The following is a 57,671-nucleotide window of genomic DNA, read 5'->3' as shown; positions in this document are numbered from 1 at the left end:
ATAACAATAGGATAAAGTCACTGTTTCAGAGTATTTTTCATGGCGTAATGAATTGTCGGGCCATAAATAAAAAGCTGTAGGCTTAATATTGGGCAGCGGCCATTGGTGATGGGTTAGCCACTGGCCACCATGCTCTAAACGCCCGTTAGTATTACGTTTACCCGAACCTCCCCCCATCATAAAAATAGTTACATCCTCATGGGGGCAGTCAGTTGTATTACCTTGTAAGTGTTCTTGGAACCAAGATAAACGGCAAGATAACCAATCTTCGCTTACATTGCGGTCAAATGTTGCGATATCACCAAACTCGACATCACCACTGTGGGTGATATTACGATCCCCATGTAACCAAGGCCCCATGATTAATTTTTGCGGGGATTGTTTCTTGGTGACAAATGCACGGTAATTATCTAATGTGGAACTGACATAGGCATCATACCAGCTGGACATGAATAGTACTGGGATATCAGGTATCTGGTCATAATATCCTTCCGCATAAATGCCTATTTTCTGCCAATAATCTGTAAAACACTCTTCTTCCCACTGCTCAAACAAGTAGGATTCATATTCAGGGACATGTTTTAGTAAGGTATGTCCTTGATGCCATGGCATTGCAGCAAACCAATCATGAATATTTTCTTGCTCAAGTGCTGCTGCTATTTTAGCCGATTGTTGCGCTAATGGACTTAATTTTGCTTGCTTAAATGCCCAAGTAGCTTGTTTAAGTTCAAATGCGCCTCCTTGGCGGATCCCACACTGAAAGGCATTGGCAAAACCGCCGGAATCTAACACCATAGTTAGCAAACCTGGAGGGTTCAAACAAGCCATTGCCAATTGCGTGTGTGCGGCATATGAGAGGCCCATTGAACCTATTTTCTTATTGCTCCAAGGTTGTTCCATGATCCATTGTAATGTGTCGAAACCATCCTCGGCTTCATTAATGTATTTAGTGAATACTCCTTCAGAGTCATAGCGCCCACGGCAATCTTGAAATATCACAATAAACCCGTGGTTAACGAAATACTGGGCCATCTCTTGGCGTGTAATTTGATGTCCAGAAGCCGTTTTTTCTGAGCGTGAAGGTGCAGTTTTATCGTAAGGTGTACGCTCAATAATAACTGGGTAAGCTGCTGATAATTTTCCCTGAGGAAAATAAACATCAGTAGAAAGCGTGATCCCATCGCGCATTGTTACGCGGTAATTCTTCATATCCATCCTGCTAATACCCTATGGTTACTGCTATGGTTAATAAGCCAATTCCGACTGCCATAAAAATTAAAAATAGAGGAAAAATGTATTTTGCCCATGTCGTCCAACTTACCCCTGCGGTAGCTAAGAAGATGAGTAGCCCACTGGATGTTGGTGTGATCATATTGGTTAATCCATTGCCCATTAAAAACGCAAAGACGGTTGTTTGTGGCGAAACGCCTGAAATTTCCCCAACTGGACCTAAAATTGGCATAGTAACGGCGGCTTGACCTGATGTGGAAGGGATGGCGACATCCAGTAATAACTGCGAAAGGAACATGCTATATGACGAGATATAAGCACCATGGTCGCCAACTAAACCAACTAGTTGATGAATAATGGTATCGAGAATTTTCCCTTGTGAAAGAATAATTTCAACGGCGGTAGCTAGGCCAATTAAGACACCAGCAATCAGCACTTTTTTCATCCCGCTGACAAAGGCATCCGCCGCTGCACTGGCGGTTAAGCCGCTACAAAAAGTGAGAATGACACTTAAAAATAAATAATAAGCAGATAAATCATTATTTTTCCAATGCCAGCGATTAGACGCATAAACTAAAAATGCCACGCCAATCGCTAAAACAATGAGCATGAGTTTATGGCGGCGGGTTAACTGACTTGATTGGACATGTTCTTCGACAACATAAGAAGTTAATGTTGTCTTACGAATGCTATAGAAAACAAATAAGATCCCTAAAGTAATAAACACAAAGTAGGCTGCAACCCGCATACTGAGGCCGCTAAACACAGGTAAGCCAACGAGCGGTTGTGCAATAGATAAGGCATATGGGTTAGTAATTGATGCCAAATAACCCACTTTGACAGCGATAGCGACAATAGCAAGACCGATGAGCTCATTAAGCCCGACACGCTTCATTAAGGCAATAACCATCGGGATCACTAAAAGATACTCTTTAGCTAACCCCATAAAGGTACTACCCATAGAAAAAACAATCATTAAAAAAGGGATTAAGAGGTAAATATTGCCACGAGTGACATGCAGCAACCTTTCTAAACCTGACTCAATCGCGCCTGTTTTATTGAGAATACCAAACATGCCACCAATAAATAGCACCATATAAATAAGTGGGGATTGTTTAATAATTCCTTCAGGAATGGCTTTGAATAGCTGAAGTAGGCTGACAGGAGCCGCTTCATTTTCAGCCGGTTTTTCTATTCCCAATACTTGGTCAACAGTTACTTGTTTTGTGATGGTTTGGTAGGAACCTGGAATGACCTTTTTACCCTCACGTTCATACTGCCCTGAATTAACAAAGTAAGTCATTAAAAAAGCAATAATAACAATGGTTAACATCACTAAAACGGGGTTCATTTGCCAGCCAGGAGATGGTGATGGGCTGTGTATTGTGGTTTGTGTTGGTTGCATGGGTGTTATCTCTTTTATTGTATTAATTATAAGTGGTAACCGAGTTGCCTCGAAATACGTTGAGTCGCTTGGAGTAATTGCTCCGTCATATTGTGTTCTTTTTCATCAGAAAAGCGGCTAAGAGGAAGGCTGATACTGAGTGCTGCAATGCATTCGCCCTGTTGAGAAAAAATAGGGGCGGCAATAGCACCTATTCCCGCCGTTAATTCCCCGCGTGTAATGGCGAAACCCCGTGCCCGTATTTCGTCAAGGGATTTGGTCAGGGAGGCATTTTTTTCAACAAAGGGCGCCTGCACAGTGGTAGGAGCATAGGCGAGTAATACTCTTCCTGAGGCACCTGAACCGAGTGGGCGGCGGTTACCAGCTTCACTGCGAACTTGTAGTGACTGCCCTGAAGCTTTATGAAGAACTTGCAAAATTTCATTGTGATCACGTATACGCAGTTGAATGTTTTCATCAAAAAGTTGGCGTAGATGTTCAGCTTCAATATCAGCTACTTGGATATAGTTGATTTGCTGGCGAGCACAATTTCCTAAGCTTAATAATTGATGACCCAAATGATAGGTAACAGGGTTATCATTTTTTTGTACAAAATCACGATGCTCCAATGTGCATAATAGCCTGTATACTTTAGATTTATTCATTCCAGATAAGCGAGCTAGCTCACTTAATCCAAGGTTATTTTTCTCACCTAATAACATCATCAGTAATAAAGCATCATCAACAGCCGTCACAATATTGTCTTTCATGATTGCCTCACTTGGTTTGTACAGTAAACCACTGGTTTATATAATAAAATTAGCATGGGGAATAACTAAAAATGATTCAAGAGAGTTGTTAATAAATTGTGAGGTGGATTAGGTTTTTGAAAATGAATTTAGCGTGTTAGAAAGCGTATTTAATAATTGATTTTTTATATAAAACAATTGGTTAATTTCTATTTGGCAAATAAAGAAAGCGGATGGCTATTCAAGTAAAAAACAAAATAAACAGAGATAAAAAACCTTAAAAAGTAATTTAATTGGTTCGCCTGATAAAATGAATGGATACACCACCAATAATTAATACAACGCCTATTAATTGTAAGTAGACATTTTGACTATGTGCGCCATTTACAAGGTCAATCACTAAGCTTGAAATCATTTGGCCGCAAATAGCCAGTATTGAGGTGAGCATGACACCAAGCAATGGTAGAACATAGCTATTAATGATAACAAAAAATGCACCAATGATACCGCCAATGAATGCAACTAACGGGATCTCATTGAAATTAAACAGGTATATTTTAAAAATGAGCACCATGATAGTGAGAAACAAAAAACCAACAAAGTGGTTGATTAGTGAACTGTAGAACGCATTATGTTGTTGAGCTAATTTGCCATTTAATGTGCGGCTAATGACAATACAAATACCATTTAGTAATGCGATAAAAATATATATACTCATTTTATTATTTTCCTATAATTAACAAGCTGCAGCCTGTTATTAATAATGTACACATCAGAAAGTCACTAACTGTAATTTTACGTTTTATCACACCAAACCAGCCCATAGCGTCTACTAATAAACCGAATATAATTTGGCCGGTGATCATTAAAATAATGCTTCCCGCAAGTGATAGTGGGCTATTAACGGTTATTGCTGCCAATAAAACGGTAAAGCCTCCAGGAATACCACCTAAATACCAAATCATTTTCCCTTTTTTTATGGCTTGTGGCTGAACTTGTTGTTTTCTTACTTGTTGTTTCCTTTTTTGTAAGTAAAAAAAATAAATAACGAGTGAAAATAATGTTCCGATGCCATGAGTAAGCCATGATGCTGTCAATGGTGTTGTAAAGCGGGCTAGGTAACTATTTGCCATGATCATCATTGACAGTAAAACCCCAGAGGCTAAGGCAAGAAAAGATAGAATATATTTATTTTTCATAATGATATGTCTTATCGCGTAAACATTGTATTTCTGTAGCGATAAGGTATGCTGTTTTTTCTTTGGTATCAAGAAAACACACTGTTTCCTTTTGGTTGACAATGGGGTATCTATGGATATGAATGCATTTCCAGTTTTGATTGCAGTGGCTGATAGTTTAAGTCTGACTAAAGCGGCAAATTCATTAAATATGACTAAATCGGCGGTAAGTAAAACAATTCAAATCGTCGAAGACAAACTGGGAATAAAACTTTTCCATCGTACTACTCGAACGGTAAGTTTGACGGAAGCGGGGGCTGTATATATTCGTTATATTCGACAATCTTATCAATTCGCGGTTATGGCAGATGATATTGCCGCTAAATTTAGTGATAAAATAACAGGAACTCTGAGGGTTTCAGCTCCAATGTCTTTTGGTACTTTACACTTAGCTAAAGTTCTCCCCCAGTTTATGCAAAGATACCCTGAGCTTAATGTTGAGTTATCTTTTAATGATAAAGTAGTAGATTTAATTAGTGAGGGATATGACCTAGCTATTCGTATTGGTGAGTTGCCTGATTCGTCCTTAATTGCGCGTAAATTATCCCCTTGCCATAGTCGGCTGTATGCATCGAAATCTTATCTGGCGAAATATGGTTCTCCCCAAAAAGTCGCCGATCTTAAAGGGTATAATTGTTTGTGCTATTCATTTTACCAAGCAGGGCAAGAGTGGGTATTTTACCAAAAAGGGAAAAAATATAGCCATATACCAAAAGGGTCTTTTCGTGCCAATAATAGTCAGGCACTAATCCAAGCCGTATTAGCGGATATAGGTATCGCATTGTTACCTTATTTCATTACGGCTATAGGTGACAGTAACCATCAATTAGTTCCTTTATTGGGGAATTATCAATTACCTGAGCACAATATCTATGCGGTATATCCTGCAAAAGAATACTTACCACGAAAAGTCTCAGCATTTACCGAGTTTTTAATTGAACAGTTTGGAACGGGGAGTCAGTATCAAAAATTAATCGAAGGGATTTCTTAATTGTGATGCTCTGTGGCAGAATAAAATTTACTCTTCTTATATAGGTAACGTAGATGAAAATAGCGCTGATTGGTTCAGGTAAAATAATCATGATGGCTCTTGATGCGCTAACGCAGGTGCAAGGGGTAGAATTGGCCGCATTATGTGTTAGGGCTGAAAGTATTGAAAAGGGGGAGTCAATCTGTCAACAATTTGATATAGCTAGCTTGTATACGGATTACGAAAAACTCTTACAACAGCCGGATATTGATGTTGTATATATTGGGCTTCCAAATCATCTGCATTACAAATATACCTATGATGCGTTGATGGCAAATAAGCATGTTATTTGTGAGAAACCTTTCACGCCAGATTGGGAACAGTTGCAGGAGTTAATTTCTTTATCACGTCAAAAAGGTTTATATCTATTCGAAGCTATTACATCAATACACACACCTGAATTTCATTTTATTAAGCAATATATTGATAAAATAGGCGAAATAAAAATAATTCAAGGTAATTATTCACAATATTCAAGCCGATATAATGATTATTTACAAGGCCATATTCATGCTGCATTTGACCCCAAACAAGCAGGTGGAGCACTGTATGATATCAACCTTTATAATATTTATCTGTTATCCGCATTATTGGGGGCTCCAGAGAAAAGCCAATATATTTGCAACAAAGGGTATAATGGGATTGATACTTCAGGTGTATTAACGGCCTATTTTTCTACTGCGGTAGCTACTTGTGTTGGCGCTAAAGATTCAGCAAGTCCAGGTTATTTTATTATTCAAGGGACGAAAGGCTATATTCGTGTTATTGGCGCACCGAGTCTTTGTGAATCAGTTGAGGTGTGTATTGATGGGGACATCACAACGATTTCTCGGGATAGGGCAATTAATCATATGGTTTACGAATTTGCGTTCTTTCGTGATCAGATTGCCTCCAATAAATTAACGACTAGCCAAGAATTGCTAGAATTGGCATTAACCGTCTCGAAGATACTGAGTCAATCAAAACATGATGTAGGCTTAGTATTTGAGTAACCTACTTTTAGGTTGCTTTTTATACCTCGGTGTATGAAAACACCGAGGGTACCGAACACTCTGGTTTAAAACGAATATAATGAAGCAATAGAATCACCGAGTTTTTGTGCGAGTTCAGATGCGGCATACCTATCCATAACGATCTCTATATAAGCAGCATTGTCTGATAACTCTGCTGCTTTTATTGCGGCATCTAGCTCGTTACAATCAGTGACTCTCTGGCAATACCAATTTGTACACCCCAGTGCTGCGGGTAATTGTGCATAATTCCATTGAGCTATATCATTGTAATAAGCTTCAGGGTTTTTACAGAGTAAGCGCTCAATTAGGTAACCATCATTATTGAGTACAAAAATAATGGGTTTTAAACCAAAACGGGCAAACTGACTAATTTCTTGTACTGTCAATTGGTGTGAACCTTCCCCTGTGACTAGAATAACACGTCGCTGTGGTGCAGCGATGGCCGCGCCAAAGGCAGCGGGGGTCGCCCAGCCAATCGAACCCCATAGAGTCTGGTTATAGACCTGAGCATTTTCAGGTAATAAGGCGAAACCTAAGCCCATGGAAGCGGTGCCTGTTTCCGTAATAATAATATCATCCTTTTTAAACATTTTTTCTAGGCGTGGATAGAGGTAGGCGGCGGTAATTTTCCCTTGTTGATTTTGAATTGGTTCTCCGAGCCCTTGTGCTGTGATGCCTCGATGGTTTAATGATGGGGCTAGCCTTTTCAGTTCGCTAAGCACGTCTTTCATATAAACTTGTGGATAAACGGCAGAGCCTATTTTGACATGGTCTGCTAGAATATTAATCCAGTTTTCCACTTTAACAGTTGCGGTAAAACTCCCTGAATTAAAATCAGTTAATACAGCCCCTATACCTAAAATACAGTCACAATTTTCAACAAATTCAGCGACAGCATGGTTCATTAATTGGCCATTATAAATCCCCATATAGCTCGGATTAGACTCACTTAAAATAGCTTTATCCATAAACATGGTTGCATAAGGAAGCCCTGTTTTATTGATAATAGTTTGAACATCGTCAGCTAAGCCGAGTCGAGCCGTTAAAATACCGGGAATAACGCAGGCTTGTGAGCTTGAATTGAGTTTTTCTATGATAGCGGTTACTGCAGCTGATAGTGACTCATCATTACTTTTATGTATAGTGATTGTTTCAGTGTTTTCATCTGCGATGACAGGCATGACTGCGTAGTCAGAGGGAAAACCTAGGTAAACAGGGCGCCGCTCATGTAAGGCTGTCGTGATTAAACGTTCGGTTTCTGCTATACAGTTTTCAGGTGTTAAAATGGCATGAGCACAGCTTAAATGTTGGCTCATTTGATAAAAAACATCAAAATCACCATTACCAAGAGAATGGTGAACTAAGCGATGTTTTTTCTGCACGCCGCTTGCTGGCATCCCTACAAGGTGGAAAATAGCAAGGTTTTCAGCATAAGAACCGGCAATACCATTTAATGCGCTCAGTTCGCCCACACCAAAGGTTGTAGACAGTGCGGCGGCACCCTTTGTCCGCGCATAGCCGTCTGCTGCATATGAGGCGTTTAATTCGTTGCAATTGCCTATCCAACGCATATTTTTACTTTCACAAACTGCATCTTCAATTGGGAAGGCGTAGTCACCAGCAACACCAAAAATGTCACAAATTCCAATTTCGTTTAAGCGGCTCAGAACATGTTCAATGACTGTCTTACTCATTATATTGCTCCTAGTAATTATATTAGACAAATCTTCTGCTTTATATTATTTCTAGTGCATAATTCTCTTATTTGGAAATCACATATAATCATCGTAGCTATAACTAAAAGTAATAGGTGAAGAAATGGACGTACGCGCAATACGATATTTTGTAGAGGTTGTACAACTTAATGGGTTCAGCCGAGCGGCGAAAAGCTTATTTATTACACAACCGGCAATCAGTCGAAGTATTCAAAAGTTGGAGCAGGAGCTTGGTTATATTTTATTAGTGAGGGCACCTGATGGGGTTAAGCTGACTGATGAAGGCGAAATTCTGTACCGTTACGGGGTGCAATTACTTGAACTTTTTAACAATATGAAAAAATCACTGAAAGAGAGGTCAGGACCATTAGCAGGTATCTTACATGTGGGTTTACCCCCAGTTATTGCTTCTACATATTTTGCTGACATAATCATGAAATTTAGCCAGAGTTACCCTGATATTGAGTTGAAAATTCATGAGTTAGGCACACGTAAAATGATGGATGCACTATTAAATGGAGACGTGGAAACTGCTGCCGTTATGCTGCCATTTGACAATGAGGACTATGATTTACATATTTTTGCAACTGACCGCTTGGTACTCTTAGTGAATGAACAGCATGCATTGTTTGAGAAAGAAACGGTCAAGTTTAGTGAATTAGTGAATGAGCCTTTCATTTTCTTTTCAGATGATTTTTTAATTAATGAATTAGTTATTAGTGCATGTGGTATTTATGGTAAGCAACCAATAATTGCAGGACGTAGTCACCACCTAGATTTGGTTACTGCAATGGTTAAAGCTGGGGTTGGGGTGACATTGCTTCCTGATAGCATGTGGAATAAAAGCAATTCGAAAGGGTTATCTGCCATTTCGGTGATTGAGCCTGTACTGTCTTATGACTTAGCCTTAGCAACATTAAAAAGCAGCCACCAAAACCGCCGTGTAAAACTATGGCATGATTTGGCGGTAGAGATGCTTAAAGACCAAAGTCACTAGATTCCTGGTGTTTATTACTAAAAAATACGATGCAGGACGAAGCAAGTAGGGGCGGGTTTAAATGCATTGAGGCATTTGGTTTTATAGAAATATTGATGTTCAAGTGAAATAAAAAGTGTAAAGCCCATAGGTTTTATGCGCTTTACACTATTAGATAATAAAATGCATTAGTGTGAGACTAAAGTGGTAGTTTACACATTAAACAGGAAGTTAAGTACATCGCCGTCTTTAACGATATAATCTTTACCTTCAGCGCGCATTTTACCTGCTTCTTTAGCACCTTGTTCGCCGCGATATTGAATAAAATCATCAAAAGCGATAGTTTGTGCGCGGATAAAGCCTTTTTCGAAGTCAGTATGAATTTTACCTGCTGCTTGTGGGGCTGTTGCTCCGACAGGAATAGTCCATGCACGTACTTCTTTGACACCCGCCGTGAAATAAGTTTGCAAGTTTAACAATTCATATCCTGCGCGAATAACGCGGTTAAGACCGGGTTCTTCGATGCCTAAATCTGCCATAAACTCATCACGTTCTTCATCTTCCAGTTCGGCAATATCAGACTCAATCGCCGCACAAACTGGAACAACGACAGAACCTTCCGCTTCAGCAATTTTATAAACGACATCTAAGAAAGGGTTATTCTCAAAGCCATCTTCATTGACGTTAGCAATGTACATGGTTGGTTTTAATGTTAAAAAGCTTAAATAACGGATTGCGGCTTTATCTTCCGCTGATAAGTCTAAAGTGCGTAACATGCCGGCTTGCTCAAGATGTGGCAAGCATTTTTCTAAAGCTTCTAATTCTGCTTTTGCGTCTTTATCGCCACCTTTAGCCCGTTTTTGTACACGGTGAATAGCACGCTCGCAGGTATCGAGATCGGCTAATGCTAGCTCTGTATTAATGACTTCAATATCTTCTGCTGGGTTAACTTGACCTGCAACGTGAATAATATTGTCATTTTCAAAACAACGGACGACATGACCGATAGCTTCAGTTTCACGAATATTAGTTAAAAACTGGTTACCTAGGCCTTCACCTTTGGATGCGCCTTTCACTAAGCCCGCAATATCCACAAATTCCATAGTGGTTGGTAAAATACGTTGTGGCTTTACAATCTCAGCTAATTGCTCAAGACGTGGGTCTGGCATTGGTACAACACCCGTATTGGGTTCAATTGTACAGAAAGGAAAGTTGGCTGCTTCGATGCCGGCTTTGGTCAATGCATTGAATAGGGTGGATTTACCCACGTTAGGTAGACCAACGATACCGCATTTAAAACCCATATGTTTCTCACCTTAATAGCAAGGGGCAGACGTATGCTGCACCTAATGTTTAGAAATTGGCGCTGATTATACACAAAAAGTTGATTTTGATGAAATGAACTCTTATGCGGAGGCTTTAAAGCTATGGAGCCTATTTATTGCTTTATCCATTCCATCTGTAAGTAGAATATCAGTGCATCTTGTTGCTTCATCAATAGCGTCATCAATGAGCTTTTGTTCAGAAAGCGGGGGCTTACCGAGCACAAAGCCAACAACTTTGTTTTTATCACCGGGGTGCCCAATACCAATACGTAAACGGTAAAAGTTAGGGTTATTGGCAAATTTACTTTGAATATCCTTTAAACCGTTATGGCCGCCATTACTGCCGCCTAATTTCATTTTCGCTACGCCGGGTGGCAAGTCGAGTTCATCATGGGCGACTAAAATTTCATCAAGGTTAATACGATAAAAATTAGCGATGGCCGCAACGGATTTACCGCTAAGATTCATAAATGTGGTTGGAACTAATAAGCGAATATCATTGCCAGCCATGTTTATACGTGCGGTATAACCGAAAAACTTAGCTTCTTCTTTTAACGGTTGATTATGGCGCTCGGCCAGTAAATCGACATACCATGCCCCTGCGTTGTGACGTGTTTGTGCATATTCCGCACCTGGATTTGCAAGTCCAACAATTAATTTAATTTTGCTCACGGCGACTATTTCACTGTCAGTTTATGGAAGTAATACGCTAGTTTACCTTGAGAAATGGGAGATGTACAAAATTGTCATGGGTAAAATTACCCTAAGTATAGTTACGCTATAAATTATTCGGATTTTCTATTTTTTTGATAAAAAGCATTTTTTGTGTAGAAATCCTAGCTAACTTCCTTTCTTGTGATGCTCATCGCAAAAAATTTTACTTAATGCACTATAATCATTACATAAATATAAAGTATTACCGAATTTTTTTACACATGCTTACTTATCAGTTTACTGGTACTGGAGGTATATATGAAACGGAAAAGCGCTCATCTTCTTGGTAATGTTCTTATGGGAATAGGGATGGTTTTAATGATAGGGAGCATAGGCATCAACTTATTCTCTCATATTGTTAATCTCAATCTTTCTGAGCTTGTTACTAATGGTTCCCTGTTTGGTATTTTCATCGGTGCTATTGTTTGGCTTACGGGTGCGAGAGTCGGTGGCCGAGAAAAAGTTGCAGACCGTTATTGGTTGTTAAAACGCCATTATCATTCACGTAGGGATAATCACCGTTATCCATAAATAGTGACTAGTTTATAGGGCGTGTTGATGTTATTAACGGCTAGGTGAGAGTGGAAGTCAGGTGAGTTTCACTCTTGCAAGTGTAATGTCACAAAAACTTTTTGTTTTTTGAGTAAGTTGGTTATTTTTATGGCTTAAGGCGTCATAGAAATAGGTATCTATAGTTTATTTTCTTTCTAAAATCATAAAGCCCCTACAGTTATTTCTGTAGGGGCTTGTATTTTTGTGGTGACATTTAATCGTTGTCAGAACGCTAAAAACCAGCTAACGGGAATTAGTGCTCAAACATCGCTGAAATTGATTCTTCGTTGCTAATACGACGAATTGCTTCAGCCAACATACCTGAAAGTGTTAAAGTACGAACATTGCTCAGCGCTTTAATTTCAGGTGAAAGAGGGATAGTGTCACAAACAATGACTTCATCAATGACTGAATTTTTGATGTTGTCTACAGCATTACCTGAGAAAATTGGGTGAGTAGCGTATGCGAACACACGTTTTGCACCACGTTCTTTCAGTGCTTCAGCTGCTTTACACAGAGTTCCACCGGTATCAATCATATCGTCAACTAAGATGCAGTCACGACCTGAAACATCACCAATGATATGCATAACTTGAGAAACGTTTGCACGAGGACGACGTTTGTCAATAATTGCCATATCAGTGTCATTCAGGAGTTTTGCGATAGCCCTAGCACGTACCACGCCGCCGATGTCTGGGGATACAACGATTGGGTTTTCCAAATCTTTCTGTAGCATATCTTCCAGAAGGATAGGACTACCAAATACGTTATCAACAGGAACATCAAAGAAGCCCTGGATCTGCTCTGCGTGTAAATCGACAGTGAGAACACGGTCTACACCTACACTTGACAGAAAATCGGCAACAACTTTAGCGGTGATTGGTACACGGGCAGAACGTACGCGACGATCCTGTCTTGCATAACCGAAGTAAGGGATAACAGCGGTAATACGACCAGCAGAAGCACGGCGTAGGGCATCGACCATAACAACCAGTTCCATCAGGTTATCATTGGTTGGTGCACAAGTTGACTGGATGATAAAAATATCACCACCGCGAACATTTTCATTAATTTGAACACTGACTTCGCCGTCGCTAAAACGACCAACAGCCGCGTCTCCAAGATTAGTGTAAAGGCGGTTAGCAACACGTTGTGCTAGTTCCGGTGTAGCGTTACCAGCAAAAAGCTTCATATCGGGCACGAGAAAAACCTCAGGCTTGCGTCCAGAGAGATATTGTTGACCAATAGCGACAGTGCTTATTGGTGCAATACACGGGTTATCCCAGCGCGGAATTTGTGCAGAGGGGAAACATTAACTCCTTGAGCTACGAACCCTTGCACCCACGATGGGGCTTGATTTAACACCTGTAGGGCATCCGCTTGTGTTTCAAATTCAGAAAAAACACATGCGCCTGTTCCTGTCAGGCGAGACGGAGCATATTCTAACAGCCAAGAAACAAGCTGTTCAACCTCACGAAAACGTTTTCTTGCGATTGGTTCGCAGTCATTAGCGTACGGAGCCAGTAATAATGCGGCTAGGGAGCGTTTTGGAGAATTTCGATTTAATTGCGGATCTGTGAAGATCATCGGGGTTGATATTTCAATTCCGGGGTGGGCGACTAAATACCATTTCTCTTTGGGGGAAGCTTTGGTTAAAATTTCACCTATGCCTTCAGCGAAAGCAGCATGACCACGAACAAATACAGGGACATCTGCACCCAATGTTGCCCCAAGTTCAGCCAGAGTTTCATCAGTAACTTGAGTCCCCCAGTGCTCATTAAGTGCAATTAAGGTGGTAGCAGCGTTAGATGAGCCGCCACCAATACCACCGCCCATTGGTAATATTTTATGGATAGAAAGGTCTGCGCCTAACGGGCCAGAATACTGTAATACTTGTCGACAGTATGTTTGTAGCAGTTTTGCCGCACGTAAAATTAAATTTTTATCGGCAGGGACGCCCGCCATCTCTGTCAATAAATTTAGCTGGTCATCTTGACGAGTTGTGACGGTGATTTCATCGCCGTAATCCACAAATTGAAATAAAGTTTGCAACTCATGGTAGCCATCAGAGCGCTGGCCAGTAATATATAAAAAAAGATTCAATTTTGCAGGAGAGGGCCATGTTAATGTCATTTTTTCAGTGTCCAGCTATCCATTTTCAATTTAATTAACCTATCACCTTGGCGTAGTTCAAGGTAATTTGGCAGCATCGGGGATGTTTTGCTGTCATAAGAGATATAATTAAGTTGCCATTTTTCACCATTATTTTCAAAAATGACACTTTTTAAGAGGTGGTTTTCATCTAAGGTAAAATCTGTGGCACGGCCTGGAGAGCCAGTCAGCCAAGCTGTTAAGTCATCGATGGGGATTTCCATCCCAGTCAACTGATAAATTAACTCGTTAGGGACATCACTCATATGTGTTTGCCCGTCTTTGGTCGTTAAACGTGCTAAATCAGGTTCAACAGTTAGCTCAAGTTCACGACTCCCCAATGGGTTAGTGAGTAAAAGACGGTACTTTTCAGGGGTATATTGTTGCCAGAAAAACTTAGCGTAAGTTTTGGTTTCGCCACCATTATAAGCGAATGACCCGCGTGTTTGGTAATCACGTAATTGGCTTAATTCTTGTTGATGGGCTTTCCACTGGCTATCTGTAGCAGAGCTAGTCCCTTTAGTGGTGTTTTGTGACGTTGTCACGCAAGCAGTAAGGAGCAGGCAAGACAGCGGGAACAAGCGTAGCAAACGGACATTGGGACGAATAAAGGGTAACATTTGGGTTAATTGCATATCAAATCTCAAAGTTGTATTCGGTGCCGATAGCAGCATCCATTGAGTTACTGGCATTGAGCTAGTTTAGCGGTTTTGTGTTGTCGGAGTCACTTAATGGTCTAGATGATAAATAGGATAGCGAGCTAATATCAATAGAACATTCCCCATTACATGCAGATAACATAGTGTAATAATAAGAAAAATAGTGCGCTAAAATTGCTAACCAATCAATCAGATTCCTATTATTTAATTTACTATGTAGGAAAAGTAACGGCAAACAGCCAGCGTTTGCTTTCTGTGCGAAATAATTGCATTCTTTATGCATCTTATTGTAGTTAATAATGATGTGGCTGATAATTGGTAACGATATATAAATAAATTATAAAACCGATATCAGCTTTAACCTGTAAAAACAGCCATTGAAAGCCATTTTTTTGGTTTATTTTTTGGTGTTGGTCATCTTTCTGAGGGTTAGCGCTTTGCAAACCGTAGAAAGAGGGGCGCGGATCATTTACAATAGAAAAATATAAATAACAGTACTGCCAATGGTTAACTTAATTGATAGGCGCTACTGAAAATAATTAGCAATGTAAGCAATGTGAGTAAGTCGTAAAGCACAATGACCTTATTAGCCTTAGGCATCAACCATAAAACAGCACCTGTTGCCCTGCGTGAGCGGGTAACGTTTGGTCCTGAAAAAATAGACTACGCACTTGAGGACCTACTTAAGCAGCCCCAAGTGAGTGGTGGCGTTGTGCTGTCTACCTGTAATAGAACAGAGCTATACCTGAGCCTTGAATCGCAAGATCGGGCTCAAGAACAGCTAGTGAAATGGTTGTGTGATTTTCACGGTATTACCCCAAAAGATTTACAACCCAGTTTGTATTGGCATCAAGATGATAGAGCAGTTAGTCACCTAATGCGTGTAGCAAGTGGTTTGGATTCCTTGGTACTAGGGGAACCACAAATCTTAGGGCAAGTGAAAAAAGCGTTTGCACTTTCACAAGGCAACCATTCGTTATCAAGTGAGCTGGAGCGTCTTTTTCAAAAATCTTTTTCGGTTGCTAAGCGTGTACGTACAGAAACCGAAATTGGGGCGAATGCCGTTTCAGTCGCATTTGCAGCTTGTACACTTGCTCGGCAAATTTTTGAATCACTCAAGCACTTAAATATTTTGTTAGTCGGCGCAGGTGAAACTATCGAGCTTGTTGCTCGCCATTTACGTGAACATGGTGTGCAAAAAATGATGATAGCGAACCGGACTCGTGAACGGGCAGAACTATTAGCTAATGAAGTGAATGCTCAGGTGATTTCGTTATCAGATATTGATAACCGCTTAGCGGAAGCAGATATTGTCATTAGTTCTACAGCAAGCCCACTACCTATTATCGGTAAAGGGATGGTTGAACGCGCAATGAAAGTGCGCCGCAGTAAACCAATGTTGTTGATTGACATTGCAGTTCCCCGTGATATAGAACAGGATGTTGAAAAATTAAGGGATGTGTATCTCTATACTGTGGATGATCTTGAATCTATCATTGCACAGAACCTTGCTCAGAGAAAAGCAGCCGCCGTTGAAGCTGAATTTATTGTTGAGCAAGAAAGTAGTCACTTTATGGATTGGTTACGCTCACAAGCGGCAGTGTCTACAATTCGCGATTATAGAGCACAAGCTGAGGTCATTCGGGCTAATATGGCTGAAAAAGCGTTAATGGCAATTCGCCAAGGCGCAGACCCTGAGCAAGTGATCACGCAATTATCGCAACAATTAACCAATCGTCTTATTCACGCCCCAACCAAATCCTTGCAACAAGCAGCAGGAAATGGTGATATTGAGCGTCTAAATCTACTTAGGGACAGCTTAGGGCTGGACCATCAATAACCACTTTTTAATCATAGGTCTGATATAACGAATGAAGCCTTCTATTGTCGCAAAACTAGAAGCATTACAAGAACGCTACGAAGAAATTGAAGCGCACCTTGCCGATGCGGGTGTGATTGCCGATCAAGACCGTTTTCGTGCTTTATCTAAAGAATATTCTCAATTATCTGATGTGGCTAAATGCTTCACCGCATGGCGTACAGTACAGGATGATATTGAAACAGCAGAATTACTGCTGGATGATCCTGAAATGAAAGAGATGGCTCAAGAAGAGCTAAAAGAAGCGAAAGCGCGCAATGAAGAGCTAGAACAGCAGTTACAATTATTGTTACTTCCAAAAGATCCTGATGATGAATATAACTGTTTTGTTGAAATCCGTGCTGGAGCTGGGGGCGATGAAGCCGCTATTTTCGCAGGTGACTTATTCCGTATGTATAGTCGTTATGCAGAAAATAATCGTTGGCGAGTGGAATTAATGAGCACCAGTGATGGTGAGCATGGTGGTTTTAAAGAAGTCATTGCCAAAATTTCAGGGGACAGCGTATACGGGCGTTTGAAGTTCGAATCAGGAGGTCACCGAGTTCAGCGTGTCCCTGAAACTGAATCACAAGGCCGTATTCACACATCAGCGTGTACCGTCGCTATTTTGCCAGAACTCCCTGAAGCGGAATTGCCTGAAATCAGCCCAGCAGACCTGCGTATCGATACATTCCGTTCATCGGGAGCGGGTGGTCAGCACGTAAACACAACTGACTCAGCGATTCGTATTACGCACATCCCAACAGGGATCGTGGTTGAATGCCAAGATGAGCGTTCTCAGCATAAAAATAAAGCGAAAGCAATGTCTGTACTAGGTGCTCGTATTCGCCAAGCTGAAATGGATAAACGCCATGCAGCAGAGGCTTCTGAGCGCCGAAATCTATTAGGAACAGGTGACCGTTCTGACCGCATTCGCACATATAACTTCCCTCAAGGGCGTGTGACAGATCACCGCATCAACCTAACTTTGTATCGTTTAGATGAAGTAATGGAAGGGAAATTAGATTCGTTAATCCAACCAATTATTAACGAATACCAAGCAGACCAACTTTCAGCGTTGTCTGAGCAGGAATAATGCAGTACACAGAATGGCTAAAGCAGGCAGCTAACCGGCTGTCTGCAAGTGACAGTGCAAAGCGTGACGCAGAGATTTTGCTGGAACATGTGACAGGCCGTAGTCGTACCTATCTATTTGCTTTTGGTGAAACAACATTAAAAGCAGAAGAGTTTCAACATGCAGAATCACTTTTGCAACGAAGAGAAAAAGGTGAGCCGATTGCCTATATCGTTGGCGAACGTGAGTTCTGGTCACTTCCATTGTATGTTTCTCCCGCCACATTAATCCCTAGGCCTGATACAGAATGTATCGTCGAGCAGGCTTTATCTCGTTTAACAGAACAATCCAGCCAATTATTGGATTTAGGTACTGGAACTGGGGCAATTGCACTAGCTTTGGCATCTGAGATGCCTAAAAGCAAGGTTATCGGTGTAGATTTTAACCCTGATGCGGTTAAACTTGCTCAACGAAATCAACAGCGATTAAATATTTCAAATGTGCAATTTATACAAAGTGATTGGTTCGCTTCACTATCTCTTCAACAATTTGATATGATTATTAGTAATCCGCCTTACATTGACGAAAATGATAATCACCTAAGTGAAGGGGATGTGCGTTTTGAACCTTTAACGGCTTTAGTCGCTGAAAATGAAGGGTTAGCCGATTTAGCACATATTATTCAAGAGTCTAAAAAATATATTAAGAATCAAGGGTGGTTACTACTTGAACACGGTTGGACACAAGGTCCCGCGGTGCGTGGTTTATTTAAAGAACATGGGTACACCAAAATTGAGACATGCCTTGATTATGGTGGACGAGAAAGAATTTCACTTGGTCAATGGAATGGTTAAGTGGGCACAGCAGTGGAAATGTAATGAAAACCATAGCGAATATAGAATTTAACCAACTCCCCTTAAGTGAAGGGATCATGGCCGTTTCACAATGTATCCGCCATGATTTTCCACTAATGAAAGTGCAAGCTCAGTTAGATAGTTTAGTTTCAGCGGCACAAACAGCTATTGATTTACAAGCTGATAATGAGTCAAAAATTGAACAACTTATTACTTTGTTCTATCGGGATTGGTCATTTGGCCCGGCAGAAGGGATTTATTCACTGTCTGATATGTTGTGGCTTGATAAAGTATTATCTTCCAAGCAAGGGACGCCCGTATCCCTCGGTTCGCTTTTTTTATATATTGCAGAGCGTTTAGGTATAGAGATAGCGCCAGCGATTTTCCCGACACAATTATTGTTCATTGCAGAAAAAAATGATGGTTCACAGTGGGTTATTAACCCTGTAAATGGCGATTCATTATCATTGCATACTCTTAATATGTGGTTAAAGGGCACCGTTGACCCTTTTTCTGAGTTTTTTTATGACCAACTTGAGACCGCAGAAAATAGTGTTGTTATTCGTAAAATCTTTGACACATTAAAAGCAGCGCTAATGGAAGAGAAAAAGATGGAGTTAGCGCTTAAAGTTTGCGAAACGCTACTGACACTCGACCCAGAAGACCCTTATGAAATTCGTGATCGTGGGCTAATACTTGCACATTTAGATTGCAACCATGTGGCATTAAGTGATCTCAATTACTTTATTGAACATTGCCCAGAAGACCCCGTATCTGAAATGATTAAAATACAAATTTACTCATTGGATAACCATCCAGTCATATTACATTAATTAACGTACAGACAGATAGCCTGTCTAAATATTAAAGGTAAGAGTATGCAACAGAAAGTAGTCAATATTGGTGATATCAATGTCGCGAACGACTTGCCGTTTGTGTTATTTGGCGGAATGAATGTGCTTGAATCTCGTGATATGGCGATGAAAGTGTGTGAGCATTATGTCACTGTGACGCAAAAACTGGGGGTCCCTTACGTATTTAAAGCCTCATTTGACAAGGCTAATCGTTCATCAATACATTCATATCGTGGACCAGGTCTTGAAGAAGGGATGAAAATCTTCCAAGAACTGAAACAAACCTTTGGCGTTAAAATCATTACGGATGTCCATGAACCGGCACAGGCTGCACCTGTAGCTGAAGTGGTCGATGTTATCCAATTACCTGCTTTTTTGGCGCGTCAGACCGACCTTGTCGCTGCTATGGCAAAAACGGATGCAGTCATTAATATTAAGAAACCACAATTTATTAGCCCAGGGCAAATGGGTAATATCGTTGAGAAATTTATTGAAGGCGGTAACGATAAAATTATTCTTTGCGATCGTGGTGCAAACTTTGGTTATGATAACTTAGTCGTTGATATGCTAGGTTTTAACGTGATGGTTCAATCTTCTAAAGGTTGCCCTGTCATTTTCGATGTGACGCATGCCTTACAGTGTCGTGACCCATTTGGAGCGGCATCGGGTGGTCGTCGTGGGCAAGTTGCAGAGTTAGCTAGAGCGGGTATGGCGGTGGGGATCGCCGGGTTATTCCTTGAAGCGCATCCAGACCCAGACAATGCACGTTGTGATGGCCCATCAGCACTGCCTTTAGATAAATTAGAACCATTCCTGAAGCAAATGAAAGCAATTGATGAAGTTGTTAAAAGCTTCCCTGAGTTAGATACAAGTCGCTAAATCAGACGTGACATGCAACTAACTGAAGTTGTTTCCATGTTCGGCGCTGATTTACAGCGTCGATATGGTGAAAAAATTTATAAAATCACGTTACATGGTGGTTTTAGTTGCCCAAACCGTGATGGTACTCTCGGTCGAGGCGGTTGTACGTTTTGTAATGTCGCTTCCTTTTCAGATGAAAGCCAATCTTCGCAAACAATTAGCGAGCAAATTAATCATCAAGTCTCCCGCATTTCTCGAGCAAAGCGCTATCTTGCTTATTTTCAAGCTTATACAAGTACTTATGCAGAAGTGAGCCTACTCAAGAAGTTATATGAAGAGGCATTACAGCAAGCGGATATTATTGGCCTGTGTGTTGGTACTCGTCCAGACTGCGTTCCCGACTCTGTATTATCTTTATTGAGCGAATATAAAGAACAAGGCTATGAAATTTGGCTCGAACTAGGACTACAAAGCGGCCATGATAAAACATTGCATCGCATTAACCGTGGTCATGGGTTTGCTGCTTATCAGCAGACTACACAAAAAGCCCGCCGATTAGGGCTAAAAGTCTGCACCCATTTAATTTGTGGTTTACCGGGTGAGAATATGCAAATGAACATGCAGACACTCGAAAAAGTACTCAATTGTGGTACTGATGGCATTAAACTTCATCCATTACATATCGTCGAAGGCAGTGTGATGGCTAAAGGCTGGAGAGCAGGGCGCTTAGCAACACTTTCTCTTGATGAATATACTCAAATTGCAGGGGAAATGATCCGTTATACACCACCTGAAATTGTTTATCACCGCATTAGTGCTAGCGCAAGGAAACCTACCTTATTGGCACCTTTGTGGTGTGAAAATCATTGGGTTGGAATGAATAATTTATATCAGTATTTTTTAAAAAATGGCGGGCAAGGTTCTGCACTTTAATTTATTTTAATGAGAGTATTTTATGTTACGGATAAATCACACAGCTATTATAGTATCCTCTGTTTTTTTTATTTCTTTTCATTCTGTTGCTCAACTAGATATTACACCCGAAGATAAGCAGGTTTTTACCCAGACACAGCAAAAAGCAATTAATAATGATGCATTAGCACAATATCAATTAGCCGAGATGTATTTTTCTGGTTTAGGTGTTTTACAAAACCTCAATAGTGCTCGCTTGTGGGCCAATGAAGCAGCTAAGAATGGTAATGCGGATGGATATGCATTATTGGCTGATATTAGCTTATTAAATGATAGTTATTTTAAAGATGAGTTTATTGAAGCAAGGAAAAATGCAAAAAAAGCGGTTGAGTTGGGCAGTATTAGAGGGAAAATTAGCCTAGCAGAGTCTTTAATTAACCCAACTGCTGGTAAAACAGACTACGCACAGTCAGTGAATTTACTTAATGAAGTGGTTGCTCTTAATAATCCTGATTATTTTACTGCTCCAATTTGGTTAGGGGTTATCTATTTAGATGGTCAAGGTGTCCCTAAAGATGAAAAACAAGCGCAGCAATGGTTTGATAAGGCTGATGATATGACGTATCCCGGCTATGCGGAATGGATGGCTGCATTTAAATTTTCTGAAGATAATACAGGCACGGTAAGAATTGATCCGAAAAAAGCTAAAAAACTTAGGGAACTTGCTTGTGAGAAAGGTAAAAAAGCAGGAAACGAAATGTTTTGTTTAGAATATTAATGTGAAAACCGCCACGTGATTTAACGTGGCGGTTTCGAGAGTAAAGAATTAAATTGTTACAGGGTCACTTTTGGGTAGGCGCCTTACTCTGCTCTATTTCTTTAACTGCTTCCAATGCATTATCCATTGAGTTATGGAAACTCAATACACCTTCAATAGGTATAACTTTAGCGCGAGCTAATGTTTTTAATGGTTGGAACGGGATATCACAGACTAAAATATGTGTATCTTTTTGTACCGCTTCTATGAATTTCTCAAAGGCTTCTAAACCACCCGCATCAAGAACTGGTACAGCATCCCACTGCATGATAATGCTTTCATAGCCTTCACTTTTTACCCGTAGCTCATCGAAAATGCGTTCGGCTGCGGCAAAGAACAATGGGCCATTAATACGAACGACTAAGCGGCTTTTTTCTTCATCGGTTTCAGCAAGTTGTGTTGAGCGAGTCATGTTGGCGATACGACGCATAAACAGCAATGAAGCAAGAACGATACCAACGGTAATAGCAATAACCATATCAAATAGCACGGTTAAAGACATACAAAGAACTAATACAATAATGTCATCTTTTGGAGCGCGCTTAATTAGGTACATCACTTTACCAGCCGCACTCATGTTCCATGCAACGATTAATAGTAAAGCCGACATTGCTGCGAGTGGTAGGTAAGAAAGCATTGGAGCCAATACGAGCAAGGTGAGTATGACTAATATTGAGTGGATCACGGCAGATATTGGCGATGTCGCTCCAGCACGTACGTTAGCCGCAGAGCGTGCAATGGCTGCTGTTGCTGTGATACCGCCAAAAAATGGCGCTGCAATATTCCCGATACCTTGGCCAATGAGTTCACTATTTGAATGGTGCTTTTTACCTGTCATATTGTCTAATACAACAGCACAAAGTAGGGACTCAATTGCACCTAAAATAGCCATAGAAAAGGCGGCTGGCATTAATGCGGTGATCATCCCCCAGCTAATTGGTGAGCTTCCTGGGAGTTCCCACGGTAAAATAAATTGTGGAAGAATAGGCGGAATACCATTACCTTCGGTGCCATCCGGAAGTAAATAGCTAAATTCAGAACCTATAGTCGCCACTTCTTGACCAAATAATGAAAGTACCCACATCACGATAGTACCAACAACCAGAGCGGGTAAATGCCCCGGAAAGGCTAATTTTAATTTTGGCCAAAAAATAAGAACTAATAAGGTTGATAAACCAATGAGTGTGTCACTGTATTGGAGCGTTGGAAATGTGTTCCCAATCGCAATTAGCTTATCAACATAGTTTTCAGGCACATGTTCCATTTGCAAGCCAAAGAAATCTTTTATTTGCATGGTTGCTATGGTAATTGCGATACCTGAGGTAAACCCTAAAGTAACGGAAACAGGGATATACTCAATAAATTTACCAAAACGAGCAAAGCCCATGGCAAGGAGTATGATACCTGACATCAGTGTTGCCACGAGTAGCCCACTTAGCCCAAACTGTTGCGATACTGGGTATAAAATTACAACAAAAGCAGCCGTTGGCCCTGAAACGCTGTAGCGCGACCCACCAGTTATGGCAATAATAACCCCAGCAATTGCTGCAGTATATAACCCATACTGCGGTGGAACGCCACTTGCAATCGCTAGTGCCATAGCTAAAGGGATTGCGATAATCCCAACGGTAATCCCCGCGATTAAGTCTTTAACTAAGCGGGCAACGGTATATTTTTCTTTCCAACAAGAATCTATCAGCGCACTAAAAGGGCGCAAACTATTAATTTTTTTTGTACTCATTATACCCTACCAAATAACAGGGTGAAAAATAAACGAAAATGTATCTATAATGATACGCTTAGCAACCTGAAAAAAACTGTTATGTATCAATGAATCTGCAATTATCATAACGTTTTCAGTGGTGAAAGTAAAAAAAGCCATTATATTATAATGTTAAATAGCCAGTTTTATTTTATTCGCCTATTTAATTTTTCCGGTTTAAATTATATTTAATTAGTGTTTTTTAGTGGTGATTAATAGTAAATAATATATTAATCACCACTAATTAATTTACTTATAATGTAACTACAGTAATTAATAACCATAACCAAAGTAATAGTACTGACAGTAATGCCCGGGTAAATAGCTGTTTGGTGCCGTACCAGCGTTGCTCCATACTTCTGTCTTTGGTTTTCCTGGGAAATAAAAAAGTTAAAGTATTATCAAAGGCTTTGGTGTTTTCTTGGTGATAGATAATTTTAAAGAAATGGTTATCTAACCAAAGTCGATAAATATAATAATGACTAATAATAAATATAATTATGGCAATAAATAAATAGTATTTATTATAATTTAAACAGAGGAATAGGCTAAACTGACAAATAAAGGATAAAATGGAGCCCGTTGCTAAATAGCGCCAGCTATTAGTGAAAGCAATAATTATATCGCCATGATTTTTATCTATCAAAGTATTCATTATGCCACTCTATTTAAATGATATTGTGTATACCAATAGTTTAGTTGTTCTTTCGTTGCCGCATTCAAAATAACTTGTGGCCGTGCTTGTTCAACTAACGCGATTGCTTCTTCTATGTTTGTTGCATCACCATGGTGGACTAACCATGCAACAGCAACCGTAGCACTACGTGAATAGCCTAGCTTACAGTGAATGTAAACAGTACCAAATTTTGCTAGCTGGTCCATGCTATGTACTGATTTTTCGATATCTTCTGCGCTTAGTGGTAACAAATCAATTTGTGGTTGGCTACAGTAAGCTTGCCCTTCGCTATAAGTATTGCGAGGCCATTCGCAAGTCATATCTAAAACGGCTTGTGTTTGCAAAGGATAAAGCGGGCGCCCTCCCAAAACAATATACGCATTGATAATACTCGGTTGTGCACAATGTTTAGCAAAGTAATGATAGGTTCCCCAAGCAATGAGCCGATAAGGCAGTAAGAGGATAGCGGCTGAAAGGGAAATTTTGCCGTCGGGGGTTTTTTGGAAGACACTAGCGCCGGCTCCCAAATAGCCTACAGTGATAAAAAATAATGCTATTGCAGGCCAGAGTAATAACCATGCTGTACCTTGAATAAAAAAAGCTAAAGCAAAACAAAATATTGACCCTAAACCATAATTTTTACTCATTTTGAAGCTACGAGGAGAACCCGTGTAATGCCATTGCCAGCGGGTATGCATAGGTAACAAATAACTAATTATGATGCCAACAGCAAAGCCAGTTATTACATCAATAAAATGGTGCTGCCAAGTAGTGAGAACTGAAATTAAAATTAATACAGACCAACTATGGAGCAACCAACGCCATTTGTTAGGTGTATGAGCACGAAATCGTAACCATAAGATCCATAATAAAATAATATGCAATGATGGGGCTTGGTTAAAGGGTAGGTCAAATAACTCTAAGCTATCAAACATCCAGCCAAAAAGGCCATCTGTCGTTGGGCGAGAGAAACTAAATTTAAGGGGAAATAATAAAAAACCAATACAAGCGACAACCGAAGCCATGGCGAGTCGTAACCCGTGTATCGTTTGTTCCTTACGAGTTGTGCAAATAAATAGCGATAGCCCATATAGAAGGTCGATGCTCCAATAAGGAATGATCGTCCAAGGGATAAAAGGGATCTCTGGCTCCCAAGAAAAAACAACGGAAGGGACATGGTTTAATGTTGCGGTATAAGCATTAACTTGGCCATAAGTTAGAAAGAAAAAAGGGGCTAAGAACGCGAGCCATAACAAGCCATATAATATAATTTGACGTCGTGATGGTGCTTGTTTAGGAATAGAAATTACAGTCATAGTCCTTTGCTATCTTCCTTAAAGTACGAATAGGTTAATGATAAACAATAGCCATATAAATAGGTATATATGTTGTATAAGGTCGGTTCAAATCAGCTTTCATGACATAACAGCGTTGATGTTAACCAATAATGACGGCCGCTAAAGGTAAGTGATTGATGGCGAAATTAATCATACTATCAATCACTTACTATGAAAGTAAATTAGCGGCGTCTAGCTATAGATACACTGAATATACCCCAGTTATCGATAGATTGGTTTAATTTTTCAAAACCTGCCTCTTCAACTAATGTATCCATTTCGCCTTGGCTTCGGCAACGCATTACCCATGCTTGGCCGCCTTGGTGGCTTGGTAGTACGCGCGCGATCATTTCGACTTGGGGGTGCCAAGGCTGGCAAGTATAAATAAGTAAACCGCCTGAAGGTATGGCACGAGAAAGCCCATTTAATGATTGCTTAATTAACTCATTACTGGGGAAAAGCTCATATAAACCACTGACTACACCTATCGTTGGTGATGGTGTTACCGCAGCTAAGGAGTCAGCATCAAATGCATTACCTTCTATAAACTGGATCTTATCCTCAAGGTAACGTTGCTTAATATGTAAACGGCCTTGTTCAACATTGACTGAGCTATAATCGCGTAACAAAACAGATTCGACTTTGCCATAATCATTAATAGCGTCAAAGATATAACGGCCTTGGCCAGCAGCAATATCCATGATCCGAACAGGTATGCCATTTTCGCTTAGCTCACGAATAGCTTGGCGTAAAATGTTTTCAATGTTTACTTTTCGTTGGCGTATTCCTTGCCAGCCAATGCTATTGAGATATTGTCTATCAATAATACGACCAAATAAGCCTTTTCCTTGGGCTTTATCACGATATACATAATCCAGTGTTGAACCAGAATCAAAGCCTTTGTCATAACCAATACGTATCCCTTCAGAGGCTTTTCCAAGCGTACTCATGGATTTGCTCATGGTTTTATACATAAGGTTTTTAGGGCACCATTTAGGGAGCGGGGTCATTAGAGTGCGGTATTTTTCTGCGCTAACACTCCAGGTGTCTTCATATTGGTAATTATGTTGATAAAGGGGAAAACTAAACAGTTTTTCGACAAAATCCCGAATTTTTTCAATAGGAATATGGCGCTCTTTTTCGCCTAACGTATCGTGATAAAAACCGGGTAACACATGTTTTTCTTTAATTGGTGTATTCAGTTTTTCAAAGAATTGGTGTTGAGGGCGATGGTGAACTACGTGATCACTACCTGAAATAAATAATTGGGTTGGTAATGTAATCGCACCTGCATCTGCGACGATTCTATCGGCCGTTTTGTACAGTTCGAGTAAAATATTAACAGCGATAGGGCGAGTGATTAAAGGGTCACGATTAAACGAATCAATTCTTTGTTGGTCATGGGTGAGAAATTTTGCCTTTACATACGAATTAACATAAAACAAACCACGAGCTTTTTGCATTAAAGCTAAGCCAGTACGTGCAAATGGGACATATAATTTAACTTTAAATGCGGGGGAAGCTAATACCATTGCGCGGATTTTGGGGGCGTAATCATGTACCCAAGAGGAGACGAGCACTGCGCCAACGCTTTGGCCGATAACAATGATATTTTCTAATGGTATCTGATACTGCCTAGATATATAGCGAATAAATTCATCTACATCACTAATAGATGTACTTAATGAGGGGCTATAACCTCTCGGGCCGTCATTTCGACCATGCCCACGAGCATCCCATGCGAACATTGCAAAGTCAGGTAAATTTAATTCATCAACTAAATGAGCCACTCTCCCTGAATGCTCGTGACCGCGATGGAATAAGACAATAGCTTTCTGAGTGGGGGTTTCAGTTGGCCAATAGCGATAAAAAATAGAGGTATGGTCGCTAGTTGTAAAGTGTGATTCGGTAACGGAGCGTTGCGTCAGATAATCTGTCTGAACGTTCATAATTATTCCTTAATTATTTATTATCCAGTGGTGTATTTAACTGAGTAAGTGCTCGCTGGATACGGTTATAGCAGGTATAAAACAGCAACAATGACATAATAACCAACAGGTAAATAACCCAGTTTGATAAGGCTATGTGTGGGAATATGCTCACCAATAACCCTAGAGCCCCAAAAATAAACGCACGGTCGCTTTTACCAATAGGGCCGTCATAGCGTCGTGATGCACCAATGGCTTGGGCAATGACACCGATGAACTCGGTTAATACTGACAGTACTAAAATCAATAATATCAACCAGAAGGACGAGTGAAAAATAACAATAAATGGTAGGTATAAAGCGATATCAGAAATGACATCACAGAGCTCATTTAAAAATGCACCAAGGTTGCTTTTTTGCTGATGTTCTCTGGCTAGCATGCCATCAATCGCATTCAATGCCATCCGAATAAACAAAATAAAAGGTAATAAAGCAAACAAGTGAGGGTTGGGGAAGAAAAATAAAACAGCACCGACCATTACGGATAAAAGTAACGCGGCTATAGTCACTTGGTTTGCTGTCACACCGGCTTTAAATAAGTAACGTACTAGCGGGCGGAGTAGATCTTGAAATTTAGGTTTCAGATCATAAATTGTCATTGGTTTATCCTTTCCTATCACTGCGAATAGTATGCAGGTTTGTGACATATCAATACGCGATCCATCTTAAGCCACAATAAGAGCTATCTTAAGTTAATATTATAGAAAAGGGAGAATAGAGTAGAAATTGAGATTGAGTGTTAACTAACTCATTGAATTAAAATATAAAATAAACATTATCAATGAATGTTAAATAACTTTCATTATCTAATCTTTACTGAGTAGTTCAGTATTAATTAGGCAATTATTTTTTGTCTGTCTATGGCTGCTCGCATCCGTTTAAATTGGCTAGGCGTCATGGTTGTCATTTCTTTGAATTTACGGCAAAACGCACTGTGATCAGCATAGGCACATTTACTGGAAATCTCAGTGATTGAATAATTATCCTCCAATAATTCAATAGCATGTTCAAGACGCTTTTTTTGAATATATTGCTGAGGAGTGATCAAGAAAATAGCTTTAAATTGGCGATTCAATTGGGATAGAGATAAGCCGGAAATTTCCGCAAGCGTTGTCATTTTAATCGCAGTATCAAAGTTATCGCTAATGTAGCGTTCAACTCGACTAAGTTGGTTGTTTAGTTTTGGACTCACTGATTTCGCGTCTTGAAGGTCAACTGAAATACCAGCAACCCCAATGACTTGGTTATTCGTATTAAAAATAGGAACTTTAGTGGTTAAACACCAACCCAGTAAACCTGCTTTATAGAGATGAAGTTCAAGTTTATTGATGACACTAATTTTCTTTTCCATCACTAAATAATCTTGTGAACTATAACTTTGGCCTAACTCAGAATGGAAAATATCTTCAGCGCTTTTACCTACTACGTGGTTAACATGCTCAATTTTACAGCGAGTGGCTAAATTATCATTCGCAAGTAAATACTTTGCATTATGGTCTTTCACAAAGAAAGTCACATTAGGCAATGTATTTATAAGAGGCATCACTAAACCTAGGTGGTTTAGCAAAGTATCAATATTATCAACGGGAAAAAGCATATTTTCCTGACTAATCAATAATAATTTATTTAAATTGATCATGCTGTTCTCCGGTTCTTAAATTAATTTAACTAATTTTCTTAAATATTTTGAGATTGTGCAGAAAAACGCATAAGTTGATTGGAAAGATATCAAGAGTTGTTAACAAAAATCAAGCATTCTATTAACAATTAAAGTGGATAGGGTGCTAACAAATGCAATCTCATTATAAAAAAATTGAAGTTATAGATTCTCATACCGCCGGAGAACCAACGCGTTTAGTGATCGGCGGTTTCCCTGAGTTGGGAAATGAAAGTATAGCTGCACGATTAGAGTTACTGCGTGAGCATCATGATGATTGGCGTCGTACAACCATTTTAGAGCCTCGAGGTAACGATATTCTTGTCGGCGCACTCCTATGTAAGCCGCAAAACCCAGCTGCCGCAGCTGGTGTTATTTTCTTCAACAATGAAGGTTACTTAGGCATGTGCGGTCACGGCACAATTGGCTTAGTCGCGTCATTGCATTTTTTAGGGCAGATTTCATATGGAAAACACTTAATTGAAACCCCCGTAGGCGAAGTCACCGCCGAGTTACATCAGGATGGCAGTGTGAGTATTCAAAATGTTTATTCATATCGTTATCGTAAAGGTGTACAGATTGATGTCCCTGAAGTTGGCACCATCACTGGAGATATCGCTTGGGGAGGGAATTGGTTTTTCTTAGTTGAAAATTCGCCTGTTGCAGTCAATTTTCAACAAGTAAACCTACTGACAGAAATCTGTTTAAAAATAAAACAAGCCTTATTAGACCAAAAAGTTTTTGGTAAAGATAACCAAGAAATTGACCATATTGAGTTATTTAGTTCACACCCAACAGCGAACAGTCAAAGTTTTGTTCTTTGCCCTGGGGGCGCTTATGACCGTTCACCTTGTGGTACGGGAACAAGTGCAAAACTAGCTTGCCTTGCTGCGGATAAAAAATTAGTGGCTGGTGAAGTGTGGCATCAAGCCAGTGTTATCGGAAGCCAATTTCAAGCTAGTTTTCAGCATGCTGATGCGAATGGGATTATCCCTACGATTAGAGGCAACGCTTACATTAGTGGTCAAAATACCTTGCTTATTGATGAGCAAGACCCATTCCGTTTTGGCATTTCGGTTTCGTAGGGGAATGGTATGGCTTATCAATATCCTGTAGTCGTGATCGGTGGTGGTATTATTGGCTTAAGTATTGCACTAAGTGTGCAAGCTAATGGTACGGATGTGTTGCTCATTGATAAACATGAAATTGGCTCTGGAGCTTCGTTTGGTAATGCAGGGCATATTGCAACTGAACAGGTATTTCCTATTGCCGACCCTGCAGTGTTAAAATCCATTCCGAAAATGCTTCTCGACCCGCTTGGGCCCTTACGTTTAGATTGGCGCTACTTATTACCGTTAACACCATGGTTATGTAAGCTGGTGGGTAATATGCGTCACAAGCCTTTTACACACATCCACCGTACATTGACCACGTTGAATCGTGCTGCTTTTGATTCGTGGCAAACTTTTATTCAAAAATGGCAACTTAGTGACCTTGTTAAAATGGAAGGGTCGTTATTGGTTGCAGAAAAAAATGAAACCCTTGATAAGCTGGGTGAACATAGTGAATACCTTACAAAAATTGGTGTTAAAAACCAATTAATTCAACAAGCTGAACTATTGCAGCGTGAGCCAGCTCTATCAACAAGCCAGTTGGGAGGGATTTTCTACCCTGATACTGGGCATGTTATTGATTTAGCAGAATTGCACTCAAGGCTCACTCAGTCGTTTATCAATTTGGGTGGCCGAGTGTTAACCCACTGTGAAGTAACGCAAATTACTTCAACTTCAAATTTGGAAGCGACAGTAACAACAACGCAAGGCGTATTTTCAGGACGAAAAGTCGTGATCGCAGGCGGCGCATTTTCTAAATCATTAGTCAGAATGGTCAGTCGCATTAATGTGCCGCTAGAAACTGAGCGGGGTTATCATTTAATGTTGCCGCAAGAGGGGCGGCGGCTGAATATTCCTGTTTCAAGTATGGATAGGCGTTTTATTATGACCCCAATGGCTGGGGGATTACGCCTTGCGGGTACTGTTGAATATGCAGGGTTAAAACGACCGCCGAATATGCAACGTGCTCATCATTTTCTTCCCTTAGCAGAGCCGATGCTAACCACCCCGCTTAATAGCCAAGAATCAACGCCGTGGATGGGGTTTCGCCCTTCCACATCAGATTCTTTACCCGTAATTGACCACAAAGGCCCGTATATCTTTGCCTTTGGGCACCAACACCTAGGGTTAACCCAAGCGGCTATCACCGCAGATATAGTTAATTGTTTTATTCATGAACAGCCGACAGCCGTCGATTGTAGTCCGTTTTCTATTGAGCGTTTTCTTTAAATTTTGAGGATAATTCAAATGAACTTTCATGGCATTCTTGTACCATTAGTCACTCCATTTCACGATGATTTATCGTTAAATATTAGTGGATTAGCAGAACTAACGGAGCAGTTAATTGCAAAGGGCGTCACAGGTTTAGTCGTGTGCGGAACAACGGGTGAATATTACGCATTAAATGAAGATGAACGCCAAACCGTATTATCAACGGTCAGCAAAATCGCCAAAGGGCGTGTGACACTAATTGCTGGCATTAACGATTTGTCAACCGAGGGAGCAATCGCACGTGCTGAACAAGCGAAAAACCTCGGTTATGAAGGTTTAATGTTATCACCGCCTCCGTATAGTCTACCCGATCAACAAGGGGTATATGCCCACTATGAAAAAGTAGCAAAATCAACCCCATTACCCATTATTATGTACAATTTCCCTGCTCGTATTGGTATAGAAATTGAAATTGATACGGTGATGAAGTTGGCAGAAATTGACAACATTGTCGCTATCAAAGAGAGCAGCGGTAGTTTTAGCCGCGCACTTCATTTACTCCAAACGTCATTTAAAAACTTTGAAGTGATCTGCGGTTGTGATGACCAGCCTGTGGACTTTTTCTTCTGGGGCTCTAAAAGTTGGATTGCTGGAGCAGGTAATGTATTCCCATCTGAACAGGTGGCAATTTATGAGGCTGCTCAATTAGGGGATTGGGATAAAGCCAAGCAAATTATGAAGACCATATACCCAGCAATTTATTCTATGGAATCAGGTGATTATAACCAAAAAGCTAAAGCTGGCTGCTTAAATGGCTCATTTAATGCGGGGCCTGTTCGCTTGCCATTATCAAATTTAGCAACTGCAGCACGTAATGAATTTATCAAATTAGTCAAATCGTAGCTGGGGGATCACAGAATGAAAATCACTCAAGAACAGGTATTCGAACGCGCTAATCAAGGGAAATTATGGGCGGGCAATTTGATTGAAGGGTATGCAAATCATAATAATAAGTTAGAAAACCGTACGCCGATTGATAATAGCCTCATTGGGTATATCGCAGATGGGGATGCCCAAGATATTGAAGCTGCGGTAAGAGTGGCTCGCAACACGTTTGAAAAGGGAATTTGGCGTGACCTATCCCCTCAAGAACGTAAAGCTGTAATGCTTAAATGGGCTGATCTTATTAGCCTGCACAGCGAGGAGTTAGCTGCGTTGGATTGTGTTGATGCAGGTAAACCAATAACTGAATGTTTAAATACGGATTTACCCGCCACCATTGAAACTTTCTATTGGTATGCTGAAACTCTCGACAAGCTGTTTGGTAAAATTGCACCAACTAGTCAGCAAGAGCTAGGGCTGATTGTTAATGAGCCTATTGGCGTGGTTGGGGCAGTACTTCCGTGGAATTTCCCAGCACAAATGTTTGCATGGAAGGTTGCGCCAGCTCTTGCTGTGGGTAATTCTGTGGTGGTCAAACCGGCGGAGCTAACATCGTTAAGTGCTTATCGTTTGGTCGAGCTTGCCTATGAAGCGGGTGTTCCTAAAGGGGCACTAAGCCTTGTATGCGGCTTAGGGGAAAAAGTCGGTGAGGCACTTGGGCGGCACAATGATGTTGATGTTGTTTCCTTTACTGGTTCAACTGAGGTAGGGCGCCTGTTTCTAAAGTATTCGGCTGAAAGTAACTTAAAAGAAATTATTCTTGAGTGTGGTGGTAAAAGCCCGCAACTTGTGTTCGAAGATGCAGATATAGAGGCTGCAATTCCGCATATCTTGGCCGCTGCATTTTGGAATATGAGTGAAAACTGTAGCTGTGGTTCTCGTCTGATAGTACATGAAAGTATTAAACAGCCACTATTAGCAAAGCTAACGATGGCACTGAAAGAATGGAAATTGGGTGATCCACGACAGGCTGAGGTGTCAATAGGGCCTATGATTGAACAAGCGCATTTTGAGAAGGTTCAATCGTTTTTAGACATAACAATAAAAGAAGGAGGTCAACTCGTTACAGGTGGAAAAGTCCATCATGAGATAGGTTCAGGCTGGTATCTTGAGCCGACAATTTTTGATGAAGTTACTCCCCAAATGTCACTGTTTAAACATGAGGTGTTCGGGCCCATTTTAGCAGTCACTTCATTTAAAAATGATGATGAAGCAATTGCTTTAGCGAATGATACGCACTACGGCTTAGCGGCCTCGTTTTATAGTCAGAATATTCATCGAGTTATGCATGTTGCCCGTCGTATTAATGCAGGAACGGTTTCGGTAAACGGATTCAGTGAGGGTAGTATCGCTACGCCGTTTGGAGGTTTCCGGCAATCAGGCTTTGGCGGTAAAGATAATGGGTTAGAGGCTTTCGAACAATATACACAAAAGAAAGTTATCTGGTTTATTCACCAATAAATAACGTTGACCTGAGCTCTAAGGGCTCAGGTTTTTTTTCCCCTGCAAACACACAATAAACAATTACAATAACGAAGGAGTACAAAATGGAAGCCATCGTTAATACAATCGTTGGTTACATCTGGGGTAATGCATTAGTCATATTATCGCTAGGTGTGGGGCTTTACTTTACTTTAGCGACACGTGGAGTACAGTTTCGCTATATCATCAAAATGGTTTGTTTATTAAAGGAAAATAAAGCATCAAAGGATGGGATTTCTTCATTCCAAGCATTTTGCTTAGCTTTATCTGGTCGCGTTGGTGTTGGTAATATTGCTGGGGTCGCAACCGCTGTTGCCGCGGGTGGTCCCGGTGCTATTTTTTGGATGGTAGTCATGGGGCTATTAGGAGGGGCTAGTGCTTTTATTGAGTCAACATTAGCTCAGATTTATAAGCAACGTTCTGATGGCCAATATCGAGGCGGCTCCCCTTACTACATTGAAAAAGGTTTAAAGTTAAAACCGTTTGCAATCGTGGTGGCTGCTGTCATTTGTTTATCTTATGGGATATTAGTTCCTGGTATTCAAGCCAATACCATCGCAGATGCTTTCCAAACATCTTTCAATCTCCCTCCGATTGTGACAGGTGTAATCGTCACTGTGCTAATGGCGTGGTTAATCTTTGGTGGCGTCAAGCGTATTGCGAGTGCTGCGGATAAAATTGTGCCGATTATGGCTCTTGCTTATATCGTGATGATGGTGATTATTTTAGGTAGCCATTATGAGAAAGTCCCAGCAATGTTTAGCTTGATATTCCGTAGTGCAATGGGGATGGATGCTGTTTTTGGTGGAATTATCGGTACTGCGGTTTCATGGGGGGTACGCCGAGCTGTTTTTTCTAATGTTGCTGGTGCAGGTGAGGCAACATTCAGTTCTGCGGCGGCTGAAGTGAGCCATCCGGTTAAACAAGGTTTGATCCAAGCCTTTTCAATCTATATTGATACAGTTGTGGTATGCACGGCTTCAGGGTTGATGATCCTAGTGACCAATATGTACAATGTGTTCCCTGACGGTTCTGCAACAGCATTAGTTGAATATGTCCCAGGAGTGGCCGCAGGAACGGCGTGGACACAAATGGCGGTATCCACAGTATTTACTTCAGCCGGGTCAGGGTTTGTTTCAATTGCCGTATTCCTTTTCGCTTTCACAACACTGATGGCTTACTATTATATTGCAGAAACAACCATCGTTTACCTTGATAGGAAGCTGTCTTATCCAGTACTCAAATTGATCCTTAAGTTTGTATTTTTAATTATCGTCTTTATGGGAAGTGTGGAGTCAGTTAGCCTAATGTGGAGTTTAGGCGATATTGGCTTTGGTAGTATGAGTTATCTCAATTTAATCGCGATAGTCTTTCTTTCGAAACCTGCATTGCGTGCTTTACGGGATTATGAACGACAAGAAAAACTGGGAATTGACCCTGTTTTCGACCCAAAAGTAGCAGGGGTGGAAAATGCTGAACTTTGGGAAGACATTAGCCGCGAGTACCATGAAAGAGGTATCGGTATTGGCCCTAAAAATGGGCAAGAAAAGGAAGTTTCGTATAAAGAAGAAAGGGAAAACTAGAAGAAAAATGGCGGTGAGGGAGGGATTCGAACCCTCGATACGTTGCCGTATACACACTTTCCAGGCGTGCTCCTTCAGCCTCTCGGACACCTCACCGTTTTTCTAAATCTGTACTGCTATATCCGTTGTGGAGTAGGTAATAAAAACCTGCTCTGCAACGGGGCGCTACTATAGGGAAAATAGCGTCTTGCGTCAACTATCTATTTATTCTTTTTCCCACATTTATGGTTGTTTAGCTAAATAAAAATCAATTTGATTATTATCTAATCTTAATTGTTATATTTTAGGGTGACTGATATTTGTTATGTTAATTTTGAACTGCAAGAAGGGAGAGTGAAAACCGTTAGCTAGTTAACAAAATTCTTATAGAGTGAGCTGTATAAGGTTGATTAACTTGAAAAGAAAAGCCATTCGGCACACTCTGTTAGAAACCGAAGAGGAGTCGCCATGAATATTTTATTTTACCATCCATTTTTTGATTCAAAACAGTGGATTGAAGGCATGCGTGCTAGATTACCACAAGCTAATATTCGTCAATGGGAAAAAGGGGATAATCAAGCAGCTGATTATGCCATGGTTTGGTTACCCCCTTATGAGTGTTTAGCTGGGCGCAGTGATTTAAAAGGGATTTTTGCATTAGGTGCAGGTGTCGACGCTATTTTAAAACAGGAGCACGATAACCCTGGGACATTACCGGCTGGGGTGCCTGTTATGCGGTTAGAAGATACGGGGATGGCGATTCAAATGGAAGAATATGCCTGTGCGAAAGTCTTATCTTACTTCCGTCGTATGGATGAATACCGGCAGTTACAATCACAGCGCCAATGGAAACAATTGCCAGCGTATCAACATGACGAATTTGTTATTGGTGTGATGGGGGCTGGTGCTCTAGGGCAAGCGGTGGCTAAGCGCCTAGTTAGCTTTGGTTTCCACGTCAAAACATGGAGCCGCTCTGAAAAACACCTTGATAAAGTGAAGAGTTATTATGGCCATGACCAGCTTGCAAGCTTCCTTGCAGGAACTCGTGTGGTGATCAACCTATTACCAAGTACTCCTGAAACGGTTGGTATTCTCAACCAGCAATTATTTAGCCAGCTACAAAAAGGCGCATATGTGATTAACTTAGCACGTGGTGCACATTTAATTGAACAAGATTTACTCTCAGCGCTTGATTCTGGGCAAATTGCTGGTGCGGCGCTAGATGTGTTTGCTAGCGAGCCATTATCGCAAATGCACCCATTTTGGACACATCCACGCATTGCCATTACGCCACATGTCGCGGCGTTTACGCTACCTAATGAAGCGATGGATATGATTACCAGTAATATTCAGCGTATCGAAGCGGGTGAAGCCCCAGTTGGTGTTGTTGATATGCAGCGCGGTTATTAATTACTGTTCTGTTATTGCGAGTGGGGCGGTGTATACCAAGAGCCACTCGCTATTATCTTGTTTCTATTTATTCACCTGTCGAGGTTATTCCTCTTTTTCTTACCTAATATATTTCCTATTTTTTCGATATACTAAAAGATCATTGCGTTGGTCACGACGATGTGGCTATTGATTTGTAAAATAGGAAAATGTATATGAACGAATTTTCAATCGTTTGCCGTATTTTAGGCACACTATTTCAACGTAGCCCTGATGACAGCCTAGTTAAACCGCTGATTGACCTGATCGCACAAGATAAACTGAAAGCATCATGGCCATTAGAGCAAGATGAACTTTGGTCTCGTATGTCAACAGGGTTAGATGTCAAAGCCATTAGTGCGGATTATCATGCGTTATTTACGGGTGAAGTGCCGGCAGTATCAATGCTAGCGAATGATTACGACTCCGAAATCACTGAGGCAGAGGTCCGTGAGTTTTTAACGGTGAGAGGCATGTCTTTAACCGATGCACCAACAGACGCATTTGGGGCTTTATTACTGGCAGCATCGTGGTTGGAAGACCAAGCAGCGGAAGATGAAATAGCCGCACAAGAAGAGCTATTCGATAGTTATATCCTAAGTTGGTATGGTACTTTTTTAGGTAAAGTTGAAGCTCACGCCAAAACGGCATTTTATCGTACGCTGGCACAAATTACTCGTGACGCTGTTATTGCTTTACGTGATGAGTTGGATTCAGAAATAGAGTGATTGTGACAGGGTCACATCAGGAGAGGCCGGTTTTAGCCTATTATTCTCATGCATTGATTAATATTTTTGATTGAACTAGAAAGGCAACAGATTTCTCTGTTGCCTTAAATGCGTTTCTCAATCGAAATAATTTATGGTGATAACTAATCAACTAATGGAATGACCAGTTTACCGGGTTTTATTTCTAAGCCTTTCGCTAATTTTTTAGCGGTTGCCTCAGCTGCACCGTTATCTGGGTTTAATACATAAACAGGCTGAGTTTCGAAAAATGTTTCAAGGGAGCTATTCAAATAAGGGATAACGGCTGACATTGCGGTGTCCATTTTTTCTGGCATCACCGTATATTGGCTAATATTTAATTCTTTTAGGTAAATAGAGCCTGTTTGTGCGTCAAAGTATGGGCGGGCGGTCAGCGTGAGGTTAATTTGCGCTTCCGCTTTACCAATCAGGGAGTCTAATTTAACGGTTGCATCCCCAGTTAGTGCTATCTTCCCCGGTTCACTGCGGCCAATTTCTGATTTTAAATTCGCCAGTTGAATATCCGCATCTGCAAAGCCGGTTACCCCAACCTTGTGGTCGTATTTTACTTTGTTCGCCAGATAGTTATTAATTTGTGATTCACTAATACTGAATTCAGATAATTGACTACAGCCAGTCAACAAAGTGAGAAAGCCAATCATTGTCGCCAATAAAAATTTTTTCATAATGACTCCTTTTACAATAATACTGCTAGTTTAGCGTATTACTGCCCACTCAACATGACTGTTTCTATTTTTTTACGATTAAATTGCTTGTGGAGTGCCCATAAAGTAATAAAGCCGATAATGCCTAATAAAAACCACGGTAGTTGCGGCATATTCCATTGATGGCCAATATCATACATCCAGCCGCCTCCGGTATAACCGACGGCTCCTCCTAATGCTAAGCCTAAGCGGCTAAACCCCATATAGCTGCCACGAGCACGAGGATCTGCGAGAGAAGCACTGAGAGTTTCTCTAGCGGGGTCAGCGGTAACGGTTCCAAGATAAAACAGGCAAATAAGTGCAAATAATGTATTGAGCGAAGTTGTCATTCCAATTGGGAACATGCTGATGCTCATCAAAAATAAGCCGGCCATCAGGCGTTGTTCAAGGCGGAAATGTTTTTCACTCCAGCGCGCAATCGGGTAGAGCAATGTTAAAGATATCGCGGCTTCGATAGCGTACATCCATTTGACCGCGGTTGGTGTCCCTGCCAATTCATTAACAACGATAGGAAACATTAACATAACTTGCACAGATAACATGAAGTAACCCGCTAGAGTTACAACATAAGTGACAAAACGTTTATCTTTTAATACCCGAGCCATACCTTCTTTTATTGGGGTTCTAACGGTTGAAATGCGGTAAGCAGGTAATAACCAAGCGTTACAAATAGCCGCAATAACAAAGACAGCGGCTCCTACCCAGCAAACATAGTGGAAGTCGTATTGTAAAAGCCAGCTCCCAATTAAGGCACCAATTACTGCCCCAGCGCTGTCTTGCATTAACAGCAAAGAATAGAAGCGCCCACGTTCGTAAGGACGAGTTAATTTGATCACAAGCGCAGTTCTGGGTGGGTCAAACAGGGTGCCGCCAAGAGCTGAAAGTACACAGGATAGCCATAAAACCCACGGGTCATGGGCAACTGCCATGACGGCGAACCCGCTAGCACGCAACAGCATTCCAATTACAATCATGGGCTTGGCGCCAAAACGGTCAGCGATAGCTCCCCCAAAAATACCTAAACCTTGCTGTACAAATTGCCTAAGGCCTAAGGCAAAACCAACGATTACGGCTGCCCAACCTAGCTGGTCAACAAATCGAATTGAAATAAGGGGAAAAACGACAAAAAACCCGAGAACAACTAACATGTTGTCGAATAAAAGGAAATACTTACCAAGGCTTCTTGCCCGTGACACCTGCGCCATGACACACCATTAGAAAAATAGCCAAGAGGGATGGAACCTTAATGTTACTTGTCAATAATATCAGTATAATATGAGGCAATAGATGATATTTTTTTATCGTGGGTAAAGGTGGTTATTGATGATTTATTTTTATCGATAAATAGCCGCCATATTTTGCATCGCAGTGTTATTGGTTGCGTTAAACAAGTCTAGTCACATATTTATGTATGCTCCTAGGTCTTTAAATTACAATCTAGAACAGTTGTCAGGGTTTATTATTAATTAAGGGTTAACGATGTTTGGTTATCGTTCAAATGTACCTAAAGTACGTCTTATTACTGATAGAATGATTATTCGTTTGACTTATGAACGTGATAATTATCGACTTGCTGATTATTATAGTTTGAATAAAGATTTTTTGATGCCGTGGGAACCAACGCGGGATAATTCACATTATCAACCCGCAGGTTGGCAAAACCGGTTACAAGTGATGAATGAAATGCACCGTGAAGGAAGTGCTTATCATTTTCTTTTACTAGATAAAGAAGAAAATGAAGTGATGGGGGTTGCTAACTTTAGTAATGTCCTACGAGGTTCATTTCATGCATGTTATTTAGGGTATTCCTTAGGTGAGAAATGGCAAGGTCATGGCTTGATGTATGAGGCATTAACGCAAGTGACGCGTTATATGCAAAAGCATCAAAAAATGCACCGTATTATGGCTAATTATATGCCTCATAATATGCGTAGTGGTAACCTTCTGGCGAGGTTGGGCTTTGAACGTGAAGGTTATGCAAGGCAGTACTTACAAATCAATGGTGAATGGCGAGATCATGTCTTGACGGCATTAACCGATGATGCGTGGGGACGCCATAAAGCTTAAATACCTAAACTCCTAATTTACTTTTCAATCGTAGTCAGTAGCAGCGGGCGCTGTTAAACTGATACGATTGTATTCTTTTAGTTTATCAATCATGAATTTATTAAAATCGCTAGCAGCTGTAAGCTCAATGACCATGATGTCCCGTGTGCTTGGGTTTATTCGTGATGCTATCATTGCTCGGGTTTTTGGCGCTGGGGCTGCAGCTGACGCCTTTTTTGTCGCGTTTAAATTACCAAATTTATTGCGTCGGATTTTTGCAGAAGGCGCGTTTTCTCAAGCTTTCGTTCCTATATTAGCTGAATATAAAAATCAGCAAGGTGAAGAGGCAACTCGTACATTTGTTGCTTATATTGCGGGGATGCTAACACTGGCACTGGCAATTGTGACGGTGGCTGGTATGGTGGCGGCACCTTGGATTATTTATGTAACTGCCCCAGGGTTTACCGATGATGCGGGTAAATTTGCCCTAACAACGGATTTACTTCGTGTCACTTTTCCGTATATCTTTTTGATTTCACTCGCCTCATTAGCGGGAGCAATCCTGAATACTTGGAACCGTTTTTCTGTTCCAGCCTTTGCCCCAACCTTGCTCAATGTCAGCATGATCATTTTTGCTGCTTTTGCTGCCCCTTATTTTGATCCACCGATTATGTCTCTTGCATGGGCAGTACTTATGGGTGGGGTTTTACAGTTAGTCTATCAGCTACCTTATTTAAAAAAGGTTGGTATGTTAGTTCTGCCACGTCTTTCATTTCGAGATAGCGGCGTTTGGCGTGTAATGAAAATGATGGGACCCGCTATTATTGGGGTATCTGTCGCGCAAATCTCATTAATTATTAATACTATTTTTGCTTCATTTTTGCAGTCAGGCTCGGTTTCTTGGATGTACTATGCAGACCGCCTGATGGAGTTACCGTCTGGTGTACTCGGGGTCGCCTTAGGGACTATTCTGCTGCCGTCGTTGGCGAAAAGTTTCACAAGCGGTAACCAGAATGAATATCGTCAGTTAATGGATTGGGGGTTGCGTCTTTGTCTACTATTGGCGCTACCTTGTGCTCTTGGGTTAGCAATATTATCTGAAGCGTTAACGGTTTCTCTTTTCCAATATGGCAATTTTACAGCTCATGATTCTTTGATGACACAATATGCTTTAGTGGCTTACTGTGTGGGTTTGACAGGGATGATTTTAGTGAAAATTTTAGCGCCGGGGTTTTATTCACGCCAAGATATTCGCACACCAGTTAAAATTGCTATCGTGACTTTAATATTAACTCAATTGATGAACTTGGCTTTTATTGGGCCACTCCAGCATGCTGGCTTAGCCTTGTCTATTGGCTTAGCAGCGTGCTTCAATGCCGGTGTTCTGTATTGGCAATTACGTAAACAAGATATTTTCCAACCTCTAGCTGGCTGGAAAGGTTTTCTATTTAAATTATTAGTTGCTTTAGTGGTAATGGGGCTTGTGTTATTTGGTGTATTGCACTTTATGCCATCATGGCAAGAAGGGAATATGCTAATGCGCATGCTACGTTTAATTATGGTGGTGGTTATTGGTGCGGCTAGTTATTTTATTGCCTTGTTCGCCCTCGGTTTTCGGCCACGTGATTTTATGAAACGCAGTATCGCTTAAGCTGTATATCGGACTAATGTTGAGAGGCCCAATCAATGTATTGGGCTTTTTTGTTGCTTTTTTCGCGAGCCTTATCATTTGTTTTTATGATGAGGTTGGTAATTCCATCAATGAAATCTAGAAAAGTGACAAAGAGTTTAGTCTCTAAGCATAAAAAAACAGCCCACTATGTGGGCTGTTTTTTGGGCTTGATAGCCACAATTACATTCTTTCAACGGTTTCTATACCAAGTGTATCTAAACCAGTTTTCAGTGTTTTTTGTGTTAATGCTGCAAGTTTCAGGCGGCTTTGACGTTGATTTTCGTTTTCCGCTGACAGAATAGGGCAATGCTCGTAGAAACTTGAGAATAACCCAGCCAATTCGTATAAATAGGCACACATAACATGAGGAGTTCCTTCCCTTGCTACTGTCAGGATGGTTTCTTCAAACTGTAATAACCGTGTTGCTAGTGCAATTTCACGTGGATCTTGTAATGAAATCGGTAAAGTGAGGTCAGTGTGGCTTAAGTTAGCCTTTTTGAAGATAGAGGCCACACGCGTATAAGCATATTGCATGTAAGGAGCTGTATTTCCTTCGAAGGCTAGCATGTTATCCCAATCAAAAATGTAATCTGTGGTTCTATTTTTTGACAGATCAGCATACTTAACCGCACCAATGCCCACAACATTTGCAACATTGACCAGCTCGTCCTCTGGCATTTCAGGGTTTTTCTCGCGGATCAGGTTTTGTGCGCGTTCAATAGCCTCATCAAGTAAGTCAGATAAACGTACCGTTCCGCCTGTGCGAGTCTTAAATGGTTTACCATCTTTACCCAACATCATACCAAACATATGGTGTTCCAAAGACATGGATTCAGGGATGTAACCGGCTTTGCGCACGATAGTCCATGCTTGCATTAAATGTTGATGTTGGCGTGAGTCAATATAATACAGCGAACGGTCAGCATGTAGGGTTTCATAGCGGTATTTGGCACAAGCAATATCTGTGGTGGTGTATAAGAAGCCGCCGTCTTTCTTCTGAACTATTACCCCCATAGGCTCGCCTTCCTTGTTTTTAAACTCGTCAAGAAAGACAACCGTCGCACCTTCGCTTTCAACCGCAAGGCCTTTTGCTTTTAAGTCCGCGACAATATTGGGTAACATGCTGTTATATAAGCTTTCACCCATCACGTCATCTTCAGTTAATGTGACGTTTAAACGACGGTAAGTTTGTTGATTTTGTTGCATGGTGATATCAACCAATTTACGCCACATTTGGCGGCAGTATTCATCACCTGACTGAAGTTTTACTACGTAGCCACGGGCACGCACGGCAAACTCTTCATCTTCGTCGTAATGCTTTTTCGCTTCACGGTAAAACGCTTCGAGGTCAGCAAGGGCCATATCACTTGCATCTTCGTTTTGTACTTTTTCAAGGTAGGCAATTAACATACCAAATTGTGTACCCCAATCACCTACGTGGTTGGCACGGATCACTTTATGACCAAGATATTCTTGAGTACGCGCGGCAGCGTCACCAATGATAGTTGAACGTAAATGACCAACGTGCATTTGTTTTGCAACATTTGGTGCGGAGTAGTCAATAACAATCGTTTCAGGTTTAACGGGTGCGATGCCTAACCGTTGTGAAGTTAAAGCGTCTTCGATATGTTTCTCTATCCAAGTCGGTTCAAGGAAAATATTAATAAACCCAGGACCTGCAATTTCGATTTTGCTTGCAACCCCGTCCAAATCAAGGTGATTAACAACCTGCTCAGCAAGTTGTCTCGGAGCCATCCCCATTTTTTTAGCAGCGCCCATTACCCCGTTGGCTTGATAATCGCCAAACTGAGCCTTCGCGGACTGACGTACCAGCGCGTCACTGCCTTCTGGAGCACCTGCTGCTAGCATTGCAGCACCAATTTTATCTGAAAGAATCGCCTGAATATTCACCGAAATACCTTAAATTACGAACATAGTTACCGCATTGTGCCATCACATGCGCAGAACTAAAAGGTGGAAGAGAAAAATCGGCAGGTTTTATACCACATTTTAGGGCTCTCATGCTACAGTCTGCGCCATTGTTTAGGGGATTAGTTTTATTGAAAGGGGCTTTTGGCGTCATGAAATTGAGTGAAGTTTCACAATTACAAGATTTATGGGACGATTTACCTGTATTTAGGGATAAATTACAGCAGATGGCTGAGGAATTAAATTTATCCTTGTCATCATATCTTATTGACCATATCTCAGTACGTTGCCATCAGATTAACACCGCAGAACGTTGGCACCAAGGTTTAATGCAGTGCGCGCAACTGGTGTCAGATAACCTTATCAATGGCCGCCCAATACGTTTATATGAGCTAGCAGAGCCGATTAGTATTGCACAGCAGGATGTTTATATTATTGAGCTTCCATTCCCTAAAGATAAAATCTACCCAAAAGAAAGTTGGGAACATATTGAGATGGTCATTGATGTTGAGCCTTCACAATTAGAAATGGCAGCACGTGCTCTACTGCCAGACCCTCTACCTTATGGCTACAGGATCAAAGTAAGTCAACCCAAAGGCCAGCAAGAAAGGTTGCCTAATCCAACATTAGCAGTGTCAAATGGTGAGGTAACGGTTAAATACCATCCATTTTCGCTAAAAAAGATAATTGAAAGTGAAAAATAAGTGATACAAGTAACGTTATTGATCAATAGTCCCCGTTAACTTTTCGGGGTGTGATATCCATCCGATAACATTCACTGATTAATGGCATTATTAATTCAAGTGTTAACGTTTAACATTATAACCCTACTGTTATTGTAGGGTATTTAAAGCATTAGCTTTATTGCCACTTTTTGGAGGTCATCATGGCAAAACTGGAAATTTGCTGTTTCGGGATCGAATGTGCCCAAGTGGCGCAAGAATATGGTGCGGATCGTATCGAATTGTGCTCTGGCGCCGCAGATGGTGGGCTGACACCAAGTTATGGTTATCTGAAATTAGCAAGGGAAAAACTTTATATTCCAGTTCATCCTATTATTCGTCCTCGGGGTGGTGATTTTTGTTATAACGTTAGTGAGTTTGATGTTATTTGTGAAGATTTAGTCATGATTAAAGAAATGGGGTTTCCTGGGGCAGTCGTGGGAGTCCTTGATACAGAGGGACGTATTGACATTAACCGAATGCAGGTATTAATGGAAATAGCACAGGGAATGAATATCACATTCCACCGCGCATTTGATATGTGTATCAACCCAATGCTTGGACTAGAACAGTTAAAAGAGCTAGGTGTTGCACGGATATTAACTTCTGGCCAACAACAAGGTGCAGAATTGGGCTTACCTCTCCTGAAAGAACTGCATGAAAAAAGCCGCCAGATGGATGGGCCGAAAATCATGGCCGGGGCTGGCGTTCGTTTAGCTAATTTAAGTAAGTTTATCGAAATAGGTTTGACCGAAGTCCATAGCTCAGCGGGTAAAACCGTCCCTTCAACGATGAATTATCGTAAAGTCGGTGTCACAATGGCATCAAATAGTGAAAGTGATGAATTTACTCATTATTGTGTCGATGGGCCAACGGTAGAAGCGATGAAAGACTTTATTTCTATTACAGAAAAAGCCTCTGCGTAGCTGATAATTTAAGGCATTCAACAATACGGTATTTAGGTGTTGTTTATAAGATAAGGAAAATCAATGAATTGGTTTTCCTTATTGCTTTTGCGCTTTTTAGCAGTTAATTCATTAATAAATACCGCTTAATACCGTAAATAATATGATTTATTTGCTATTAATGGTGTGATTATCGGTTGTGTTGATGCATATCAATTAACCATGTTTTTTATATGGCTACTATTTAATTACTATAAAAATACGATGTAATTCAATTTATAATAATAAAAGGTAGCAATGTAATGATTAACAATATCAGAAAAAAAGCGCTGAGTAGGCGGCAATTTATTCAAGCCTCTGCATCAGTCGCGACCACAACGGCCATTGTCAGTTCCATCACTTTACCTTTCTCTGCTCAAGCAACACCACCAGTTACCATTCAACCTGATGAAATCAATGAAACGATTAAATACAGCGCATGTTTAGTGAATTGTGGGAGCAGGTGCCCGTTAAAAGTGCATGTGAAGGATGATGTAATTACCCGAATCTCCAATGAGACTATGTATGATGACTCGCAATTTGGTTTACATCAAATACGCCCATGCTTAAGAGGGCGCTCTGTTCGTTGGAAAACCTACAACCCAGATAGACTGAAGTACCCGCTATTACGTACAGGAAAGCGCGGAGAAGGGAAATTTAAACGTATCACTTGGGATGAAGCAACAACAATAGTGGCACAAAAACTACGTTCTACTATTGATACTTATGGTAATGAAGCTATTTATTACCAATATGGTTCAGGCTCGACAGGAGCAAATTTACAAGGGCGTAATGCTTGTAAGCGCCTATTAAGCCAACTGGGTGGGTTCCTTGACCAACATGGTACCTATTCAACCGCGCAAATAAACGGTGTTATTCCCTATGTTTATGGGAAATTAGACGACTCACTGTTGTCTGAAATTGCGAATAGCGATTTAGTGGTGATGTTCGGTCATAATATTGCAGAAACACGTATGTCAGGTGGTGGGCAATTTTATGAAACCCTCCATGCATTAGAAAAAAGCAAAGCTAAAGTGATTATTATTGACCCACGCCGGACAGATAGTGTGACAACACTTGGCGCTGAGTGGATACCTATTTACCCCGGGACAGATGGGGCTTTGGTTGCTGCAATCATCCATACTTTAATTAAAGAACAGCTAACTGATGAGGCATTCTTAGCCCAATACTGTGTTGGTTGGGATAGCCAAACATTGCCTGAGTCTGCGCCAAAAAATGGCTCTTATAAAGATTATATTTTAGGCAAAGGTGATGATGGCATAGAAAAGACACCTGAATGGGCGAGCCGAATTACTGGCGTTTCAGCTACCCGTATTGTTCAACTAGCTCGTGAATTAGGGAATGCTAAAGCAGCGTGGATCTCTCAAGGTTGGGGGCTGCAAAGAACAGCGTCAGGCGAGCAGGCTTCTCGCGCAGTGATGATGCTGCCCATTGTTACGGGCCATATTGGCCGTCCTGGTACCAACGCCGGAGGATGGGGCGGTAATGTTGCTTATTCAGTGCCAGGGTTTGCTATTCCTAACCCAGTTAAGACTAAAATCCCTTGTTTTATGTGGACGGATGCCATTGCCCGTGGAACGGAGATGACAGCAACAAATTCGACGCTTATCGGTAAAGAGCGCCTCGAAACAAATGTAAAATTCTTATGGCATTACGCAAGCAATGTTACTGGCAATCAACACTCTGATTTAAATAAAACTCACAACATTTTGACGGATGAGTCTTTGTGTGAATTTATCCTTGTTTGGGACACACATATGACGCCATCGACAAAATATGCAGATTTGATCTTACCTGATGTCACGAGCGTAGAGTCTAATGACCTGATCAATAATTCCTATGCAAGTGGTGCATATCATTATGCAATTCGCCTGCAAAACGCGATTACGCCATTATGGGAGTGCCGCCAATCTTATGATGTACTGGCTGATATTGCGCAAAAACTAGGTATTAAAGAACAATTTACCGAAGGGCGTACCCATGAGCAGTGGATTGAGTACTGCTACAATCAAATGCGCGAGAAAAACCCGCATTTACCGACATTTGAAGAAACAAATGATATGGGGATTGTCGATAGAAAACTGGCGAATAGTGCGGACTATATTGCATTAAAATCATTCCGTGACTCACCAGAAATGGCTCCTCTACCGACACCATCAGGGAAAATTGAGATCTATTCAGAACGGTTAGCGAAGATAGCGAAAGAGTGGGAATACCCGTCAGACCAACGCATTCCAGCAGTACCTGAATATTGCGTAAATACAGAAGGTGTTGAAAACAAACAAGCTAAACAAAAATATCCGCTACAAATGACCGGCTACCATGATAAGGGCCATGCGCATTCGTCTTATTTTAATATTGCAATATTGCGAGAAGCGGTACCCCATCAATATTGGATTAACCCAATCGATGCTTCTGCTAGAGGGATCAAGGATGGTGATAATACCGAAATATTTAATGACCGCGGGCGAATGTATATCAAAGCTAAAGTCACTGAGCGTGTTTTACCGGGGGTTATTGCTGTTCCACAAGGTGCTTGGCGTGAAGTGAATGATGAGGGTGTTGATATTGGTGGATGTATTAATACATTAACCACCCAACAGCCATCGGCCTTAGTGAAGGGTAACCCTCAACATACTAACTTAGTTGACGTAAAACGTGCATAAGGAGTGATTGATGAAACAGTATGGTTTTTATTTTGACTCAACGAAATGCACGGGATGTAAAACTTGTCAGGTCAGTTGTAAAGATGAAAAAGATCTCGATTTAGGGCCTAAATTTCGTCGAGTCTATGAGTTCGGTGGTGGAAGTTGGCAGCAGCAAGATGGTATTTGGCAACAAAATGTCTATAGCTATTACTTATCCATTTCGTGTAACCATTGTTCTAACCCGACTTGTGTTGAAGGGTGCCCAACGGGAGCCATGCATAAGCGAGAACAGGATGGCTTAGTAGTCGTCGACCAAAGTGTTTGTGTTGGCTGTCGCTACTGCGAATTACGTTGTCCTTATGGTGCGCCACAGTACGATGAAAAGAAACATCTGATGAGCAAATGCGATGGTTGCTACGAACGAGTTGAAAAGGGGATGAAACCTGTGTGTGTGGAGTCTTGTCCTCAACGAGCATTAGATTTTGACGATATCAATATACTTCGTGAACGTCACGGTAATATAAGTGGTATTGCACCTATGCCAAATCCTAATCTAACCAACCCTAATATTGTGATTAAACCGCATAAAGACGCGAAGCCTTATGGTGATACGAGCGGTAAATTACAAAACCCGGCGGAGGTATAACATGCACGAACTTCCTCTTGTATTTTTTACCGTATTGGGTCAGTCAGCAGCGGGTCTATATTTACTTGCTTATTTGAGTAAAAAGATAGGGATGGTTGATGAGTACCAATTGCGTAACGCCAATATAGTGGCTTTTATTACGATGATAATTGCGTTAGCTTTGGGGGCACTGCATGTGGGGCAACCTTTACGCTTCTTTAATATGCTATTAGGCGTTGGCCGCTCACCAATGAGTAATGAAGCTTTATTGAGTGGTATTTTTGTCGCTTTTGGGGCTGCAACTTTACTGTTTACTTTATTTATTAAAAATAAAGCATTAAGTGAACTATGTAACATCGGCACGGTGATTTTTGGTTTGGCATTTGTATGGTCAATTCCACAAGTTTATAACATTGCCACAGTTGCTAATTGGTTTACTGTCTTCACAACCTTACAAATGTGGATGACGTTGCTAGTCGGTGGAGGGGCATTAGCCATTCTATTGGGTGCTCAGCGGTTAGGGGCTTTGGCCTTCCTTATTGGGGCAGTTATTATTTTTGCTACAAGAGCCGCTTATGTGTCATTTTTGGGTGAAACAGGGCCTGAAATTAGTGCGGAACAAGCGGGTTTTTGGAGCTTCCAACTGGTTGTTCTCGCATTGATGCTGTTTGTTTTCCCAGCACTTTTATACCGGGGACGGAATTCGACGGCGCTACTGGGTATTTGTGCAATAGCAGTGATCTTAGCAGAGTTGTCGGGTCGAATTGCTTTTTATAATTTATGGCAAATAACAATGTAACTTTCTGATAAATAATCATTAAAATAAACGCCTATGGGAAACTTCCCCTAGGCGTTTTAGTTTTAAGGTTTGCGAGCAACTAAGATAGCGCGTAACGGTGCAGGATAACCTTCAATGGTTTTAGTTTGGTCATTAGGGTCTAAAAACTCCGCTAATGAATCTGTTCTCATCCATTGTGTGCGGCGCTGTTCTTCCAAAGATGTCACCGCTTGGTCAACAATACGTACATCCACAAAACCACATTTCTCTAACCAAACTTTGAGCATTTTAGCTGAAGGAATAAAGTACACATTGCGCATTTGAGCATAGCGATCACCCGGGATTAGACATTGGAACTCATCACCTTCAATGACAAGGCTTTCAAGGACCAATTCACCTTCGTTAACTAACTGATTTTTCAGTTGCCATAAGTGATCAAGTGGTGAACGACGGTGATATAGTACACCCATTGAAAATACGGTATCAAACGCGTTAAGTGCAGGGAGTTGCTCTATCCCTAGAGGTAATAAATGGGCACGTTGGTCATCCCCTAATAGTTTTCTGACTGCTTCGAACTGGCATAAAAACAGCTCTGTTGGGTCAATGCCGACGACAAATTTAGCTTGTTGTCCTAACATGCGCCACATGTGATAACCGCTTCCACAACCGACATCTAACACATAGCGGTCTTTTAACGACGAAATATGAGGCAAAACGCGATCCCATTTCCAATCAGAACGCCATTCGGTATCAATATTGACGCCATACAGTGAAAATGGCCCCTTTCGCCAAGGCATTAATTGCTCAAGGATATTATTTAAACGTCGAGTCTCACCGGATGTCAGTTCGGGCTCACGTGTGGCAGTGACACTGTTGAGTAAATCTAAATGTGTTGGTGTCATGACAGGTAAGTTATCTAACATTTTTTCCCATGAGGAAAAACCGCCATGTAAACCTTGCTTTTTCCATTCAGTAATTTGCGCTGGAAGGGTTTCAAGCCAATGACTTAAAGGGCCAACAGCGATCTGTTGGTAAAAACGACCAAAATCAATCATACTCAAGCCTCTTTAAGTGCTAGAAGTGAACCGAAATTAAAGCACTGGAACCAAACCTCACAGTGAGTAAAACCTGCATTTTTTAGGCGTTCTTTATGAGCTTCAACAGAATCTGTCAGCATCACATTTTCTAGCATGCTGCGTTTTTGGCTAATTTCTAGCTCACTGTAGCCATTTGCACGTTTAAAATCGTGGTGCATATTGAACAATAATTCACCGATTTTTTGATCCTCAAAATTAAATTTTTCAGAAAGTACTAAGATACCACCTGGTTGTAACCCCTGATAAATTTTATTCAGTAATAACTGGCGGTCATTCGGATTGAGGAATTGTAAGGTAAAATTGAGCACAACCATTGAGGCATTTTCGATATTGATATCTCGAATATCGCCTTCAATAACCTCAACCGGTGTATCTGCACGGTAAGCATCAATATGACGACGGCATCGCTCGACCATTGCAGGTGAATTATCGACTGCGATGATTTGGCTATTTTCGACGGTAATGTTGCGTCTTATAGATAAAGTGGCAGCACCTAGCGAACACCCTAAGTCATAGACTCGGCTGTGTGGCTTAACAAAACGACCAGCAAGCATGCCAATCATGGTAATAATATTTGAATACCCCGGTACTGAACGCTGGATCATATCGGGAAAAACTTCGGCAACTTTTTCATCGAATTGCCAATCACCAAGGTTAGCAATAGGTGCAGAAAAAAGGCTGTCTTTTTGGGTTGGGTCCTGACTTGACATAAGTTCTGTATTAATCAAAAACAAAAGTAGTGGGGGATTGTATCAGAAAGGCTGCTTTCTGAAAATCTATCCATATACCATGGAATAATGCGGCGGCACGTGAGTAAGTGCCGTATAGACGATAAAAATTAAAGATTAAACGAAACGATTTGTATCCATGGCAAATAATAAGTGTTTGCCATGACCATCAATGCCATAGCAAGGTAGGTTGCTACCATACCTGAACGGCGATATGTATAGTCATGGTTTTTTAAGCCATAGGAATGAAGTAAGCGACCCGCAATTAAGATAAGACCACAAACGTGGATCATCCAAACTTGTGCGCCGTTCATCTCCATAAAAAGTAACAAAATAAGGGAGATAGGGATATATTCGATGGCATTGCCATGAACACGGATTGCAGTTTGTAATTCATAAAAACCGCCATCACCATAAGCTATACGATATTGATTACGCAGCTTCACAACATTTAAAGATAATCTAAGCAGCAGTAAGGCACCTAGTACAGCGTACAAAGAGCTGACCATTTTTTACTCCACCATAAAACGAATCAAACTATGAAAACACCTAAAAATATAAGTTATAGTAATGTGTATTAACGATATTTTGTAAATTGTAATTCTTAAAAAGCCATAGGACAAATAAAATCACAACTTTTTTGGGTAATCATTCAATCTTATTTGATTAAACCATCTTGTTTTAATCGTTGTAAAATATGTACTGCTGTTGTGGAACAGCGTGATAAATCATGGCTATCAAACCAAGCGAGTTCAGCAATTTCAGCTGCAGGCTGCGGTTTGCCATTATATTCGGCAAAATAACAACGAATACGGACTTGAGTGCCATCTTGCTTGCCATCCGCTAACCCAATGAATTCACCGTAAAAACGAATAGAGCTAGTGTCCAGTTTTAGTGTGAGTTCTTCATCAATTTCACGGCATAATGCTTGTTCATCCGTTTCACCAAGCTCTCTTTTGCCGCCAGGGATATAAAACAGCTGTTTGTTATGGGAGCGAACCATGGCAATTTTGCTTTGTGATAAGGCGATTAACCCCAGCTTATCAATAATTTTATCAGTCACAATGTCGTCACTCTTTTATTTTTTGATAATAAAAATTTGAAGTTTACACTGAGTAAAATCATTAAGCAGGGTAGAAACCCTAGCTTAATGATTAAACATTATTTTTTTTCAATGATTTTGACAAGTTCATAGCGAATGCTTGGGGCATCTGCTGGTGGGTTTGGCACATCAAACTGTTTCACTTGTAGGGTATAAGTGAAACCGGGTTGGTATTCAAAGCCTTGAATTGAATTATAAAATAATTGCCAGTCATCATTAGGGTTTTCTTTTACTTTCATACATTTCATTGGGGCAACGCCGACACAGTCAGCGAGTGAAGAATCGACATAAAATGTTTTGGTATTATCAGTATCTGCGGGTTTCACAGTTTGGCATCCTACAAGTAGCATAATTATGGATGAGGCAAGTAACATTTTTTTCATATGCAATCCTTAAACAGCAGATGATGATTAATTGAGCATTTATACAGTTTTCGATTATAGCAAACTGAAAAAGGTAACGATTCCTAAATAGAAAATTTTGTCACTAAAAATGGTGTTGCTGAATAACGATAGGTAATGAAATCAACAAAAGGTTGTTTTTTTATTCAATATTCCCTTGAACAGATAAAATAAACCTTTGTAGTAATATGTACATGGTGCTCATAGTCACTTAAAATCGAACAGATCATCGTGTGCTGTCTGCATGCCTAGTGATTTAATTTTAATGTTATTTATTGGTGGCATTAAAATTGATGAAAATATGATTAAAAACAAAATGGTTTACGCGATAAGTTAGATCCGTAACTATTTGTCTGACAGAATTTCCTGTATAATGTCTGCCTTTTTGACATTCTGAATTTTCAGCTCAATGTTCAGCAAAATGCCAAATTCCCGCAGCAAGCAAATGCACAACAAGCTGAGTAAAAGGATATTGTATGCGTACTAATTATTGTGGGCAGTTAAACATTGCTCATGAAGGCCAAAAGGTCACCCTTTGTGGATGGGTAAACCGCCGTCGTGACTTAGGTGGTTTGATTTTTATCGATATGCGTGACCGTGAAGGTATCGTACAAGTTTTTTTCGATCCGGATCGCAAAGACATATTTGAAAAAGCGTCAGAGCTGCGTAATGAGTTCTGTATCCAAATCACAGGGACAGTACGCGCGCGCCCAGATAGCCAAAAAAATAAAGATATGCCAACTGGGGAAATTGAAATCTTTGCTGAAGAGCTTGATGTTTTTAACCGCTCTGAGCCGCTACCATTAGATAGCAATCAAACGAATACAGAAGAGCGTCGTTTAAAATACCGTTATTTGGATTTACGCCGCCCTGAAATGTCTGAGCGTTTGCGTACCCGTGCAAAAATTACCAGTTTTGTGCGTAATTTTATGGATAAAGAAGGGTTTTTAGATGTAGAAACCCCAATGTTAACCAAAGCGACCCCTGAAGGCGCTCGTGACTATTTAGTCCCAAGCCGTGTACATAAAGGTAAATTCTACGCGCTGCCACAATCACCTCAACTGTTCAAACAGTTACTGATGATGTCTGGCTTTGACCGTTATTATCAAATCGTAAAATGTTTCCGTGATGAAGACCTACGTGCAGATCGTCAACCTGAATTTACCCAAATCGACGTCGAAACCTCATTTATGACCGCTGAGCAAGTGCGTGAAATCATGGAACGCATGATCCGTAACTTATGGTTAGAGGTAAAAGGGGTTGATTTAGGCAACTTCCCAATCATGACTTTTGCGGAAGCAATGCGCCGTTATGGTTCTGATAAGCCAGACCTGCGAAACCCAATGGAGCTGGTGGATGTTGCTGACATCGTTAAAGATGTTGAGTTTGCGGTATTTTCAGGTCCAGCAAACGACCCTAAAGGCCGAGTGGCTGCATTAAAAGTCCCTGGTGGTGCCGCAATGACACGTAAACAGATTGACGAATATGGTCAATTTGTAGGTATCTACGGCGCGAAAGGTTTGGCGTGGATGAAAGTCAATGAGCGTGCAAAAGGCCTTGAAGGTATTCAAAGCCCAGTGGCTAAATTCCTGAGCGAAGAGGTTATTAACCAATTGCTTGAGCGCACAGGTGCTGCTGATGGTGATATCATTCTATTTGGTGCTGGCGCGAAAAATATTGTCACAGATTCAATGGGCGCGTTGCGTTTGAAAGTTGGTCGCGACTTTGAAATCACCAACTTAAATAGCTGGCAACCGCTGTGGGTGATTGACTTCCCAATGTTTGAAGAAGATGGTGAAGGTGGTTTAACTGCTATGCACCACCCATTCACGTCACCGAAAGACTTCACTCCAGAAGATCTCGCTAACAAGCCAGAAGAAGCAGTTGCCAATGCTTATGATATGGTAATTAATGGTTATGAAGTGGGTGGCGGTTCTGTTCGTATTCACCGTAATGAGATGCAACAAACTGTATTTAGTATTTTAGGTATTAATGAAGAAGATCAGCGAGAGAAGTTTGGTTTCTTATTAGATGCATTAAAATATGGTACACCACCACATGCAGGTCTTGCATTTGGTCTTGACCGTTTAGTGATGTTGCTAACTGGGACTGATAACATCCGTGATGTTATTGCGTTTCCAAAAACAACGGCGGCAGCATGTTTAATGACAAATGCACCAAGCTATGCGAACCCAGAGGCTTTAACTGAGTTAGCCATTGCCGTCGTTGCAAAAGACCTAGAAGTAAAAAATGAAGAGTGATAACGCCGAATGAAAATCTATAAGCGCCCAGAATCGGTATTAGTCATTATCGTGGCTAAAAATAGTGGTCGGGTGCTTATGTTAAGGCGTAACGATGATCCAGACTTTTGGCAGTCAGTAACGGGAAGTCTGGAATCTAACGAAACGCCGTTTGAAACGGCGTGTCGTGAAATTAAAGAAGAAACAGGTTTTGACGTCGAACAAAATCCGCCACAAGACTTATTTCATAGTATCATTTTTGAAATTTTCGCGCATTTCAGGCATCGTTATGCACCAGATGTATCACATTGCAAAGAGCACTGGTTTAAACTAGTTCTCGATGAAGAACAAATGCCATTACTGACTGAACATACTGATTTTCGTTGGTTGACGCCGCAAGAAGCCGCCAAATTAACCAAATCATGGAGTAACAGTCAGGCTATTTTAGAATTTGCTATTTAATTTATTGTATTGACGTTTTTGGAGATATTTCATGGCAGGTCATAGTAAATGGGCCAATACCAAGCACCGTAAAGCAGCCCAGGATGCGAAACGCGGTAAGATTTTTACAAAAATTATCCGTGAATTAGTTACAGCAGCCCGTTTAGGTGGGGGTGATCCCGCAACTAACCCACGTTTACGTGCAGCTGTAGATAAAGCGTTATCAAATAACATGACTCGTGACACCTTAAACCGTGCAATTGCACGTGGTGTGGGTAATGATGATAACGATAATATGGAAACAATCATTTATGAAGGTTATGGCCCTGGTGGAACAGCGGTTATGGTTGAATGTTTAAGCGATAACCGTAATCGTACCGTTTCTGAAGTGCGTCATGCTTTCACTAAAACCGGTGGTAACTTAGGGACGGATGGCTCTGTAGCCTATCTGTTTACTAAACGTGGTGTGATCACTTATGCACCAGGTGTTGATGAAGATGCCTTGATGGAAGCGGCATTAGAAGCGGGTGCTGATGACGTAGAAACTTACGATGATGGTGCGATGGATGTGTATACGACGCCAGAAACTTTCGGTGAAGTAAAAGACGCACTTGATGCCGCGGGTTTTACTAGCGAAGCCGCTGAAGTTTCAATGATCCCATCAACAAAAGCGGAGTTGGATGCAGAAACAGCGCCAAAACTGTTACGACTCATTGATATGTTAGAAGATTCTGACGATGTTCAGGAAGTTTATCACAACGGTGATATTTCTGACGAAGTTGCAGCGACACTGTAAAAAGTGAGGTGTTTTATTACACTCGCTACAATTTAAGACATATCCGCGTAGAGAAAGCGGGCTGTTGCAGCCTGTTTTCTCTAACGCCTTCCATGATATCCCTTCTTTTATTCGCTATACTTTTCAATACTGATAACTTAATTTATTTTTACATATATGCTTGGCTAATATTATGATGTTCAAATAGCTATTTAATTGAAATTGATAGTATTATGCAGCTAACCAGAACAATAAATTATGATGTAATTAATATAAAGAGGCATAAATAGATTTTATATGGCGATTATATTAGGGATTGATCCCGGTTCAAGAGTCACCGGTTACGGTGTTATTCGCCAACAAGGCAGGCAACTGCTGTATTTGGGTAGTGGTTGTATTCGGACTCAAGTTGATGATTTACCAAGTCGTCTGCAACGAATTTACGCGGGTGTCTCGGAAATTATCACCCAATACCAACCTGATATATTATCAATTGAACAAGTTTTTATGGCAAAAAATGCGGATTCAGCTTTAAAACTTGGTCAGGCGAGGGGAGTTGCTATTGTTGCTGCAGCCAATGCAAATATCCCTGTGTTCGAATATGCGGCACGGCAAGTAAAGCAGACCGTTGTCGGTACAGGAGCTGCTGAAAAAAGCCAAGTACAGCATATGGTTAAGTCTATACTCAAGTTGTCAGCGAACCCTCAGTCTGATGCGGCTGATGCTTTGGCAATTGCGATCACCCATTGCCATTTTAATCAAAATTTACTGAAAGTTGGAGACCCACGACTGGTGTTAACGCGCGGGCGATTGAGGTAGTTTACTGCTCTTCAAGTAACTTTTTAATAGTAAATAGCTTCTCAGCTGGATATGCATCCAGCATTTTTTATGGTATAAACAGCAGTAT

Annotated in this window: 54 protein-coding genes and 1 tRNA gene (1 of these 55 running past the window's edge); 29 read left to right on the top strand and 26 right to left on the bottom strand. The window is 40.9% G+C overall.

Annotation, left to right across the window (positions count from 1 at the left end; translation table 11 throughout):
• The 5 genes from ABE954_RS12240 to ABE954_RS12220 form a co-directional block, all read right to left on the bottom strand.
• On the bottom strand, positions 1-1,209 hold the 5' portion of the coding sequence (locus ABE954_RS12240; protein WP_166686481.1) for a CocE/NonD family hydrolase. Its footprint begins 606 nt before the window's first position; 1,209 of the gene's 1,815 nt are visible here — the first part of the coding sequence; it begins with the start codon at positions 1,207-1,209; its stop codon lies off the left edge, out of view.
• A 10-nt stretch (positions 1,210-1,219) separates the two neighbouring features.
• A complete protein-coding gene (locus tag ABE954_RS12235; protein WP_226619084.1) occupies positions 1,220-2,635 on the bottom strand; it encodes a YfcC family protein in 1,416 nt (471 codons plus the stop codon).
• A gap of 26 nt (positions 2,636-2,661) precedes the next feature.
• Complete coding sequence (locus tag ABE954_RS12230) at positions 2,662-3,384, bottom strand: IclR family transcriptional regulator (protein ID WP_206227187.1); 723 nt, start codon at positions 3,382-3,384, stop codon at positions 2,662-2,664.
• 268 nt (positions 3,385-3,652) lie between these two features.
• A complete protein-coding gene (locus ABE954_RS12225) occupies positions 3,653-4,081 on the bottom strand; it encodes a DMT family transporter (RefSeq protein ID WP_210814140.1) in 429 nt (142 codons plus the stop codon).
• Between the two features lie 4 nt (positions 4,082-4,085).
• Positions 4,086-4,562: a DMT family transporter gene (locus ABE954_RS12220; protein ID WP_371025470.1), complete on the bottom strand. Its 477-nt coding sequence runs from the start codon at positions 4,560-4,562 to the stop codon at positions 4,086-4,088.
• A 112-nt stretch (positions 4,563-4,674) separates the two neighbouring features.
• On the opposite strand from ABE954_RS12220, the gene ABE954_RS12215 reads away from it, so the two are divergent.
• The gene (locus ABE954_RS12215; protein ID WP_042843948.1) at positions 4,675-5,592 is read left to right on the top strand and encodes a LysR family transcriptional regulator; all 918 of its coding nucleotides are present in this window, start codon (positions 4,675-4,677) and stop codon (positions 5,590-5,592) included.
• A 53-nt stretch (positions 5,593-5,645) separates the two neighbouring features.
• A complete protein-coding gene (locus tag ABE954_RS12210) occupies positions 5,646-6,623 on the top strand; it encodes a Gfo/Idh/MocA family protein (RefSeq protein ID WP_371025469.1) in 978 nt (325 codons plus the stop codon).
• Between the two features lie 65 nt (positions 6,624-6,688).
• Here the strand turns inward: ABE954_RS12210 and ABE954_RS12205 are convergent, their stop codons facing one another.
• Positions 6,689-8,338, bottom strand: coding sequence for an alpha-keto acid decarboxylase family protein (locus tag ABE954_RS12205; RefSeq protein WP_042843945.1), 1,650 nt, complete (start codon positions 8,336-8,338; stop codon positions 6,689-6,691).
• A gap of 124 nt (positions 8,339-8,462) precedes the next feature.
• Here ABE954_RS12205 and ABE954_RS12200 point away from each other — a divergent pair, with 124 nt between their 5' ends.
• A complete protein-coding gene (locus ABE954_RS12200; protein ID WP_371025468.1) occupies positions 8,463-9,356 on the top strand; it encodes a LysR family transcriptional regulator in 894 nt (297 codons plus the stop codon).
• Between the two features lie 191 nt (positions 9,357-9,547).
• On the opposite strand, the gene ychF is transcribed toward ABE954_RS12200, so the two are convergent.
• On the bottom strand, positions 9,548-10,639 hold the full coding sequence (ychF, locus tag ABE954_RS12195) for a redox-regulated ATPase YchF (RefSeq protein WP_042843943.1): 1,092 nt from the start codon (positions 10,637-10,639) through the stop codon (positions 9,548-9,550).
• Between the two features lie 102 nt (positions 10,640-10,741).
• Entirely contained in the window at positions 10,742-11,332 is a 591-nt protein-coding gene (gene pth / locus ABE954_RS12190; RefSeq protein ID WP_042843942.1) for an aminoacyl-tRNA hydrolase, read from the bottom strand.
• A gap of 300 nt (positions 11,333-11,632) precedes the next feature.
• On the opposite strand from pth, the gene ychH reads away from it, so the two are divergent.
• Positions 11,633-11,905, top strand: a complete 273-nt coding sequence (gene ychH, locus ABE954_RS12185) for a stress-induced protein YchH (RefSeq protein WP_034783625.1) — start codon at positions 11,633-11,635, stop codon at positions 11,903-11,905.
• A gap of 274 nt (positions 11,906-12,179) precedes the next feature.
• Here the strand turns inward: ychH and prs are convergent, their stop codons facing one another.
• Genes prs through lolB form a run of 3 tightly spaced genes read right to left on the bottom strand, consistent with a single transcriptional unit; the run spans position 12,180 to position 14,685 of the window.
• Entirely contained in the window at positions 12,180-13,127 is a 948-nt protein-coding gene (gene prs, locus ABE954_RS12180; RefSeq protein ID WP_042843941.1) for a ribose-phosphate diphosphokinase, read from the bottom strand.
• Between the two features lie 56 nt (positions 13,128-13,183).
• A complete protein-coding gene (gene ispE, locus ABE954_RS12175) occupies positions 13,184-14,059 on the bottom strand; it encodes a 4-(cytidine 5'-diphospho)-2-C-methyl-D-erythritol kinase (RefSeq protein ID WP_048607107.1) in 876 nt (291 codons plus the stop codon).
• Positions 14,056-14,685, bottom strand: coding sequence for a lipoprotein insertase outer membrane protein LolB (gene lolB, locus ABE954_RS12170; RefSeq protein WP_042844353.1), 630 nt, complete (start codon positions 14,683-14,685; stop codon positions 14,056-14,058). Before lolB ends, ispE begins: the two co-directional genes overlap by 4 nt.
• 628 nt (positions 14,686-15,313) lie before the next feature.
• On the opposite strand from lolB, the gene hemA reads away from it, so the two are divergent.
• The 7 genes from hemA to ABE954_RS12135 are packed head-to-tail and all read left to right on the top strand — an operon-like array spanning position 15,314 to position 21,928.
• Positions 15,314-16,576, top strand: a complete 1,263-nt coding sequence (gene hemA, locus ABE954_RS12165; protein ID WP_042843938.1) for a glutamyl-tRNA reductase — start codon at positions 15,314-15,316, stop codon at positions 16,574-16,576.
• A 31-nt stretch (positions 16,577-16,607) separates the two neighbouring features.
• Positions 16,608-17,690 (top strand): peptide chain release factor 1, encoded by a 1,083-nt coding sequence (gene prfA / locus ABE954_RS12160; RefSeq protein WP_042843937.1) that lies wholly within the window; start codon positions 16,608-16,610, stop codon positions 17,688-17,690.
• Entirely contained in the window at positions 17,690-18,523 is an 834-nt protein-coding gene (gene prmC / locus ABE954_RS12155; RefSeq protein WP_042843936.1) for a peptide chain release factor N(5)-glutamine methyltransferase, read from the top strand. Before prfA ends, prmC begins: the two co-directional genes overlap by 1 nt.
• A gap of 23 nt (positions 18,524-18,546) precedes the next feature.
• Positions 18,547-19,356: an invasion regulator SirB1 gene (sirB1, locus tag ABE954_RS12150; RefSeq protein WP_042844351.1), complete on the top strand. Its 810-nt coding sequence runs from the start codon at positions 18,547-18,549 to the stop codon at positions 19,354-19,356.
• Between the two features lie 45 nt (positions 19,357-19,401).
• Positions 19,402-20,256: a 3-deoxy-8-phosphooctulonate synthase gene (gene kdsA / locus ABE954_RS12145; RefSeq protein WP_042843935.1), complete on the top strand. Its 855-nt coding sequence runs from the start codon at positions 19,402-19,404 to the stop codon at positions 20,254-20,256.
• 12 nt (positions 20,257-20,268) lie between these two features.
• A complete protein-coding gene (locus ABE954_RS12140; protein WP_048607109.1) occupies positions 20,269-21,171 on the top strand; it encodes a TIGR01212 family radical SAM protein in 903 nt (300 codons plus the stop codon).
• Between the two features lie 22 nt (positions 21,172-21,193).
• Positions 21,194-21,928, top strand: a complete 735-nt coding sequence (locus ABE954_RS12135; protein WP_129465860.1) for a tetratricopeptide repeat protein — start codon at positions 21,194-21,196, stop codon at positions 21,926-21,928.
• A gap of 64 nt (positions 21,929-21,992) precedes the next feature.
• On the opposite strand, the gene dauA is transcribed toward ABE954_RS12135, so the two are convergent.
• From dauA to ABE954_RS12105, 6 genes are all read right to left on the bottom strand, one after another.
• A complete protein-coding gene (dauA, locus tag ABE954_RS12130) occupies positions 21,993-23,708 on the bottom strand; it encodes a C4-dicarboxylic acid transporter DauA (RefSeq protein ID WP_129465861.1) in 1,716 nt (571 codons plus the stop codon).
• 274 nt (positions 23,709-23,982) lie between these two features.
• A complete protein-coding gene (locus ABE954_RS12125; RefSeq protein WP_166686499.1) occupies positions 23,983-24,384 on the bottom strand; it encodes a hypothetical protein in 402 nt (133 codons plus the stop codon).
• Entirely contained in the window at positions 24,384-25,721 is a 1,338-nt protein-coding gene (locus ABE954_RS12120; protein ID WP_071548040.1) for a phosphatase PAP2/dual specificity phosphatase family protein, read from the bottom strand. The genes ABE954_RS12125 and ABE954_RS12120 overlap by 1 nt, the downstream gene beginning before the upstream one ends.
• Before the next feature lie 203 nt (positions 25,722-25,924).
• Positions 25,925-27,691 (bottom strand): bifunctional alpha/beta hydrolase/class I SAM-dependent methyltransferase, encoded by a 1,767-nt coding sequence (locus ABE954_RS12115; RefSeq protein WP_129465862.1) that lies wholly within the window; start codon positions 27,689-27,691, stop codon positions 25,925-25,927.
• 13 nt (positions 27,692-27,704) lie between these two features.
• A complete protein-coding gene (locus tag ABE954_RS12110; RefSeq protein WP_129465863.1) occupies positions 27,705-28,328 on the bottom strand; it encodes a CDP-alcohol phosphatidyltransferase family protein in 624 nt (207 codons plus the stop codon).
• Between the two features lie 236 nt (positions 28,329-28,564).
• Complete coding sequence (locus ABE954_RS12105; protein WP_181469252.1) at positions 28,565-29,368, bottom strand: helix-turn-helix domain-containing protein; 804 nt, start codon at positions 29,366-29,368, stop codon at positions 28,565-28,567.
• A gap of 152 nt (positions 29,369-29,520) precedes the next feature.
• Between ABE954_RS12105 and ABE954_RS12100 the strand changes: the two genes are divergently transcribed.
• The 5 genes from ABE954_RS12100 to ABE954_RS12080 all read left to right on the top strand — a co-directional run bounded on the left by ABE954_RS12100 (position 29,521) and on the right by ABE954_RS12080 (position 35,717).
• Positions 29,521-30,471 (top strand): 4-hydroxyproline epimerase, encoded by a 951-nt coding sequence (locus ABE954_RS12100; RefSeq protein ID WP_129465864.1) that lies wholly within the window; start codon positions 29,521-29,523, stop codon positions 30,469-30,471.
• Positions 30,472-30,480: 9 nt separating this feature from the next.
• Complete coding sequence (locus ABE954_RS12095) at positions 30,481-31,728, top strand: FAD-binding oxidoreductase (RefSeq protein ID WP_166684891.1); 1,248 nt, start codon at positions 30,481-30,483, stop codon at positions 31,726-31,728.
• 18 nt (positions 31,729-31,746) lie between these two features.
• Positions 31,747-32,613 carry a 4-hydroxy-tetrahydrodipicolinate synthase gene (dapA, locus tag ABE954_RS12090; protein ID WP_131679986.1) on the top strand — a complete coding sequence of 289 codons (867 nt, stop codon included), beginning with the start codon at positions 31,747-31,749 and terminating at the stop codon, positions 32,611-32,613.
• A 15-nt stretch (positions 32,614-32,628) separates the two neighbouring features.
• The gene (locus ABE954_RS12085; RefSeq protein ID WP_042843922.1) at positions 32,629-34,113 is read left to right on the top strand and encodes an aldehyde dehydrogenase; all 1,485 of its coding nucleotides are present in this window, start codon (positions 32,629-32,631) and stop codon (positions 34,111-34,113) included.
• Positions 34,114-34,199: 86 nt separating this feature from the next.
• On the top strand, positions 34,200-35,717 hold the full coding sequence (locus ABE954_RS12080) for a sodium:alanine symporter family protein (protein ID WP_210788901.1): 1,518 nt from the start codon (positions 34,200-34,202) through the stop codon (positions 35,715-35,717).
• Between the two features lie 8 nt (positions 35,718-35,725).
• Here ABE954_RS12080 and ABE954_RS12075 read toward each other — a convergent pair.
• A tRNA-Ser gene (locus tag ABE954_RS12075) sits at positions 35,726-35,813 on the bottom strand.
• A gap of 351 nt (positions 35,814-36,164) precedes the next feature.
• Here ABE954_RS12075 and ghrA point away from each other — a divergent pair.
• Both ghrA and ABE954_RS12065 read left to right on the top strand, forming a co-directional pair.
• Complete coding sequence (gene ghrA / locus ABE954_RS12070; protein WP_042843920.1) at positions 36,165-37,106, top strand: glyoxylate/hydroxypyruvate reductase GhrA; 942 nt, start codon at positions 36,165-36,167, stop codon at positions 37,104-37,106.
• 194 nt (positions 37,107-37,300) lie between these two features.
• Positions 37,301-37,852 carry a molecular chaperone gene (locus ABE954_RS12065; protein ID WP_042843919.1) on the top strand — a complete coding sequence of 184 codons (552 nt, stop codon included), beginning with the start codon at positions 37,301-37,303 and terminating at the stop codon, positions 37,850-37,852.
• Positions 37,853-37,995: 143 nt separating this feature from the next.
• On the opposite strand, the gene ABE954_RS12060 is transcribed toward ABE954_RS12065, so the two are convergent.
• Both ABE954_RS12060 and mdtH read right to left on the bottom strand, forming a co-directional pair.
• On the bottom strand, positions 37,996-38,556 hold the full coding sequence (locus ABE954_RS12060) for a lipoprotein (protein ID WP_042843917.1): 561 nt from the start codon (positions 38,554-38,556) through the stop codon (positions 37,996-37,998).
• 38 nt (positions 38,557-38,594) lie between these two features.
• Positions 38,595-39,800: a multidrug efflux MFS transporter MdtH gene (gene mdtH, locus ABE954_RS12055; RefSeq protein WP_042843916.1), complete on the bottom strand. Its 1,206-nt coding sequence runs from the start codon at positions 39,798-39,800 to the stop codon at positions 38,595-38,597.
• A 274-nt stretch (positions 39,801-40,074) separates the two neighbouring features.
• On the opposite strand from mdtH, the gene rimJ reads away from it, so the two are divergent.
• Both rimJ and murJ read left to right on the top strand, forming a co-directional pair.
• Positions 40,075-40,662 carry a ribosomal protein S5-alanine N-acetyltransferase gene (gene rimJ, locus ABE954_RS12050; protein WP_129465867.1) on the top strand — a complete coding sequence of 196 codons (588 nt, stop codon included), beginning with the start codon at positions 40,075-40,077 and terminating at the stop codon, positions 40,660-40,662.
• Between the two features lie 91 nt (positions 40,663-40,753).
• Positions 40,754-42,292, top strand: a complete 1,539-nt coding sequence (murJ, locus tag ABE954_RS12045) for a murein biosynthesis integral membrane protein MurJ (RefSeq protein ID WP_206227103.1) — start codon at positions 40,754-40,756, stop codon at positions 42,290-42,292.
• A gap of 201 nt (positions 42,293-42,493) precedes the next feature.
• Here the strand turns inward: murJ and argS are convergent, their stop codons facing one another.
• Positions 42,494-44,224 carry an arginine--tRNA ligase gene (gene argS / locus ABE954_RS12040; protein WP_042843913.1) on the bottom strand — a complete coding sequence of 577 codons (1,731 nt, stop codon included), beginning with the start codon at positions 44,222-44,224 and terminating at the stop codon, positions 42,494-42,496.
• Between the two features lie 170 nt (positions 44,225-44,394).
• Here argS and ABE954_RS12035 point away from each other — a divergent pair, with 170 nt between their 5' ends.
• The 5 genes from ABE954_RS12035 (at position 44,395) to ABE954_RS12015 (ending at position 50,001) form a co-directional block, all read left to right on the top strand.
• Entirely contained in the window at positions 44,395-44,946 is a 552-nt protein-coding gene (locus tag ABE954_RS12035; RefSeq protein ID WP_187550941.1) for a VOC family protein, read from the top strand.
• 182 nt (positions 44,947-45,128) lie between these two features.
• The gene (gene cutC / locus ABE954_RS12030; protein ID WP_042843912.1) at positions 45,129-45,890 is read left to right on the top strand and encodes a copper homeostasis protein CutC; all 762 of its coding nucleotides are present in this window, start codon (positions 45,129-45,131) and stop codon (positions 45,888-45,890) included.
• Between the two features lie 281 nt (positions 45,891-46,171).
• Positions 46,172-48,595, top strand: a complete 2,424-nt coding sequence (locus tag ABE954_RS12025; RefSeq protein ID WP_129465871.1) for a DMSO/selenate family reductase complex A subunit — start codon at positions 46,172-46,174, stop codon at positions 48,593-48,595.
• Between the two features lie 10 nt (positions 48,596-48,605).
• Positions 48,606-49,223, top strand: a complete 618-nt coding sequence (locus tag ABE954_RS12020) for a DMSO/selenate family reductase complex B subunit (RefSeq protein ID WP_042843910.1) — start codon at positions 48,606-48,608, stop codon at positions 49,221-49,223.
• A gap of 1 nt (position 49,224) precedes the next feature.
• The gene (locus ABE954_RS12015; protein ID WP_129465872.1) at positions 49,225-50,001 is read left to right on the top strand and encodes a DmsC/YnfH family molybdoenzyme membrane anchor subunit; all 777 of its coding nucleotides are present in this window, start codon (positions 49,225-49,227) and stop codon (positions 49,999-50,001) included.
• A 62-nt stretch (positions 50,002-50,063) separates the two neighbouring features.
• On the opposite strand, the gene cmoB is transcribed toward ABE954_RS12015, so the two are convergent.
• The 5 genes from cmoB to ABE954_RS11990 form a co-directional block, all read right to left on the bottom strand.
• Positions 50,064-51,035 carry a tRNA 5-methoxyuridine(34)/uridine 5-oxyacetic acid(34) synthase CmoB gene (cmoB, locus tag ABE954_RS12010; protein ID WP_042843908.1) on the bottom strand — a complete coding sequence of 324 codons (972 nt, stop codon included), beginning with the start codon at positions 51,033-51,035 and terminating at the stop codon, positions 50,064-50,066.
• Between the two features lie 2 nt (positions 51,036-51,037).
• Positions 51,038-51,787, bottom strand: a complete 750-nt coding sequence (gene cmoA, locus ABE954_RS12005) for a carboxy-S-adenosyl-L-methionine synthase CmoA (protein WP_042843907.1) — start codon at positions 51,785-51,787, stop codon at positions 51,038-51,040.
• Between the two features lie 128 nt (positions 51,788-51,915).
• Positions 51,916-52,314 (bottom strand): MAPEG family protein, encoded by a 399-nt coding sequence (locus ABE954_RS12000; RefSeq protein ID WP_042843906.1) that lies wholly within the window; start codon positions 52,312-52,314, stop codon positions 51,916-51,918.
• 149 nt (positions 52,315-52,463) lie between these two features.
• Positions 52,464-52,868, bottom strand: coding sequence for an NUDIX domain-containing protein (locus ABE954_RS11995; RefSeq protein WP_042843905.1), 405 nt, complete (start codon positions 52,866-52,868; stop codon positions 52,464-52,466).
• 98 nt (positions 52,869-52,966) lie between these two features.
• The gene (locus tag ABE954_RS11990) at positions 52,967-53,290 is read right to left on the bottom strand and encodes a DUF4377 domain-containing protein (RefSeq protein WP_042843903.1); all 324 of its coding nucleotides are present in this window, start codon (positions 53,288-53,290) and stop codon (positions 52,967-52,969) included.
• Between the two features lie 494 nt (positions 53,291-53,784).
• On the opposite strand from ABE954_RS11990, the gene aspS reads away from it, so the two are divergent.
• The 4 genes from aspS to ruvC all read left to right on the top strand — a co-directional run bounded on the left by aspS (position 53,785) and on the right by ruvC (position 57,583).
• Complete coding sequence (gene aspS / locus ABE954_RS11985) at positions 53,785-55,569, top strand: aspartate--tRNA ligase (RefSeq protein WP_371025467.1); 1,785 nt, start codon at positions 53,785-53,787, stop codon at positions 55,567-55,569.
• A 9-nt stretch (positions 55,570-55,578) separates the two neighbouring features.
• The gene (nudB, locus tag ABE954_RS11980) at positions 55,579-56,010 is read left to right on the top strand and encodes a dihydroneopterin triphosphate diphosphatase (protein ID WP_042843901.1); all 432 of its coding nucleotides are present in this window, start codon (positions 55,579-55,581) and stop codon (positions 56,008-56,010) included.
• Positions 56,011-56,041: 31 nt separating this feature from the next.
• Entirely contained in the window at positions 56,042-56,785 is a 744-nt protein-coding gene (locus ABE954_RS11975) for a YebC/PmpR family DNA-binding transcriptional regulator (protein ID WP_042843899.1), read from the top strand.
• 276 nt (positions 56,786-57,061) lie between these two features.
• Positions 57,062-57,583: a crossover junction endodeoxyribonuclease RuvC gene (ruvC, locus tag ABE954_RS11970; protein WP_042843898.1), complete on the top strand. Its 522-nt coding sequence runs from the start codon at positions 57,062-57,064 to the stop codon at positions 57,581-57,583.
• Positions 57,584-57,671: the final 88 nt, after the last annotated feature.

Origin of the sequence: Providencia sp. TYF-12, from assembly GCF_041344805.1 — a bacterium.
GTDB lineage: Bacteria > Pseudomonadota > Gammaproteobacteria > Enterobacterales > Enterobacteriaceae > Providencia > Providencia huashanensis.
The sequence above is the reverse complement of the archived record's forward strand: the minus strand, read 5'-3'. Positions and strand labels throughout refer to the sequence as shown.

Excerpts from the sequence above, each read along its gene's own strand:
- ABE954_RS12235 (WP_226619084.1), bottom strand. The coding sequence starts at position 2,635 with ATGCAACCAACACAAACCACAATACACAGCCCATCACCATCTCCTGGC.
- ABE954_RS12230 (WP_206227187.1), bottom strand. The coding sequence starts at position 3,384 with ATGAAAGACAATATTGTGACGGCTGTTGATGATGCTTTATTACTGATG.
- ABE954_RS12225 (WP_210814140.1), bottom strand. The coding sequence starts at position 4,081 with ATGAGTATATATATTTTTATCGCATTACTAAATGGTATTTGTATTGTC.
- ABE954_RS12220 (WP_371025470.1), bottom strand. The coding sequence starts at position 4,562 with ATGAAAAATAAATATATTCTATCTTTTCTTGCCTTAGCCTCTGGGGTT.
- ABE954_RS12215 (WP_042843948.1), top strand. The coding sequence starts at position 4,675 with ATGGATATGAATGCATTTCCAGTTTTGATTGCAGTGGCTGATAGTTTA.
- ABE954_RS12210 (WP_371025469.1), top strand. The coding sequence starts at position 5,646 with ATGAAAATAGCGCTGATTGGTTCAGGTAAAATAATCATGATGGCTCTT.
- ABE954_RS12205 (WP_042843945.1), bottom strand. The coding sequence starts at position 8,338 with ATGAGTAAGACAGTCATTGAACATGTTCTGAGCCGCTTAAACGAAATT.
- ABE954_RS12200 (WP_371025468.1), top strand. The coding sequence starts at position 8,463 with ATGGACGTACGCGCAATACGATATTTTGTAGAGGTTGTACAACTTAAT.
- ychF (WP_042843943.1), bottom strand. The coding sequence starts at position 10,639 with ATGGGTTTTAAATGCGGTATCGTTGGTCTACCTAACGTGGGTAAATCC.
- ychH (WP_034783625.1), top strand. The coding sequence starts at position 11,633 with ATGAAACGGAAAAGCGCTCATCTTCTTGGTAATGTTCTTATGGGAATA.
- ispE (WP_048607107.1), bottom strand. The coding sequence starts at position 14,059 with ATGACATTAACATGGCCCTCTCCTGCAAAATTGAATCTTTTTTTATAT.
- hemA (WP_042843938.1), top strand. The coding sequence starts at position 15,314 with ATGACCTTATTAGCCTTAGGCATCAACCATAAAACAGCACCTGTTGCC.
- prfA (WP_042843937.1), top strand. The coding sequence starts at position 16,608 with ATGAAGCCTTCTATTGTCGCAAAACTAGAAGCATTACAAGAACGCTAC.
- prmC (WP_042843936.1), top strand. The coding sequence starts at position 17,690 with ATGCAGTACACAGAATGGCTAAAGCAGGCAGCTAACCGGCTGTCTGCA.
- sirB1 (WP_042844351.1), top strand. The coding sequence starts at position 18,547 with ATGAAAACCATAGCGAATATAGAATTTAACCAACTCCCCTTAAGTGAA.
- kdsA (WP_042843935.1), top strand. The coding sequence starts at position 19,402 with ATGCAACAGAAAGTAGTCAATATTGGTGATATCAATGTCGCGAACGAC.
- ABE954_RS12140 (WP_048607109.1), top strand. The coding sequence starts at position 20,269 with ATGCAACTAACTGAAGTTGTTTCCATGTTCGGCGCTGATTTACAGCGT.
- ABE954_RS12135 (WP_129465860.1), top strand. The coding sequence starts at position 21,194 with ATGTTACGGATAAATCACACAGCTATTATAGTATCCTCTGTTTTTTTT.
- dauA (WP_129465861.1), bottom strand. The coding sequence starts at position 23,708 with ATGAGTACAAAAAAAATTAATAGTTTGCGCCCTTTTAGTGCGCTGATA.
- ABE954_RS12125 (WP_166686499.1), bottom strand. The coding sequence starts at position 24,384 with ATGAATACTTTGATAGATAAAAATCATGGCGATATAATTATTGCTTTC.
- ABE954_RS12120 (WP_071548040.1), bottom strand. The coding sequence starts at position 25,721 with ATGACTGTAATTTCTATTCCTAAACAAGCACCATCACGACGTCAAATT.
- ABE954_RS12115 (WP_129465862.1), bottom strand. The coding sequence starts at position 27,691 with ATGAACGTTCAGACAGATTATCTGACGCAACGCTCCGTTACCGAATCA.
- ABE954_RS12110 (WP_129465863.1), bottom strand. The coding sequence starts at position 28,328 with ATGACAATTTATGATCTGAAACCTAAATTTCAAGATCTACTCCGCCCG.
- ABE954_RS12105 (WP_181469252.1), bottom strand. The coding sequence starts at position 29,368 with ATGATCAATTTAAATAAATTATTATTGATTAGTCAGGAAAATATGCTT.
- ABE954_RS12100 (WP_129465864.1), top strand. The coding sequence starts at position 29,521 with ATGCAATCTCATTATAAAAAAATTGAAGTTATAGATTCTCATACCGCC.
- ABE954_RS12095 (WP_166684891.1), top strand. The coding sequence starts at position 30,481 with ATGGCTTATCAATATCCTGTAGTCGTGATCGGTGGTGGTATTATTGGC.
- dapA (WP_131679986.1), top strand. The coding sequence starts at position 31,747 with ATGAACTTTCATGGCATTCTTGTACCATTAGTCACTCCATTTCACGAT.
- ABE954_RS12085 (WP_042843922.1), top strand. The coding sequence starts at position 32,629 with ATGAAAATCACTCAAGAACAGGTATTCGAACGCGCTAATCAAGGGAAA.
- ABE954_RS12080 (WP_210788901.1), top strand. The coding sequence starts at position 34,200 with ATGGAAGCCATCGTTAATACAATCGTTGGTTACATCTGGGGTAATGCA.
- ghrA (WP_042843920.1), top strand. The coding sequence starts at position 36,165 with ATGAATATTTTATTTTACCATCCATTTTTTGATTCAAAACAGTGGATT.
- ABE954_RS12065 (WP_042843919.1), top strand. The coding sequence starts at position 37,301 with ATGAACGAATTTTCAATCGTTTGCCGTATTTTAGGCACACTATTTCAA.
- ABE954_RS12060 (WP_042843917.1), bottom strand. The coding sequence starts at position 38,556 with ATGAAAAAATTTTTATTGGCGACAATGATTGGCTTTCTCACTTTGTTG.
- mdtH (WP_042843916.1), bottom strand. The coding sequence starts at position 39,800 with ATGGCGCAGGTGTCACGGGCAAGAAGCCTTGGTAAGTATTTCCTTTTA.
- rimJ (WP_129465867.1), top strand. The coding sequence starts at position 40,075 with ATGTTTGGTTATCGTTCAAATGTACCTAAAGTACGTCTTATTACTGAT.
- murJ (WP_206227103.1), top strand. The coding sequence starts at position 40,754 with ATGAATTTATTAAAATCGCTAGCAGCTGTAAGCTCAATGACCATGATG.
- ABE954_RS12035 (WP_187550941.1), top strand. The coding sequence starts at position 44,395 with ATGAAATTGAGTGAAGTTTCACAATTACAAGATTTATGGGACGATTTA.
- cutC (WP_042843912.1), top strand. The coding sequence starts at position 45,129 with ATGGCAAAACTGGAAATTTGCTGTTTCGGGATCGAATGTGCCCAAGTG.
- ABE954_RS12025 (WP_129465871.1), top strand. The coding sequence starts at position 46,172 with ATGATTAACAATATCAGAAAAAAAGCGCTGAGTAGGCGGCAATTTATT.
- ABE954_RS12020 (WP_042843910.1), top strand. The coding sequence starts at position 48,606 with ATGAAACAGTATGGTTTTTATTTTGACTCAACGAAATGCACGGGATGT.
- ABE954_RS12015 (WP_129465872.1), top strand. The coding sequence starts at position 49,225 with ATGCACGAACTTCCTCTTGTATTTTTTACCGTATTGGGTCAGTCAGCA.
- cmoB (WP_042843908.1), bottom strand. The coding sequence starts at position 51,035 with ATGATTGATTTTGGTCGTTTTTACCAACAGATCGCTGTTGGCCCTTTA.
- cmoA (WP_042843907.1), bottom strand. The coding sequence starts at position 51,787 with ATGTCAAGTCAGGACCCAACCCAAAAAGACAGCCTTTTTTCTGCACCT.
- ABE954_RS12000 (WP_042843906.1), bottom strand. The coding sequence starts at position 52,314 with ATGGTCAGCTCTTTGTACGCTGTACTAGGTGCCTTACTGCTGCTTAGA.
- ABE954_RS11990 (WP_042843903.1), bottom strand. The coding sequence starts at position 53,290 with ATGAAAAAAATGTTACTTGCCTCATCCATAATTATGCTACTTGTAGGA.
- aspS (WP_371025467.1), top strand. The coding sequence starts at position 53,785 with ATGCGTACTAATTATTGTGGGCAGTTAAACATTGCTCATGAAGGCCAA.
- nudB (WP_042843901.1), top strand. The coding sequence starts at position 55,579 with ATGAAAATCTATAAGCGCCCAGAATCGGTATTAGTCATTATCGTGGCT.
- ABE954_RS11975 (WP_042843899.1), top strand. The coding sequence starts at position 56,042 with ATGGCAGGTCATAGTAAATGGGCCAATACCAAGCACCGTAAAGCAGCC.
- ruvC (WP_042843898.1), top strand. The coding sequence starts at position 57,062 with ATGGCGATTATATTAGGGATTGATCCCGGTTCAAGAGTCACCGGTTAC.